The organism is Erwinia sp. JUb26 (assembly GCF_003751505.1).
Lineage (GTDB): Bacteria > Pseudomonadota > Gammaproteobacteria > Enterobacterales > Enterobacteriaceae > Erwinia.
Window position 1 is genome coordinate 1 of the sequence record NZ_RJVB01000012.1, and the last position, 57,210, is coordinate 57,210.

52 protein-coding genes (1 of these 52 only partly in view) are annotated in these 57,210 nt (G+C 55.9%); 27 read left to right on the forward strand and 25 right to left on the reverse strand.

What is annotated here, in order from left to right:
• Nucleotides 1–199 precede the first annotated feature (199 nt).
• From EC836_RS23160 to licT, 7 genes are all read right to left on the reverse strand, one after another.
• A complete protein-coding gene (locus tag EC836_RS23160) occupies nucleotides 200–388 on the reverse strand; it encodes a YpfN family protein (RefSeq protein ID WP_123337599.1) in 189 nt (62 codons plus the stop codon).
• Nucleotides 389–406: 18 nt separating this feature from the next.
• On the reverse strand, nucleotides 407–1,534 hold the full coding sequence (dapE, locus tag EC836_RS23165; protein ID WP_123337602.1) for a succinyl-diaminopimelate desuccinylase: 1,128 nt from the start codon (nucleotides 1,532–1,534) through the stop codon (nucleotides 407–409).
• 2 nt (nucleotides 1,535–1,536) lie between these two features.
• A complete protein-coding gene (locus tag EC836_RS23170) occupies nucleotides 1,537–1,920 on the reverse strand; it encodes an ArsC family reductase (protein ID WP_123337604.1) in 384 nt (127 codons plus the stop codon).
• A gap of 147 nt (nucleotides 1,921–2,067) precedes the next feature.
• Nucleotides 2,068–2,991 carry an AEC family transporter gene (locus EC836_RS23175; RefSeq protein WP_123337606.1) on the reverse strand — a complete coding sequence of 308 codons (924 nt, stop codon included), beginning with the start codon at nucleotides 2,989–2,991 and terminating at the stop codon, nucleotides 2,068–2,070.
• Between the two features lie 109 nt (nucleotides 2,992–3,100).
• On the reverse strand, nucleotides 3,101–4,573 hold the full coding sequence (locus EC836_RS23180; protein ID WP_123337609.1) for a glycoside hydrolase family 1 protein: 1,473 nt from the start codon (nucleotides 4,571–4,573) through the stop codon (nucleotides 3,101–3,103).
• A gap of 10 nt (nucleotides 4,574–4,583) precedes the next feature.
• Entirely contained in the window at nucleotides 4,584–6,491 is a 1,908-nt protein-coding gene (locus EC836_RS23185) for a beta-glucoside-specific PTS transporter subunit IIABC (protein ID WP_123337611.1), read from the reverse strand.
• A gap of 105 nt (nucleotides 6,492–6,596) precedes the next feature.
• A complete protein-coding gene (gene licT, locus EC836_RS23190) occupies nucleotides 6,597–7,442 on the reverse strand; it encodes a BglG family transcription antiterminator LicT (RefSeq protein WP_123337751.1) in 846 nt (281 codons plus the stop codon).
• A gap of 616 nt (nucleotides 7,443–8,058) precedes the next feature.
• Here licT and EC836_RS23195 point away from each other — a divergent pair.
• The 3 genes from EC836_RS23195 to ypfM all read left to right on the forward strand — a co-directional run bounded on the left by EC836_RS23195 (nucleotide 8,059) and on the right by ypfM (nucleotide 10,341).
• A complete protein-coding gene (locus EC836_RS23195; protein ID WP_233599397.1) occupies nucleotides 8,059–9,657 on the forward strand; it encodes a carbohydrate porin in 1,599 nt (532 codons plus the stop codon).
• Between the two features lie 252 nt (nucleotides 9,658–9,909).
• Nucleotides 9,910–10,104 carry a hypothetical protein gene (locus tag EC836_RS23200; RefSeq protein ID WP_123337615.1) on the forward strand — a complete coding sequence of 65 codons (195 nt, stop codon included), beginning with the start codon at nucleotides 9,910–9,912 and terminating at the stop codon, nucleotides 10,102–10,104.
• A 177-nt stretch (nucleotides 10,105–10,281) separates the two neighbouring features.
• Nucleotides 10,282–10,341, forward strand: coding sequence for a protein YpfM (ypfM, locus tag EC836_RS23205; RefSeq protein WP_101505280.1), 60 nt, complete (start codon nucleotides 10,282–10,284; stop codon nucleotides 10,339–10,341).
• A gap of 94 nt (nucleotides 10,342–10,435) precedes the next feature.
• Here the strand turns inward: ypfM and acrD are convergent, their stop codons facing one another.
• From acrD to narQ, 3 genes are all read right to left on the reverse strand, one after another.
• The gene (acrD, locus tag EC836_RS23210) at nucleotides 10,436–13,549 is read right to left on the reverse strand and encodes a multidrug efflux RND transporter permease AcrD (RefSeq protein WP_123337617.1); all 3,114 of its coding nucleotides are present in this window, start codon (nucleotides 13,547–13,549) and stop codon (nucleotides 10,436–10,438) included.
• Between the two features lie 232 nt (nucleotides 13,550–13,781).
• Entirely contained in the window at nucleotides 13,782–14,411 is a 630-nt protein-coding gene (locus EC836_RS23215; protein ID WP_123337619.1) for a response regulator, read from the reverse strand.
• Entirely contained in the window at nucleotides 14,408–16,159 is a 1,752-nt protein-coding gene (gene narQ / locus EC836_RS23220) for a nitrate/nitrite two-component system sensor histidine kinase NarQ (RefSeq protein WP_123337621.1), read from the reverse strand. The genes EC836_RS23215 and narQ overlap by 4 nt, the downstream gene beginning before the upstream one ends.
• Before the next feature lie 245 nt (nucleotides 16,160–16,404).
• Here narQ and EC836_RS23225 point away from each other — a divergent pair, with 245 nt between their 5' ends.
• The 3 genes from EC836_RS23225 (at nucleotide 16,405) to nudK (ending at nucleotide 19,171) form a co-directional block, all read left to right on the forward strand.
• Nucleotides 16,405–16,680 carry a DUF1471 domain-containing protein gene (locus EC836_RS23225; RefSeq protein WP_123337623.1) on the forward strand — a complete coding sequence of 92 codons (276 nt, stop codon included), beginning with the start codon at nucleotides 16,405–16,407 and terminating at the stop codon, nucleotides 16,678–16,680.
• A gap of 335 nt (nucleotides 16,681–17,015) precedes the next feature.
• Entirely contained in the window at nucleotides 17,016–18,482 is a 1,467-nt protein-coding gene (gene ansP / locus EC836_RS23230) for an L-asparagine permease (RefSeq protein WP_123337625.1), read from the forward strand.
• A 110-nt stretch (nucleotides 18,483–18,592) separates the two neighbouring features.
• Nucleotides 18,593–19,171 carry a GDP-mannose pyrophosphatase NudK gene (gene nudK, locus EC836_RS23235; protein WP_123337627.1) on the forward strand — a complete coding sequence of 193 codons (579 nt, stop codon included), beginning with the start codon at nucleotides 18,593–18,595 and terminating at the stop codon, nucleotides 19,169–19,171.
• 60 nt (nucleotides 19,172–19,231) lie between these two features.
• Here nudK and EC836_RS23240 read toward each other — a convergent pair whose 3' ends face one another.
• From EC836_RS23240 to EC836_RS23265, 6 genes are read right to left on the reverse strand one after another with little or no spacing between them, the layout of a single operon-like run.
• Nucleotides 19,232–20,182 carry a spore coat protein U domain-containing protein gene (locus EC836_RS23240; RefSeq protein WP_233599398.1) on the reverse strand — a complete coding sequence of 317 codons (951 nt, stop codon included), beginning with the start codon at nucleotides 20,180–20,182 and terminating at the stop codon, nucleotides 19,232–19,234.
• Nucleotides 20,179–22,563 (reverse strand): fimbria/pilus outer membrane usher protein, encoded by a 2,385-nt coding sequence (locus tag EC836_RS23245; protein ID WP_123337629.1) that lies wholly within the window; start codon nucleotides 22,561–22,563, stop codon nucleotides 20,179–20,181. The genes EC836_RS23240 and EC836_RS23245 overlap by 4 nt, the downstream gene beginning before the upstream one ends.
• Nucleotides 22,564–22,565: 2 nt before the next feature.
• Complete coding sequence (locus tag EC836_RS23250) at nucleotides 22,566–23,351, reverse strand: molecular chaperone (protein WP_123337631.1); 786 nt, start codon at nucleotides 23,349–23,351, stop codon at nucleotides 22,566–22,568.
• A gap of 6 nt (nucleotides 23,352–23,357) precedes the next feature.
• Nucleotides 23,358–23,867: a spore coat U domain-containing protein gene (locus EC836_RS23255; RefSeq protein ID WP_233599399.1), complete on the reverse strand. Its 510-nt coding sequence runs from the start codon at nucleotides 23,865–23,867 to the stop codon at nucleotides 23,358–23,360.
• A 5-nt stretch (nucleotides 23,868–23,872) separates the two neighbouring features.
• Entirely contained in the window at nucleotides 23,873–24,436 is a 564-nt protein-coding gene (locus EC836_RS23260; protein WP_233599400.1) for a spore coat U domain-containing protein, read from the reverse strand.
• Nucleotides 24,437–24,486: 50 nt separating this feature from the next.
• Entirely contained in the window at nucleotides 24,487–24,933 is a 447-nt protein-coding gene (locus tag EC836_RS23265) for a LuxR C-terminal-related transcriptional regulator (RefSeq protein WP_123337637.1), read from the reverse strand.
• Between the two features lie 1,007 nt (nucleotides 24,934–25,940).
• On the opposite strand from EC836_RS23265, the gene EC836_RS23270 reads away from it, so the two are divergent.
• Nucleotides 25,941–27,029 (forward strand): DUF1176 domain-containing protein, encoded by a 1,089-nt coding sequence (locus EC836_RS23270; protein ID WP_123337639.1) that lies wholly within the window; start codon nucleotides 25,941–25,943, stop codon nucleotides 27,027–27,029.
• A gap of 791 nt (nucleotides 27,030–27,820) precedes the next feature.
• On the opposite strand, the gene tkt is transcribed toward EC836_RS23270, so the two are convergent.
• The 3 genes from tkt to rpiB all read right to left on the reverse strand — a co-directional run bounded on the left by tkt (nucleotide 27,821) and on the right by rpiB (nucleotide 31,532).
• Nucleotides 27,821–29,821 carry a transketolase gene (tkt, locus tag EC836_RS23275; protein WP_123337641.1) on the reverse strand — a complete coding sequence of 667 codons (2,001 nt, stop codon included), beginning with the start codon at nucleotides 29,819–29,821 and terminating at the stop codon, nucleotides 27,821–27,823.
• Nucleotides 29,822–29,889: 68 nt separating this feature from the next.
• A complete protein-coding gene (tal, locus tag EC836_RS23280; RefSeq protein ID WP_123337643.1) occupies nucleotides 29,890–30,840 on the reverse strand; it encodes a transaldolase in 951 nt (316 codons plus the stop codon).
• A gap of 233 nt (nucleotides 30,841–31,073) precedes the next feature.
• Nucleotides 31,074–31,532 (reverse strand): ribose 5-phosphate isomerase B, encoded by a 459-nt coding sequence (rpiB, locus tag EC836_RS23285; RefSeq protein ID WP_123337644.1) that lies wholly within the window; start codon nucleotides 31,530–31,532, stop codon nucleotides 31,074–31,076.
• A 314-nt stretch (nucleotides 31,533–31,846) separates the two neighbouring features.
• Here rpiB and EC836_RS23290 point away from each other — a divergent pair, with 314 nt between their 5' ends.
• The 7 genes from EC836_RS23290 (at nucleotide 31,847) to maeB (ending at nucleotide 40,317) form a co-directional block, all read left to right on the forward strand.
• Nucleotides 31,847–32,959 carry an alcohol dehydrogenase catalytic domain-containing protein gene (locus EC836_RS23290; RefSeq protein ID WP_123337645.1) on the forward strand — a complete coding sequence of 371 codons (1,113 nt, stop codon included), beginning with the start codon at nucleotides 31,847–31,849 and terminating at the stop codon, nucleotides 32,957–32,959.
• A gap of 73 nt (nucleotides 32,960–33,032) precedes the next feature.
• Nucleotides 33,033–34,304 (forward strand): MFS transporter, encoded by a 1,272-nt coding sequence (locus tag EC836_RS23295; RefSeq protein WP_123337646.1) that lies wholly within the window; start codon nucleotides 33,033–33,035, stop codon nucleotides 34,302–34,304.
• Nucleotides 34,304–35,047, forward strand: a complete 744-nt coding sequence (locus tag EC836_RS23300; RefSeq protein ID WP_123337647.1) for an SDR family oxidoreductase — start codon at nucleotides 34,304–34,306, stop codon at nucleotides 35,045–35,047. The genes EC836_RS23295 and EC836_RS23300 overlap by 1 nt, the downstream gene beginning before the upstream one ends.
• A gap of 29 nt (nucleotides 35,048–35,076) precedes the next feature.
• Nucleotides 35,077–36,078, forward strand: a complete 1,002-nt coding sequence (locus EC836_RS23305) for a dihydroxyacetone kinase subunit DhaK (RefSeq protein WP_123337648.1) — start codon at nucleotides 35,077–35,079, stop codon at nucleotides 36,076–36,078.
• A 1-nt stretch (nucleotide 36,079) separates the two neighbouring features.
• Complete coding sequence (dhaL, locus tag EC836_RS23310) at nucleotides 36,080–36,727, forward strand: dihydroxyacetone kinase subunit DhaL (protein ID WP_123337649.1); 648 nt, start codon at nucleotides 36,080–36,082, stop codon at nucleotides 36,725–36,727.
• Between the two features lie 173 nt (nucleotides 36,728–36,900).
• The gene (locus EC836_RS23315) at nucleotides 36,901–37,863 is read left to right on the forward strand and encodes a sugar-binding transcriptional regulator (RefSeq protein ID WP_123337650.1); all 963 of its coding nucleotides are present in this window, start codon (nucleotides 36,901–36,903) and stop codon (nucleotides 37,861–37,863) included.
• A 174-nt stretch (nucleotides 37,864–38,037) separates the two neighbouring features.
• Nucleotides 38,038–40,317: an NADP-dependent oxaloacetate-decarboxylating malate dehydrogenase gene (maeB, locus tag EC836_RS23320; RefSeq protein WP_123337651.1), complete on the forward strand. Its 2,280-nt coding sequence runs from the start codon at nucleotides 38,038–38,040 to the stop codon at nucleotides 40,315–40,317.
• A 104-nt stretch (nucleotides 40,318–40,421) separates the two neighbouring features.
• Here maeB and hemF read toward each other — a convergent pair whose 3' ends face one another.
• Together hemF and amiA are read right to left on the reverse strand one after the other, a co-directional pair.
• Nucleotides 40,422–41,342 carry an oxygen-dependent coproporphyrinogen oxidase gene (gene hemF, locus EC836_RS23325; RefSeq protein ID WP_123337653.1) on the reverse strand — a complete coding sequence of 307 codons (921 nt, stop codon included), beginning with the start codon at nucleotides 41,340–41,342 and terminating at the stop codon, nucleotides 40,422–40,424.
• Nucleotides 41,343–41,381: 39 nt separating this feature from the next.
• A complete protein-coding gene (gene amiA / locus EC836_RS23330) occupies nucleotides 41,382–42,263 on the reverse strand; it encodes an N-acetylmuramoyl-L-alanine amidase AmiA (protein ID WP_123337655.1) in 882 nt (293 codons plus the stop codon).
• Nucleotides 42,264–42,470: 207 nt separating this feature from the next.
• Between amiA and EC836_RS23335 the strand changes: the two genes are divergently transcribed.
• From EC836_RS23335 to EC836_RS23390, 12 genes are all read left to right on the forward strand, one after another.
• Nucleotides 42,471–42,896, forward strand: coding sequence for a GNAT family acetyltransferase (locus EC836_RS23335; RefSeq protein WP_105593360.1), 426 nt, complete (start codon nucleotides 42,471–42,473; stop codon nucleotides 42,894–42,896).
• 70 nt (nucleotides 42,897–42,966) lie between these two features.
• A complete protein-coding gene (locus tag EC836_RS23340; protein ID WP_233599401.1) occupies nucleotides 42,967–43,416 on the forward strand; it encodes a DUF2919 domain-containing protein in 450 nt (149 codons plus the stop codon).
• Nucleotides 43,417–43,501: 85 nt separating this feature from the next.
• Entirely contained in the window at nucleotides 43,502–44,134 is a 633-nt protein-coding gene (locus EC836_RS23345) for an RpoE-regulated lipoprotein (protein ID WP_123337659.1), read from the forward strand.
• A 104-nt stretch (nucleotides 44,135–44,238) separates the two neighbouring features.
• Nucleotides 44,239–45,135, forward strand: a complete 897-nt coding sequence (locus tag EC836_RS23350) for a Dyp-type peroxidase (protein WP_123337661.1) — start codon at nucleotides 44,239–44,241, stop codon at nucleotides 45,133–45,135.
• Between the two features lie 346 nt (nucleotides 45,136–45,481).
• The gene (locus EC836_RS23355; protein WP_123337663.1) at nucleotides 45,482–46,495 is read left to right on the forward strand and encodes a sulfate ABC transporter substrate-binding protein; all 1,014 of its coding nucleotides are present in this window, start codon (nucleotides 45,482–45,484) and stop codon (nucleotides 46,493–46,495) included.
• 4 nt (nucleotides 46,496–46,499) lie between these two features.
• Nucleotides 46,500–47,330: a sulfate/thiosulfate ABC transporter permease CysT gene (cysT, locus tag EC836_RS23360; protein WP_123337665.1), complete on the forward strand. Its 831-nt coding sequence runs from the start codon at nucleotides 46,500–46,502 to the stop codon at nucleotides 47,328–47,330.
• Complete coding sequence (gene cysW / locus EC836_RS23365) at nucleotides 47,330–48,205, forward strand: sulfate/thiosulfate ABC transporter permease CysW (RefSeq protein ID WP_123337667.1); 876 nt, start codon at nucleotides 47,330–47,332, stop codon at nucleotides 48,203–48,205. The genes cysT and cysW overlap by 1 nt, the downstream gene beginning before the upstream one ends.
• Nucleotides 48,195–49,283, forward strand: coding sequence for a sulfate/thiosulfate ABC transporter ATP-binding protein CysA (gene cysA, locus EC836_RS23370; protein ID WP_123337669.1), 1,089 nt, complete (start codon nucleotides 48,195–48,197; stop codon nucleotides 49,281–49,283). Before cysW ends, cysA begins: the two co-directional genes overlap by 11 nt.
• A gap of 78 nt (nucleotides 49,284–49,361) precedes the next feature.
• Nucleotides 49,362–50,240 carry a cysteine synthase CysM gene (cysM, locus tag EC836_RS23375; RefSeq protein ID WP_123337671.1) on the forward strand — a complete coding sequence of 293 codons (879 nt, stop codon included), beginning with the start codon at nucleotides 49,362–49,364 and terminating at the stop codon, nucleotides 50,238–50,240.
• Between the two features lie 167 nt (nucleotides 50,241–50,407).
• Nucleotides 50,408–51,088, forward strand: a complete 681-nt coding sequence (locus EC836_RS23380; protein WP_123337673.1) for a response regulator transcription factor — start codon at nucleotides 50,408–50,410, stop codon at nucleotides 51,086–51,088.
• A complete protein-coding gene (locus tag EC836_RS23385; RefSeq protein WP_123337675.1) occupies nucleotides 51,085–52,434 on the forward strand; it encodes an ATP-binding protein in 1,350 nt (449 codons plus the stop codon). Before EC836_RS23380 ends, EC836_RS23385 begins: the two co-directional genes overlap by 4 nt.
• Nucleotides 52,435–52,488: 54 nt before the next feature.
• Nucleotides 52,489–53,187 carry a GntR family transcriptional regulator gene (locus tag EC836_RS23390; protein WP_123337677.1) on the forward strand — a complete coding sequence of 233 codons (699 nt, stop codon included), beginning with the start codon at nucleotides 52,489–52,491 and terminating at the stop codon, nucleotides 53,185–53,187.
• Nucleotides 53,188–53,232: 45 nt separating this feature from the next.
• On the opposite strand, the gene crr is transcribed toward EC836_RS23390, so the two are convergent.
• The 3 genes from crr to ptsH all read right to left on the reverse strand — a co-directional run bounded on the left by crr (nucleotide 53,233) and on the right by ptsH (nucleotide 56,035).
• Nucleotides 53,233–53,736 (reverse strand): PTS glucose transporter subunit IIA, encoded by a 504-nt coding sequence (crr, locus tag EC836_RS23395; RefSeq protein ID WP_123337679.1) that lies wholly within the window; start codon nucleotides 53,734–53,736, stop codon nucleotides 53,233–53,235.
• Between the two features lie 44 nt (nucleotides 53,737–53,780).
• A complete protein-coding gene (gene ptsI, locus EC836_RS23400) occupies nucleotides 53,781–55,508 on the reverse strand; it encodes a phosphoenolpyruvate-protein phosphotransferase PtsI (protein ID WP_123337681.1) in 1,728 nt (575 codons plus the stop codon).
• A 269-nt stretch (nucleotides 55,509–55,777) separates the two neighbouring features.
• Nucleotides 55,778–56,035, reverse strand: coding sequence for a phosphocarrier protein Hpr (gene ptsH, locus EC836_RS23405; RefSeq protein ID WP_048915267.1), 258 nt, complete (start codon nucleotides 56,033–56,035; stop codon nucleotides 55,778–55,780).
• A 73-nt stretch (nucleotides 56,036–56,108) separates the two neighbouring features.
• On the opposite strand from ptsH, the gene EC836_RS24760 reads away from it, so the two are divergent.
• Entirely contained in the window at nucleotides 56,109–56,453 is a 345-nt protein-coding gene (locus tag EC836_RS24760) for a hypothetical protein (RefSeq protein ID WP_158612810.1), read from the forward strand.
• Here EC836_RS24760 and cysK read toward each other — a convergent pair.
• Nucleotides 56,428–57,210: the 3' portion of a cysteine synthase A gene (cysK, locus tag EC836_RS23415; RefSeq protein WP_105593309.1), read on the reverse strand. The gene runs 189 nt beyond the window's last position; only the last 783 of its 972 coding nucleotides appear in the window; the start codon falls outside the window, past its right edge; it ends in the stop codon at nucleotides 56,428–56,430. The two genes, EC836_RS24760 and cysK, sit on opposite strands and share 26 nt — an antisense overlap.

Consider the following 57,210-nt stretch of genomic DNA (forward strand, 5'->3'; position numbering starts at 1 on the left):
CAAACTGGTTCATCAGTGCTATGCGGTACTCAGGCATCAGTGCAATTTTGATGAAAATATCGGCGCGGCAGGTTGATATTCAAGACGGTAGCTGTAACTACAGAATAGGTTGAACTATGAGCATGTCAATAGCGGCTCTGGAAGCAGTCCCAGAGCCGTATGAAAAGTGATGCAGATAAACGAGTGAGTGAAAGGCAGGTTACTTCTTCTTCGGCCAGTCGTCTTCATCATCCCACTTGTGGTTGAAGTCACGATGCGGCGGCAGCTTCGGCTTGTTTTCCAGAAACTTTTTATGGTCGATGCGCTTCAGATCTTTATACACGTTCATCAGAATGCCGACCATCAACAGGATCACCAGGATCCACCAGTACTCTTTTATAAATTCCATATCCTCACCTCAGAACGCTTACGCGATCAGCTGTTCCATAATGCGCTGGTACATGCGGCTCAGCAGCTGGAGATCGGCGGCCTTCACGCACTCGTTGATCTTGTGAATGCTGGCGTTCACCGGTCCAAGCTCCACCACCTGCGCGCCCATACGGGCAATAAAGCGCCCGTCAGAGGTGCCGCCGGTCGTTTCAAGCTGCGGCCTGATCTCATTATAGTGCTCAACCGCGTTAACCACCGCATCCACCAGCTTGCCGCGTGAGGTCAGGAACGGCTGGCCGGAAAGCTTCCACTCAATGCTGTAGCGCAGCTGGTGGCGATCGAGCAGTTCCTGTACCCGCTGTTTAATCAGCGCATCGGTCAGTTCGGTGCTGAAGCGGAAGTTAAACTGCACGAAAAAGTCACCCGGAATCACGTTATTGCTGCCGGTACCCGCCTGCACGTTGGCGATCTGCATGCTGGTGGGTGGGAAGAACTCGTTGCCGCGATCCCACTCGGTAGCGACCAACTCGTTCAGCGCGGGCAGCGCGCGATGCACCGGGTTATCGGCGAGGTGCGGATAGGCCACGTGGCCCTGCACGCCGTGAAGCGTCAGATTGGCGGTAATCGAACCGCGACGGCCGTTTTTCACCACGTCGCCGACCACTTCGGAACTGGAAGGCTCACCGACCAGGCAGTAGTCCAGGCGCTCGTTGCGCGCCATCAGCGCTTCAACCACCTTAACCGTTCCGTTTGCAGCGCTGGCTTCTTCGTCGGAGGTGATCAGGAAGGCAAGGCGACCTTTATGCTGTGGATGCGCGGCGACAAACCGCTCGGCGGCAACCACCATCGCCGCCAGCGAACCTTTCATGTCCGCCGCGCCGCGGCCAAACAGCATGCCATCGCGGATGGCCGGTTCAAACGGAGGGTTGATCCAGCGGTTGGCATCGCCCGTTGGCACCACGTCGGTGTGTCCGGCAAACGCCAGCGTTTCACCCTGACCGCGCCACGCCCAGAAATTCAGGGTATCGCCAAAGTTCATTGGCTCAATGGTAAAACCCAGCGCCTGAAGGCGCGCAATCAGAATGGCCTGGCAACCGGCATCATCCGGGCTGAGGGAAGGGCGACGAATAAGCTGCTGCGTCAACTCAATGACCGGACAATACATAATTAACACTTCTCCTGAATAAACTGCTGATAAGTGGCTTCACTGAAGCCCAGCAGCATAGAGCCGTCTGCGGCGCAGAGCAACGGGCGTTTGATGATTGCGGGCATTGCCAGCATCAGTTCCTGCGCGGCTGCTGCATTATTCACCGCTTCACGCGTCGCCTCGTCCAGTTTGCGCCAGGTGGTGCCGCGCGTGTTCAGCAGCGGTTCCCAGCCGAGGGTGGCAATAAACTGGCCCAGCAGCGCCGCATCCAGCCCGTCGGCGCGGTAGTCGTGGAACTGATAAGCGGTATTGTTGGCTTCCAGATATTTGCGCGCCTTCTTGATGGTGTCGCAGTTTTTGATGCCGTACATGGTCAGCGTGTTTTGCGTATTTTCAGATGTCATAAAACTCTACCTGTCATCGGGAAACGTTCAGAGAGGTATTATTCCACAGAATCACCCTATTGGGAGGGCAAGATCGCCCTGCGTATCCCGGATTGCCGCCCGAAAAAACCATCGGGCCGCCGTCCGGAAAGCGGGGCGGCAGGGTATTTATCCGATCAGGTAAATACAGAGCGAAAGCGTGATCAGTGAACCGAGGGTGGACAGCAGAATAACGCGGGACACGACGGACGCTTCACGGCGATAGTATTCCGCCAGCATAAAAGGGCCGGTGCCGGTCGGTAAGGCGCTGAGCAGCAGCGCGGATTTAGCCCACAGCGGCGGCAGATGGAAGACATAAAAGGCCAGGATCCCGGTGATGAGCGGATGAACAATCAGCTTTATCCCGACCAACTGCATTGAACCTTGACCCGATCCCTTCTGCCTGTGGGCTAAAAATGCACCAAGCGATACCAGCGCGCAGGGGGTGGTTGCCGCGCCCAGCATGGTCAGAAACTGCAACAATGCAGCGGGCAGTTCGGCACCGGATACGCCCCAGCACGCGCCCAGAATGGGGGATACTACCAGCGGATTTTTGCACAGCGAAATCAGCACCTTCCGCGCCGCCTGATGCCAGCTGCTTTCGGTTTGCAGCGCAACTTCAATACAGATCACCGACAGGGAAAACAGCAGGCACACCACGATCAGCGTGGCAATCAGCGCCGGTTCCAGGCCTGCGGGCCCTGCGACGAGCAGACACAGCGGTATGCCGATATACCCGGTGTTGGCGTAGGAGGCGCTCAGGCCGTCAAGACTGGCTTCGGCGAGATTTTTCTTCACCCGAAAGCGTATCAGTAGTGTCACGATAAACACCGCGAGGGTACTCAGGCAGTAAACGGCAATAAACTGCGGGTGCCAGATCTGGCTCAGGGTTGCCGTTGCCGTCGATTTAAACAACAGGGCAGGCAGGCAAAGCCAGACGACAAAACGGTTCAGTTCAGAAGCCGCCGTGGCACCCAGCCGCAGGGTTTTACGGCAGACATAGCCAATCAGGATCAGGGCGAAAATAGGCAGCAGAACGTTGATGACAATCATTAACTCAGGTATCCCTGACAGATCAAAATACTCAAATAAAAAACTGCACCTGACTCCGTCGGATAACCAACGTTTGGGGTGCAGTCCATGTAGCGTGCTTTCCTGGGAATTAATTGCTCAGGTCGGAACCGTTTGAGGCAATGACCTTTTTATACCAGTAAAAGCTCTTCTTACGCGAGCGCGCCAGCGATCCATTCCCCATATCGTCCTGATCGACATAGATAAAGCCATAGCGTTTCGACATCTGAGAGGTGCTGGCGCTGACCATATCGATAGGCCCCCACCAGGTGTAACCGAACAATTCAACCCCGTCGGCGATGGCTTCCTGCATCTGTTCAATATGCAGGCGCAGATAGTCGATGCGGTAGTCATCCTGGATTTCACCATTCTGCTCAACCTTATCCACCGCACCCAGGCCATTTTCTGCCACAAACACCGGTTTTTTATAGCGGTCATAAAGCTGATTCAGCGCCAGCCGCAGGCCCTTGGGATCGATCTGCCAGCCCCAGTCGCTTTCCGGCAGATGCGGATTGCGGATGCCGCCGGTGATCAGGTTGCCTTTAACTCCTTCCAGCCTTTCGGGATGTGCGCTAATGGTGCTGGACATGTAGTAGCTGAAGGAGACGAAATCGACGGGGTAAAGCTTGAGAATTTCCTCATCGCCGCGCTCGATTTTTAACTTGACGCCTTTGGCGGCCAGCATTCTTTCCGTCCACGCCGGGTAGGCACCGCGTGCCTGCACGTCGCTGAAGAATAACGACACGCGCTGGGCCTCTTCGCAGGCCTGCAGATCGTCCGGATGACAGGTGTGCGGATAGAGGATCTGGTAGCTGATCATGCAGCCTACCTGCGAGCCAGGGATGATTTCGTGGCAGGCTTTGGTGGCAAGCGCGCTGGCAACAAACTGGTGGTGTGCGCCCTGATACTTGGCCTGCTCAAGGGCAGGGTGGTTCTCTTCAATCACGCCGACGCTGACGTACGGGTGATGCTTAACGCAGTTGATTTCGTTAAACGTCATCCAGTATTTCACTTTTTCCCGGTAGCGGGTGAACACGGTGGTGGCAAACTTCAGGTAAAAATCAATCACCTGGCGGTTTGGCCAGCCGCCGTACTCCGTCACCAGCGTGAGCGGCATTTCATAATGGGAAAGCGAAACCACAGGTTCAATGCCGTGAGAACGCAGCGTGTCGAACACCCGATCGTAAAAGGCCAGACCCGCTTCTACCGGCTCGGCTTCATCGCCGCGAGGGAAAAGGCGCGTCCAGGCAATCGACATGCGGAAGCACTTGAATCCCATCTCGGCGAACAGCGCAATATCGTTCTCATAGTGGTGATAAAAGTCATTACCCCGGCGCTTGGGATAGTATTTTTTGCTGTCAGGATTTTGCGCTTCGGCAACCTGCGCATGGGTCATTCCCGCCCACTGATCGAGCCAGCGCTCTTTCGGCGAGTTAATATCAAAAATGAAAACATCAGAGGCCGACAGGCCTTTACCATCAACATCAAACGCGCCTTCCAGCTGATTAGCCGCGGTGGCGCCGCCCCATAAAAAATTATCGGGGAATTTTTTAGAAAAAGTCATTATTTACTCCTTAAGCCGCAACGGAAAGTTTTAAGAATGCTTCCTGTGATTTAATATCACCGTTTGCCACCAGGCTAATATCGCCGTAGCGTTCGGTATTGGTGACAATAATAATGACGCTGGGATCGATATCGCTTTTAATCAGTGCGTCTAAATCGAAACGAATAAGCGGATCGCCAACTTTAACCTCCTGCCCGTCTTCAATCAGTCGGGTAAAATGCAGGCCTTTAAGTTTGACGGTATCAATGCCGATATGAATCAGGATCTCCGCACCGGAATCACTTTCCAGGGTAATGGCGTGATGAGTGGCGAAAACCGAACCTACCTTGCCGTTTACCGGCGAAATCAGCGTGCCTTCCGAAGGATAAATAGCGATACCTTTACCGAAAACTTCATCCGCAAAGACCGGATCGCTGACCTCGCTTAGCGGTATCAGACTGCCGTTTATCGGGGCGAAAAGGCGCTCATCCTGGCTGATGCTGACGTTGCTGACCCCGGCCTGCAGCGTTGCCTCTGGGGAAGAAGACGACGGTTTTTCCGGCATGGCCTTAGCGGCTTCGCCATCCACTTTTTCTTCAAAACCAAGCAGTAACGTAGCAGTGGTGGCAACGCTGAAGGCAACGGCAAGGCTCAGCAGCGCCCAGCCAAACGTCGGGCCCACCAGTGCCGGCAGGCCGGGCAAACCGCTGAGCGCATAGGCATAGGCTTTTACGCCGAAGAACAATGCGACGCCGCCGCCGCAGGCTCCGCCGATTAACGCGGCGGCAAAAGGTCGTTTAAAGCGAATATTAATGCCGTACATCGCCGGTTCCGTTACCCCCATCAGCGCACTGAATGAGGTTGAAATCGCCAGGCTTTTGGTTTTTTTATTGCGGCTGCGCAGGAATACGCCAAAGGCCGCACCCGCCTGGCCAAAGTTAGCCACGTACATAATAATCTTGAAGGGGTCGTAACCCAGCTTGCTGATATTATTGATAATGATCGGCACCAGGACATAATGCATGCCGGTTATAATCATCAGAGACAGCGTTCCCCCAACGATGACGCCCGCCAGCGGCCCCATATTCTCAACCAGCCAGATAATGCCGCCGGATAAAGCGTTACCCACGGTGATCCCGGCCGGGCCAATGAAAATCAGCATCACCGGTGCGACGATCAGTAAGCTGATCAGCGGCACGAACATGGTTTTTACCGCAGAAGGGATAATCTTATTAAAGAACCCTTCCACGTAGCTCAACAGCCAGATTGACAGAATAATCGGGATGACCGAACCCGCATACGAGACGGCGGAAACCGGGATATCGAAGAAGGTCACCGGATCGCCCGACTTCAGCAGGGTTACCAGCGTGGGATGAAACAGCGTGGCCGCCAGCGCCACCGAAAGGTAGGGGTTCGCGCCAAATTTCAAGCCGGAACTGTAGGCGATAACGATCGGCATAAAGTAAAAAACACCGTCGCTGATGGCCGAGAGGATAAGATAGGTTTGGTTGGTATTCGCTACCCAGCCGAACGAAATAAACAGCGACAGCAGGCCTTTCATAATCCCGGCCCCGGCAATCGCCGGAATGATCGGGGAGAAAATTCCGGAGATAATTTCCAGCGCTGACGAGACGGGATTACGCCGTTTCTTCTCTTTGCCTTCGCTTTCTTTCGCGTCGTCGCTCTTTTTAAGATGCGGCAGCTCCGCCTGGATTGCGCTACAGATCTGCGTGACTTTGTTGCCGATGATTATCTGAAACTGGTCACCAGATAAATTGACGCCCATCACGCAGTCTAAATTTTCCAGCGCGCTGCGATCTACTTTGCCGTTATCCTTGAGGTAAAATCTCAGCCGGGTAATGCAATGAAACAGTGAATCAATATTATTTTCGCCGCCCAAATGTTCGATGATTTGTTTGGCGCTTTTTTGATAATCCATGGAAGGTTATCTCCAGATAAAGACCCTAGCGGTCAGTAAGACAATTGCCGGTTAAACCGGGCACCTTTCTCCTTCTGGGGTTTGCCTGATTGAACAGTAACAAGCCTAAATGGAAGTTGTATGACGTTTTACAATGTTATAAATGTGTACCGTTAAATAAAGCTTCTCAGAATTCGTCATTTCGTGACGGTAATTTTTTTTGGTGAACTCACCGATAGCATTGACGCAGCTATAGGCTTTTTCATGCTTGTTATTTGAAAACTCAAACAGGTCATCATCGTCATTTTCAATGATAATGCCGCCGATAACGCGTTGAGCAAAAAACTTCACGTGGGTAATAAAGCGCTGATAAGCAATACCCTGTTCGTCAAAGGTAATGCCAAACCAGTATTTTACAATGCTCTGGATCTGATGAATGAGCTTGGTTATTTCTATAATCTGCCCGTCGGGCGCCTGCATCCCTGAGTTCACAATATGCAACGCAATGCTGCAGGCCTCGGAATCCGGCAGTAACATCCCCGTATAGGCAGCAATAATCGCTAATGCCTGATGGCCAACCAGATACTCCTTGCGGTAGAAGTGTTTGACTTCCCACTGCAGAGGGGAGACCAGGTCCATGCCGTTTTTATTGCGCTGGATAGCAAAATTTAAATGATCGGCCAGCGAAACATAAATTATCTCGCTAATCGGGTAGTTCAGTGAAGAACGGGCCAGATTAACGATATCATCCGTCAGCTGAATGATTTCAACGGGCACTTCATTAAGCAGGACTTTGAAGCGGTCATTGACCTTGTCATCGTGAAGGTGAAATGTTTTTTCAACATGGGCAACGTTCACTTCGTCACCGACGCTGGCGTTAAAACCCAGTGCTTTTCCCGTCAGGATAACTTCAACACCGTTGGGATCCAGAGAGCTGACGACATTATTATTAAGTATTTGCTTTATACGCATCAGAAACTCCAAAAACAAAAACGGGCAAAAAAATATTTGAATCCAGAAATTATCTGGTTCCGCAATATTGTTTTGCCCGCCGAACGGTAACAAGCTTCATGCATTTAGCGAGACACTATAGCGCCAGGCCGCGTCAGTCAATATAAGTAAAGTCTTAGTGCAATTTTTATCGCTAAAGTGTGATTTGGCGCAAATTTCTTCCTCGGGCAGACATAGGGTGCTGTGCTTTTTATGAGCAAGTTGGCCGCCGGGGCCACACATTATATCTGCTGGTCGCCAATATCCGCCTGCAAAAGTGATGAAGATCACAGCTGAAGCACAATTTAATTGAAAAAGTAAAATGCTATGTTTAGGGTTTCGACACGTTGGGCGTTACTGATATTAATCAGGCGCTACTTTCTCAGATTTAAAATGTCTTAATCAGTATCACAGGGCGTCACTTAAAAAGGCGAAACCTGGCGGAGCGTAACGATTTGTTACTGCTTCGTCAGGTTTTTTTTTGCAAAAAATTCCGTTCTGGATAGCTGAATTAACGTCCCGATCGGAAGTTTAAAACGAGTTTTTACCATCGGTTCTGGGGTTATAAAATGAAAAATACAAAATCAAACCAGTTTGTGTGCTGGTTGGCCTGGCGCTTTTCTCTACTCATGCAGCCGCGGCTGAATTATCGATTGAGCAGCGATTAAAAATTCTGGAAAAAGAACTGTCTGATAATAAAAAAGAGTTACAGGCAACACGAGAAGAATTTAACCAGTATAAAGCCAGTGAAAATAACGCTGGAAAGCAGGCGACGCGGATCGGCGCAGCAGCTACGCCCGTGAGCGGACCGGCAGCGAATCCGGTTGATACACAATCTGCGACTCGCTCTCCGCTCGCTACCGTGCAGGAAAAAGATAAAGGCGAAGTGAAACTCGCCGCCGAGCAGTACACGCTGAAAGATCTGAGCGATTATGTGAAAGATGACATTGGCTTTACCTACGCAGGCTATTTCCGCACCGGGTGGGGAACGTCGTCTAACGGCTCACCAAAATCCTGGGCGATTGGTTCACTGGGGCGCCTGGGTAATGAGTACACCGGATGGTTCGATTTGTTGCTGAAGCAGCGCGTGTATCGCGAAGGTAATAAAAGCGCCACGGCGATCGTGAAGTTTGATGGCAACGTCGGCCAGCAGTATGCCACTGAGTGGTTTGGCGACGATGCCAGCAATGAAAACCGCATGCAAATCCTTGATATGTATCTGACCACCAAAGGATTCCTCTCCTTTGATGAAGAGGCCGATTTCTGGGTGGGTAAGCACTCACTGGCGCCGTATGAAATTAAAATGCTGGACTGGAAAAGCCATCGTTCGGGCGCGGGGGCGGGATTCGGGGTAGAAAATCTCCACGCCGGATGGGGGAAACTCGACCTGGCGTTAACCCGCGAAGATTTTAATCTCTACACGCGGGATTACACTTCCTCTCATCAGGTGAACACCAACCAGGTTGAGGTCAGATACAAAAATATCCCGCTGGTCGAAGGTGGCGATCTGAGCCTCACCGCGAAGTATATGATGGGCAATAAGGATGAGACGCAGAAGTCGGGAGAGAGCGACGGCAGCTACTTCAAACTTAAAGATGCCTTTCTTGCCAGCGCTATTTATAACCAAAAGTTTGGCAAAGGCAGCTTCAATGAGTTCACCGCGCAGGCGGCCAGCAACTCGATTGCCAGCAACTTTTCACGCTACGCCTCATCCAACCCGTTTGGCGGTTTGAACAACTATTACTACGGCGATCACACCGATGGCCTCGCCTGGCGGTTGATCTCTCAGGGTGAAATGTACCTTGGCGAAAAGATTATCCTGGCCAACGCGCTGGTTTACTCTTCCGGCAATGATATTTTCAGCTATGAGACGGGTGCTCATTCAGATTTCAACAGCGTTCGTGCGGTCGTGCGTCCGTCCTGGATCTGGGATAAATACAATCAGACCGGCGTGGAGTTGGGCTATTTCACTCAGACCAATAAGAATGTCAGCGGTACCTCATTTGACGAGTCGGGTTTGAAAACCACGCTGTATCATATGTTTAAAGTCGATACCAGCCTGCTGAACTCCCGACCGGAGATCCGTTTCTACGGCACCTGGCTGCGCGTGCTGGACAATGAACTGGATCAGTTTACCTTCCCGGACCAGAAGAAAGATCAGTTCACCATCGGCGTTCAGACGGAGGTTGGCTGGTAACGATCAGTAAAAGGGATCGAGAATGCTGAGCAAACCACCGGTAGGTATTGGTGGTTTTCTTCCCCTGTGAATCAATTTGTTATCGCAGATCGGGGCTACGCAGAACTTTTGATGCCCCGAAGCCAAACTCAGACATTCGTACCCTTCTGTTTTTTGTGGGATTCATCTATATTCGGAAGAAGGCAAAGCAGGATAATGGCTGCGAGCAAAACATCTTCAGGGTGAAGACCCATTTTCAGGAGGAGGGGAACCATGAACTATTTGAAAGAGTCCGCAGTGCATGCGGTAGAAGAGACCCAGTCCACAATCATTCTTACGCGGAAGAAAAAGACCCGCTGTGATGAGTTTGCGCACGTCGTTGAAGCCGTGATGCTGGACTATCCTGATGCCAAAACGCATATCGACAGCGAGAGCGGTGGTTACGATAAGATCATTATTCTGAAGTAACCGGGCTGCGGCCCCTGCCAGGGGGCCAAGGTTAATCGCTGTACAAATTGTGCGCTCTGACACAAATCCGGCAAAAACCACGCTGAGTGGTTTCCTCAATCGCAGTAAATGCGATCTCCGTCTGTTCTTATCACAATATTGCTTCTAAAATAGCCCCACAAAAAAAGAGAGGCTATGATGATCGACTTGGAATTAGGGAACTGGAAAGACTTTATCGAAGCAATGTTACGTAAGTAATTCGCTCAGTTAGAGAGAAGCATGGTGGCAAACCAATCCGCTTTTATCTTCAGTAACCCATATTAAAAAAGGCAGCCAACCGGCTGCCTTTTGCTTATTTAAGCTTTTCTTTCAGCGGGAAGCGTCGCCGCACCAGCATAAAGAACAGCGGCACAAAGAAGATCGCCAGCACCGTCGCTGAAATCATTCCCCCCATCACTCCCGTACCGACCGCGTGCTGGCTGCTGGAGCCTGCGCCGCTGCTGGTGGCCATCGGCAATACCCCGAAGATAAACGCCAGTGAGGTCATCAGGATAGGCCGCAGGCGCTGGCGGGAGGCCTCAAGCGTCGCTTCGATCAGTTCGCTGCCGCGCGTGTTCAGCTCGTTGGCAAATTCAACGATAAGAATCGCGTTCTTGGCCGACAGCCCGATCACCGTCAGCAGCCCGACCTGGAAGTAAACGTCATTTTCCAGCCCGCGCAGCCAGGTGGCCACCAGTGCGCCGATCACTCCCAAAGGCACCACCAGCATGACTGAGAAGGGAATGGACCAGCTTTCATACAGCGCGGCCAGGCAGAGGAAGACCACCAGCAGCGAGAGAGCATACAGTGCCGGTGCCTGTGCGCCGGTCATACGCTCCTGCAGCGAGGCTCCCGTCCACTGCAGGCCAATCCCGGTCGGCAATTGGCTGACCAGGCTTTCCATAATGTCCATCGCCGTACCGTTGCTCACGCCTGCGGCGGACTCCCCGACAATCTCTACCGCCGAGTAGCCGTTATAGCGCTCCAGGCGTGGCGATCCGGTTTCCCAGCGCGAGCTGGCGAAGGCGCTGAACGGCACCATCTGCCCGCTGGTGTTTCTGACATACCATTTATTGATGTCGTCCGGCAGCATGCGGTACTTCGCCGCTGCCTGAACGTAAACCTTTTTCACCCTGCCGCGATCGAGGAAGTCGTTGACGTAGGTGGAACCCCAGCCGGTTTGCAGCGTGCTGTTAATGTCGTCCAGCGAAACACCCAGCGCCTGCGCCTTGCGCTGGTCGATATCAATGCGCAGCTGCGGGCTGTCGTCCAGACCGTTGTGGCGTACGCGGGTTAGCGACGGGTTATTTTTTGCTTTATCCAGCAGCATATCGCGAGCGTTCATCAGGGCTTCATGGCCCAGCCCGGCGTGATCCTGCAGCTCCATATCGAAACCGGCCGAGTTGCCCAGCCCGGTGATGGCCGAGGGGCTGCTGGCGATCACCCGGGCTTCAGTAATGCTGTCAAAGGCTTTGGTGGCGCGTTCAATGATCGCAAAGGAGGAGTTATCACTGCCGGTACGCTCCTTCCAGTCCTTCAGACGGACAAACAGACGCGCCACGTTCTGCCCGTTACCGCCGGGCCCGGCACCGACGGTGGCGAACACGGATACCACGTTATTTTTCTCTGAGGTGAGATAGTAGTGTTCAACTTTTTGCACCACCTTCATGGTTTGCTGCAGCGTGGAGCCGGAAGGCAGCTGCACCTGGGTAGTGAAAATCCCGCGGTCTTCCAGCGGCAGGAACGAGGTGGGCAGGCGCAGGAACAGGAACGCCATAATTACCATCAGCGCCAGATACAGCACCAGCCAGCGCCCGCCCTTAGCCAGAATACGGCCAACGCCGCGCTCGTAGCGCTCAGCATTGCGATTAAACATGCGGTTAAACCAGCCGAAGAATCCGCGACGACCGTGATGATGTCCCTGCGCCAGCGGTTTCAGCAGCGTGGCGCACAGGGCAGGGGTGAGGATCATCGCTACCAGCACCGACAGCACCATCGCCGACACGATGGTGACCGAGAACTGGCGGTAAATCGCCCCGGTGGTGCCGCCAAAGAAGGCCATCGGGATAAACACCGCCGACAGCACCAGCGCAATACCAACCAGCGCACCCTGAATCTGCCCCATCGACTTGCGCGTGGCTTCGCGCGGCGACAGGCCTTCCTCGCTCATTATTCGTTCAACGTTTTCCACCACCACAATCGCATCATCCACCAGCAGGCCGATGGCCAGCACCATCGCGAACATGGTCAGGGTATTGATGCTGTAGCCGAAGGCGTAGAGCACGCCAAAGGTGCCGAATAGCACCACCGGTACGGCAATGGTCGGGATCAGCGTAGCGCGGAAATTCTGCAGGAACAGGTACATCACCAGGAACACCAGCAGCACCGCTTCAAACAGCGTTTTCACCACGTCCTCAATCGACGCCTTAACGAACGGCGTCGTTTCAAAGGCGATTTTGGCTTCCAGCCCGTGCGGGAAGTAGTGTGAGAGTTCATCAAGGCGGGCGCGAACCAGCGTATCCGTTTGCAGTTCGTTAGCGCCGGAAGCCAGCTTCACGCCCAGCCCGGAGGCGGCCATGCCGTTATAGCGGCTGAGGTAGTCATATTTTTCGGCGCCCAGTTCCACCTGGGCCACATCGCCCAGCGTCACCACGGAGCCGTCGGTGTTAACGTGCAGGGTGATGTCGCGGAACTGCTGCGGCGTTTGCAGCAATGACTGGGAGTTGACGGTGGCGTTCAGCGCCTGTCGGTCAACGGACGGCAGCCCGCCGAGCTGGCCGACGGCAACCTGGCTGTTTTGTGATTCAATCGCGCTGACCACATCGGCGGTGGTCAGCGAGTAGTTAATCAGTTTATTGGGGTCCAGCCAGATGCGCATCGCGTACTGAGAACCGTAGGCATCGACCTGGCCAACGCCGTCAATACGGCTCAGCGGATCCTGAATATTACTGGCCACGTAGTCAGAGATATCCTGCTTGTCCATGCTGCCGTCGGTGGAGACAAAGGCGACCATCAGGATATTGGTGTCCCCGGTTTTATTCACCGTGACGCCCTGCGACTGCACGTCCTGTGGCAGTTTTCGCAGCGCGGTTTGCAGCTGGTTTTGCACCTGCTGGCGCGCTTCATCGGGGTTGGTGCCCGCTTCAAAGGTGAGGGTGATCGTTGCCTGGCCGGTATTGCTGCTCTGCGATGACATATACATCAGGTTGTCGATGCCGGTCATATTCTGCTCAATGACCTGAGTGACGGTATTTTCCAGCGTTTCGGCAGAGGCACCGGGATAGTTTGCGGTGATACGAACGTTAGGCGGGGCCAGATCGGGGTACTGTTCTACCGGCAGCGACATAATCGCCAGGCCGCCGGTAAGGCAGAGAATAATCGCCAGCACCCAGGCAAAAATGGGGCGGTCGATAAAAAAGTTCGCCATTGCAAGCTCCGCAGCTGATTATCTGAGTATAAAGAAAGAGAAGTCACCAGCCATATCCGTTTGGCGCTGAAATGAGGCGTCCGGTGCGGAGCGGATTTATCAACCGATTCAACAGGCTCCATCGATTTACCACTTTACCTGCCTGGTCGATCGAAATCGTGGAGAAAATGAGGAGAAAGTGTAAATTAGCGTGGAAAATTACACGGGTTTATTTACTTCCTGACGTATTGTGTCACTGATGTGACTCCAGCCAGAGAACGGTAGCCGCAACCCGCGAGCGTACGTTGAGTTTGCGCAGCACGCTGCGGATGTGTACCTTGACCGTTTGTTCGGAAATCGACAGATTCACGGACACTTCTTTATTCGACAAACCGCGCGCCACCTCTTTCAGCACGTCCAGCTCGCGGGCAGTGAGGATCGCGAAGGGATCGCCCTCCCAGGCGCGGCTGTCGCGCCAGATCTGCATAGAGTCGCTAAAAGCCTGCCCACCTTCGGCCACATGAATAATCTGCGCCAGCATCTGTTCCGGTTCGGCGTCCTTCAGCAAATAGCCGTCAATGCCCGCATCCAGCAGGGTAAAGAAGTCACTGCGGCTGTCGGATACGGTGAGGATCACCACCCGACAGGGGAGGGATTCACTGCGCAGTATCTGTAGCGTTTCAAGGCCTGAAAGCCCCTTCATATTAAGATCCAGCAGCAGCAGATCCGGCTGCGTCTCCCGCGCCAGCGCCAGCGCTTCCATACCGTTACTCGCTTCAGCAACCAGCTGAAAACGGCTGTCCAGAAGCAAAAGCTGCTGCAGCCCGCGACGTATCAGCGGATGATCGTCAACAATTAAAACGCGAACAGCGGTGTCGGTCATCGTTCACTCCCTGAATGTGTGGACGGTGGAATGGCGTCTGCCGTAGCAAGCAATACACTTTCCGTTACCGGTATGAATTTCAGTGAAACGCAGGTGCCGCCGGTTTCGCCACGCGTGATGTTCAGCGTGCCGTTCAGCCTGGTCGCCCGTTCGTGCATGATGCTCAGCCCGTAGTGATCCGGGGGGGCCTGCTGGCTGGCAATCCCAATGCCATCGTCTGTGACGGCAATAGTCAGCTCCCCCCGATCGCTGCGGTGGCCGCTGACGGTAATTTCCTGTGCACGCGCGTGACGAATGGCATTGAGCAGCGCTTCGCGGACGATTTGCAGCACGTGAATTTGCTGCTGGGCCTGTAGCTGCCCGTTAATATCGCACTGCAGTAAAATCCGGGCGTCGCTTTGCGGGCGCAGAGGCGCGACGACCTGTTCCAGCGCTCGCGCCAGGCTGGCGGGTTCGATGGTCAGGCGGAAGGTGGTCAGCAGCTCGCGCAGCTGCCGGTTGGCGGCCGCCAGCGCCTGCTCAAACTCGGCCACCACCGTTTGCGCCTGCGTGGCGTCCGGCTGCAGCGTGCGCTTTAGTCGCGCAATCTGAATACGTAAAAACGTCAGCGACTGCGCCAGCGAATCGTGCAGCTCGCGGGCGATGGTTGCCCGCTCTTCAAGCAGCAGCAGCGTCTGCACCTGCTGCTGCGCCTGCCACAGTTCCAGCGCATGAACCAGCAGGGAAGCCACGCCCTGCATCAGGCGCGGCTCGCTGCTGTGCGCCTGCCATCGCAGGACGCCGCAGGGCTGCGGCTGATGGCTGAGGTAGAGGGTAATCGAATGCCACGGCAGCTGCGGATCTCTGTGCCCGGCGCTCAGAGCGCCGAAGTCAGGCACGGAAAACTCAATGCTGCTGAGTCGTTCATGGCGCAGCACCAGCGCCAGCGTCAGCTGAAACGCTTCGCGGCCCTCCACGCTGCGACTGAGCCGCTGGGAACAGGCATAAAGCAGGGTCAGACGACGATTCGCCAGGGTCAGGCTTTCGGTTTTTGCGCGTACCGTTTGCGACATCGCCGTCCACGACTTATCCAGTTCGCCTGACATGCGGGTAAAGGCCCGCGCCAGCACGCCAAGCTCATTATCGAGATCGGTACTCAGCGGCGGCAGGGTAAAATGCGTCTGCTCAACGGCTTCGCTGGCGCTGAGCAACTGGCGCAGCGGCCCGACGATTTTCAGCCGAATGTGGCGCAGCGTGAGGATTACCAGCAGGGCGATCGCGGCAAACCCCAGCAGGCAGGTCAGCGCGACAATGCGCATTTTCAGCTCTGCCCAGTGCTGCAGCGCCAGCACAAAGTGGTCAATCTGCGCCACCGAATGGATTATCCGCGTGACGTGCTCGTCATTAATTTCCGGGCGTTCGGAATTCAGCGAGGGCTGCAGTCGTTGCCAGGAGGAGAGCAGGTCCTGATAGCGTTGGCTAACGGCGTCCGGCACATAAAACCGGTCGAGCGATTGTAATGCCGGGGCCTGCAGAGTCTGCTGATACTGATGGATATGCTCAGATTGCTGGGCGGAATGCGAGGTGATATCCCACGCCAGCCGATAGCTCTGCATACGCAGCGAACCGGCCAGATTAATGGCCTCCGCATCGCGCAGGCTACCTGAAAGCGTCAGCAGCGCCAGCCCGCTGGAAAATACCGACAGCAGTACAATGGCGAACAGCGTGCGTGCAATGCTGTGGGTGACGGAACGTTTGACTGCCGGCATGTATATTTCCCTGAATTAAATATGGGTATTGTAACCAAAGCGCCGCTGCATCTGAAGTCACCATCCTGCGTGATTCCATTTCTGTTACAACCGTCTTATTCAGGCACATTCACTGACATTAGCTGGCGTTAGGCTACGTAGCGCTGACAATGCTTTAATGCTTTTACCCACGCCGCACTCTGCTTTTCATTGTATTGGTAATAATTAGCTCCGTAACTAACCCGTACCGTTTGAGGAGCATCAAGATGAACAAGACCCTACCCGCACTGATCGCGGCGACCTTACTAGCTGCGACCTCTTTCTCTACGCTGGCTGCCACGCCGGTTGACGGTAGCCAGGCTATGAATATGCAAAGTATCGGTAGCGTTTCCGTTTCCGGTGTCAGAGGTTCGCTGGATGATGCAACCCATCAGCTGGCGAAAAAAGCGGAAGAACTGGGCGCAAGCCACTACCGCGTTGTTCGCGCTGACACCCCGGGCGACTCCAGCCTGTGGAGCGGCACCGCTGAGATTTATCGCTAACGTTTTACCCTGTAATACCCCTGTCCCTGTGTAGTCCCTGTGTAGTCCTTAGTGCTTTCACTAGCCGGTCACAAATTGTGACCGGTTTTTTTATGCGCCAATCGACAAAAATTACAAAACCTCACGATTTCGCCCGCGGATTTTTTGCGTCGACCTGACAGAACGGTTAGGATGCATCGCCGCAATTTCCCGCGTGTCTTTAAATATAACTACAGTGCATCGGGTAACGAATCAATGTTGCAGCAGCCGACGCAATCGTTTGGTCGGAGCATAAAAATAACAGGATACCAGGACGGGTAACCGCATCACTTGTGGACAGGACAATAGGATAGAAAATGAAAGCTGATAAAGTATCTGGCGCAGAAAAACGCGCTGCCAAAAGACGCTGGTTAAATTCGCAGGATTCCGGCTATAACAAAGCGATGGATAATCGTCACGTGCAGATGATTGCTATCGGTGGCGCCATCGGTACGGGTCTGTTTCTCGGTGCCGGTGCGCGTTTGCAGGTTGCCGGGCCGGCACTGGCCCTCGTCTATTTAGTCTGTGGTATCTTCTCCTTCTTCATTTTACGCGCCCTGGGTGAGCTGGTATTACACCGCCCGTCCAGCGGCAGCTTCGTTTCTTACTCGCGCGAATTCCTTGGCGAAAAAGCCTCTTACGTGGCTGGCTGGATGTACTTCGTCAACTGGGCGATGACCGGTATCGTCGACATTACCGCCGTGGCACTCTACATGCACTACTGGGGCGCGTTCGGTGATGTACCGCAGTGGGTCTTCGCTCTCGGCGCGCTGGCTATCGTCGGCACCATGAACATGATCGGCGTGCGCTGGTTTGCCGAGATGGAGTTCTGGTTCGCGCTGATTAAAGTGCTGGCGATTGCCATCTTCCTGGTGGTGGGCGTGGTGTTCCTCGGCAGCGGTAAACCGCTGGACGGCAACGCGACCGGTTTCCACCTGATTACCGACAACGGGGGGATGTTCCCTAACGGCCTGATGCCGGCGCTGGTGCTGGTGCAGGGCGTGGTCTTTGCCTTCGCCTCTATCGAGCTGGTGGGTACCGCTGCCGGAGAGTGTAAAGACCCGAAAACCATGCTGCCAAAAGCGATCAACAGCGTGATCTGGCGTATCGGCCTGTTTTACGTCGGTTCCGTCGTGCTGCTGGTGCTGCTGCTGCCGTGGAATGCCTATCAGGCAGGCCAGAGTCCGTTTGTGACCTTCTTCAGCAAGCTGGGCGTGCCTTACGTGGGCAGCATCATGAATATCGTGGTCCTGACCGCGGCGCTGTCGAGCCTGAACTCGGGCCTGTACGCTACCGGCCGTATTCTGCGTTCTATGTCGATGGGCGGTTCTGCACCGCAGTTCCTGTCTAAGATGAGCCGTTCACAGGTGCCGTATGCCGGTATTCTGGTGACCGTCTGCGTTTACATCGTTGGCGTGTATCTGAACTACATCGTTCCAGCCAGCGTGTTTGAAATCGTGCTGAACGTGGCGGCGCTGGGCATCATCTCGTCCTGGGGCTTTATTGTGGTGTGCCAGATGCGCCTGCGTAAAGCCATCAAAGAAGGGAAAGCGGATGATGTCAGCTTCAAGATGCCGTGGGCACCGTTCACCTCCTGGCTGACGCTGCTGTTCCTGTTCAGCGTGCTGGTGCTGATGGCGTTTGACTACCCGAACGGTACCTACACCATCGCGTCGATTCCGCTGATCGCCGTCTGGCTGATTGTTGGCTGGTTCTTCGTGCGTAAACGTGCTCAGTCTCTGTCCGAAGAGCAGCACGCTTCCGCTGAAAAAATGATGAAGTAAACCCGCTGTTTACCGGCTGGTGCTGTTTTCAGCCCGGCCGGTGTTTCAGATAGTTTTCCCTCCGTACCCGTTCTATGATGACAGGCTCCTGAAACTTTCACGGAGCCTGTATGTCCGCCAAGATAGACATCATCAAAAATAAAGTCCTGTCAGAAAACTGGTTCGTCCTGCGTAATTTCACCTACGATTTGACCGCAAAAGACGGCGCGGTGATCCGCCACAAGCGTGAAGTTTACGATCGCGGCAACGGTGCGACGATCCTGCTCTACAATCGTGAGAAAAACAGCGTGGTGCTGACCCGCCAGTTTCGTATCGCCACCTGGGTGAACGGCAATCCCGATGGCATGCTGATCGAAACCTGTGCCGGACTGCTGGATAATGACTCCCCCGAGGACTGCATTCGCAAAGAGGCGATTGAAGAGACCGGCTATGCGATAGGCGAAGTTGAAAAGCTGTTCGAACTGTTTATGTCGCCCGGCGGCGTAACCGAGGTGGTGCATTTCTTCGCGGCGGAATACAGCGAATCGCAGCGCGACAATGCCGGCGGTGGCGTTGACGACGAAGATATCGACGTGATGGAAATCCCTTTCCCGCAGGCCTGGGCGATGATCAAAGACGGGCGCATCAAAGACGGTAAAACCGTCACGCTGCTACAGCACGCATTGATCGCAGGCTGGCTCCACCTCTAACGCTCACGCGCATTGCCTTTAACAGGCTGGCTCCACTTTTAACGTTAATGCACATCGCCTTCAATAGGTCACCGTGACGGTGACCACATCGCTGTAGGTTCCCGCCGGTGGGCTGGCCTGGGTCGGATTAATCGTCGCCGTATAGTTAATGGTTTGCGACGTGCCGCTGCCGGTCTGGCTGAGATTATTGGTGCTGGTCCAGGCCGCGCCCCCGGCCTGATACAGCTGATACTGCAAATAGTTATTGCCCGTGGTGCTGACCATCTGCCGCCAGTCGCCGCTGGTGGCGTTGGCGCTGGCCAGATTGACGCTGTAGCTGGCATTCAGCGTGCAGCGGACGCTCAGCGCGCTGTTGACGGTTTTGAATTCGGACGGCAGGGCGGCGGAAGCGAATTCCACATCCGGCGCGCTGTCGATGTAGCAGTCATTAATCACCGTCACCGTCACCGTGATGGTTGAGGTGGCATCGCCGGTGGTATAGGCGCACAGTCCCAGCACGCCAAGAAAACAGATACTGTAATGCCAGTTTATCGTCAACGTATCGGTGTAGACGCCAGCGGGAATGTTGATCCCGGCGCTCGATCGCAGATACAGCGGCAGCGTGCTGTCCGGGGCGTTGAACAGCCCAAGCAGGCCCAGCAGTGAACGTTCGGTCCAGGTAATGGTGCTGCCCACGTTATAGGTGGTACCGCAGGCGGCGTCCTTGCACAGCGAGTAGGGGATCGTGGCACCGGTGGCGCTGTACAGCTGCGGCGACGTCCCAACCGGATGCTGCGAGCTGCTGATAGTCGCGGTCACGGTGTTCTCCGCCAGCAGGGAAACCAGGCTGCCGCTGGTGCAGGCGAAGCCGCTGCCGGTGGTAATGGTTTGCGCGCTGCTGGCAAAGGTGAAGGCGCTGATGCCGCCAAAGGTCGAGGTACTCGATGAGGCGCTGCAGGCTGCATAGCTCAGGCCGCTGGTCAGCAATAGCAGGCTGGCTAACACCAGGCGCAGGATCGCGTGCATTTTCATGGCTGTTTTTCCGCTGAAGAATTGTCGGGGCAGACAAAGGTGGCGAACAGGGGCGATGTTTTACCCGGTGCGTCTATCTTAAAGCCGTGACGGCAGCTTCCTTGAGGCCGCTTCACGACAATCTCATTGCTGGCCGCCAGCCCGCTAAGCCAGACTTTGCCGCCGTAGCCGACCATCGTAGTTTGCCCGCTGTGGGTTTCCGTCACCGGCGTACCCACAGGAAGCGGCTGCCGTTGTCCGTCGAGCAGCGTCAGGCTGGCTGAACGTACCGTGGTGACCGGGAATTTCACCAACGTGCCGCTACCTTCCCGAACCGCCACGCGAGATTCAATTTGCGGAAGCGATGCATCCAGCGGCAGATCCAGCGGATCGATAGCCACTTTCGACGGATACCAGGCGCTGACCCAGGGGATCAGTAAATGGCCGCGATCGTCGGTCTTACCGGTCAGCTGGTTTTCAAAGGTTACCGGCACGTCCGGGTAGCCGTCGGTGCTGACCAGGATAAATGCATCGTTGACCTTGTTAGTGGCAAACAGCGCGTTATCCATCCAGATCACGGAGCCGCTGAGATCGGCCCACTGGCTGTTATTGTTCGATTCACCGTAGACGCCGCCGCTCAGCGTGGCCTGACTGAACTTCCAACTGGCGTCGGCCTGGTAGTAGTCGCTGTTGCCGTTGGCATAGGCGAGGTTCCAGCCGAGTCCGCCGCTGACCGGCGCGCTGCGGTTAAAGTTGATGCGTTCGCTGTAGTCGCCGCTGGTGCTGCGCTGTACGCCGGTACTGAGGCTGGCCCCCGAATCCAGCGGCACGATCACCTGCACCTGCGCGTTATAGCCCTGTTCACCGAGGGTTTTATTCAGCGCCAGATAAAGGCTGCTTGAACCCCACAGGCTGCGGCTCCATGACAGGTTTGCCAGCCGAGTGCGGCTGTTATCGCTGGCGCGAATGTCGAAATAGCCGAGGCCGACGGTGCCGCCGCCCGCGCCCAGAGGCGCAAAGCTCAGCGTGGCCTGATCCGCTTGACGGCTGAGCTGGGTAGAGGTGTCCCAGGTGCTGATATCGCTGTAGTTTTCACTGCGCTGCAGGTGCTGCATTGCCAGGCCAAACGATGAGGTGTAATAGGAGTAGCCCACCACGTACTGGGAACCGTTGTCATCCGTCCGGCTCTGGCTGACCGCCGTGCTCAGTGTGCCCCAGCGGCCTACTGCCACATCGCCGCCGATTCCGCCCAGCTGAAGCCCCGGACGACCTTCCGCATGCAGGGAAAGGGTAAAACTGTTGTTCAGGCCGTAGCGCCAGATGCCGCTGGCCGCGGCATCGCCATAGTCTGCGCTGCGAATACCGTAGTTCTGCCGCAGCGCACCCGCCGTTAAATCGAAATCACTCAGCCCTTCGCGCAGCAGCTGGTTGGAAACATAGAACGGCACGCTGGTGGAAACCTGGCGGCCCAGCGCATCGGTGGTGACCACCGTGGCTTCTCCCGCACCGTTAATATAGGGCACGTTGGTGAGGGTAAATGGCCCGGCATTAATACTGCTGCTGCTGGCCTTATAGCCGTTAATAAACAGATCGACGCTGCCGGGCAGGGCGGCGTTGCCGGACCAGTTAATCAGGGGGTAGGTCACCAGATCGGGGCGCACGCTAAAGTTACGCGCCACGCGCACCCCGCCAAGCCGGGTTGAGTTGCTCCAGGTCAGCGAGTTATTGATCACGTCACCGGCCTGCCAGGCGATCATATTGGCTTCATCGTTATACTTCCACAGTGTGTCATAGCGCAGGTAGCCATCGGCGGCATCGTCGCTTTTCCCCGACCACCAGCTGCGCCAGGTGCCGGTATTGGACAACGATCCGGCGGTGCCGAACAGGCGCTGTTCCAGCCAGGTTGCGGTGTAGCTCTGGCCATTTTCACTGTGCAGGCTGTAGCTGTCGTAGTTCAACAGCAGCCCGGTTGAGCTTTGCGCAGGCGTAAAACCGAGCAGATTTTCACCCGATATATTCTGCTGCGGCAGCCAGTTATCCGGCACCGTCAGCATCAGCTTTTGCTGCATGCTGTCATAGCGGGTTTTCACCTCGGGCAGCAGAGTGACGTCAATCAGCCCGGTCTGGCCGCCAACGCGTACGTGGTTCCGCGTCAGCGCTCCAGCCTCAACCTGATAGTGCTCGCCGCGCGCCTGCACCGGGACAATCTGGTCGTCCGGCTGGCCGTTCACCACCAGCGTCAGATAGAGCGTATAGCTGTCAGTGTTGTTCATCGCCCGCGGTGCGGCGGGGATGGCATCATATTCAGCGGCATACAGGCCGCGTACGTCCGGCATCAGGATGATTGCTATCGCCACCGTCAGCCGGGTCAATTTCAGGGCGGCAGGGGTGCGTTTTCTCATACTCAGTTCGCGGCCTGAATGGCCACCGGAGCTGTATTATCCGCCAGCTGAGCATAGAGCGTTTGCCCGCCGGAAGGCTGGCGTTTAGCGGGCAGCGGGAACGACATCTTTTGCCCCGGCAGCACATAACCCAGGAAGCCTTCGGACAACCGCAGCGACGCCTGTTCCGGTTTATTGCTGCTTCCCCAGAAGACATTGCTCAGTCGGGCATGAACCACACCCTGATTACGCACGGTGAGCCAGGTTTTGCCCTCGCGCTGGCTGAACGTCCAGCTCAGCTGCGGGCGGGTGGCCGTGCTGGCATCGCGTTTACGATCGCTGCGTTCCTGGGTCCAGAGCCCTTCACCGTCAAGGAACAGGGGCAGCAGATAGCGCATCTGCAGCTGAAGTCCGGCATGCTCCTGCATCTCTTTCGGCAGCGAGCCGGGCAGTTCATCAATCACGATGCGATAGGATTGTTCGCGACCGGCCGGAACGGTCACGGTGCGCATCAGGCGAATAAGCTGGCGCTTTCCCGGTTCGACGGTGGCAAAAGGCGGGCTGGCAATCACATCCTGCTGATCGGCATAGCGATCGCGCTGATCCTGCTGCTGCCAGCTCAACACGCGAACCTGCAAACTGACCGGATAGCTGCCGCGATTCTCCAGCCACAGCGCCGAGCCCTGTTGGTCAGCTTCAATAACCTGGTAGACCGGCCATACCAGCACCGAGCTGGCGGCCAGAGCAAATTGTGGACACAGCGCGGTTAGCCAGAGCGCGCAAAATAACAACCCTGTTTTGAGTTTCATGTTTTTTTACCACGTTAGAGTCACGGTAACCGTATCGTTATAGGTGCCGGCGGCCGGAACGGTGCCGGAGGTCAAGAGTCGTGCATAAACCGGGAAAGTCTGGGTGGTTGCCGGGAACGAGGCAATGCTGTAAGCCAGTGCCCCGCTTCCCCATACGGTGCTGCGGCTGGCATCCCGATAGAGCTGGTATGCCAGCTTATTGCTGCTTGTGCTGTTACTCATATAGCGAGCGCTACTGCTGCCGCCGTTCAGGCCGTAGTCGAGAGCAATCGACATGGCGGTGCCCGGTGTACAGGTCACCACCACCGAACCGGATCCGCTGCTGCTCACTACATCCACGTTGCTGCTGAGGTCGCCCACGGTGCCAAAATCGATAGTCCCTAACTGAGTCGTGCTGGCCGTGGTGGTACCCAAAATGCAGCCGTTGGTAATGGTGGCTGAAACGGTGAAGGTATCGGTAACGGTGCTGGCAGTGCTACAGGTTGTCACCAGTAGCAGAACGCTACAGAGGCGCACGTTGATTACCAGGCCAGAGTGGCGATCACGGTATCAACATAGGTTCCGGCCGCCGGAGAAGTATTGGAACCCTGGTCGGAAGGCAGGATGCGGCCGTAGATTGGGATGTTCTGCGCGGTGCCGTTGGCCGTCAGGCTAATGGTATCGCCAACATCAATCTCGGTCGTACGCGCGCTGTCGGAGTAGAGACGATAAGGAACCAGTGTGGTACCGCCGTTGGATGACACGCTGCGCACCGTACCGTCACCGTACAGGCCACCGTCCAGCGTCAGCGTTGGGCTTAAGCCAGCGCTGCAGGTCACTGTGACGGCACCGCTGCCGTCAGCACCGGTCACGCTGCCGTCAATGGTATATTTCAAATCGGCATAGGTACCGAAATCCAGCGTACCCCATTTATTGGTTCCGGTAGAACCATCACCATTACCGACGGTACACGCCGAACCGATAATAACCTGAACGCCGATTTCACCGGTTAATGAACCGGTGTCCACTGCGGATGCCGGTTGAATAGCCGCGGTGCTTAATAATGCCGCAGTTAACGCTGATAATAACAGTTTATTCTTTTTCATAACTATCCTCATTATCGTAGTGATGCCCATAGGCGTGCTGTGTGTAACAATTAACAGGAATGATGTTGGACAGATAAATATTTCATCAGCTGCGGCATATCAGCGATGTTAAGTTTTTTCATTAAATTCGTTTTATGCGTATGTATCGTTTTATAACTGACGTTCATTTGCTTCGAGATAGTAATCACCGTATTATTTCTGGCCAGTAGCCAGGCGACATTCAGTTCCGCCATGGTTAATGGCGTACGGTATGGATTCTCGCTGTTCAATTGCGTATAGAGACGCGGGCTGACTCTATTTTTAATACGGTCCTGCTGATTCAGTCCGGCTATAATGTCCGTCAGATTATCGCGCTTGGAGAAATAGCACTGAACTTCCATGCTCGTCAGGTATTTCACTAACCCCGGTTCTTCAACGCTGGTCAGAATAATAAGCTTAACTTTTTTCCAGTGATGGCGATTATCTCGGATAAATTCTATTCCGGCGATAATATCCATTTCGCTGTCATAAAGTTCAGTGAAAACAATATCTACGTCACCTATCTCCAACAACAGTTGTAAAGCTGAAAATGATTTCAGATTTGCCAACAATAAATAGTTTGAAGATTGACTAACAACTTCACGTAACCCCGCGGTGACGAATGAATCGGGGTCCAGTAGTGCTACTTTTTTATCATCATACCGCCGACAACAGGTTAAGCACTGGCGTGCTGACTTGGCTGTTATTTATAAGAACAATTTAGTTATAAAAATTTTCCTTTAACAGCCTTCATCAGTAAAAATTACAAAACGGAACTTTAATTGTGCTTGTCGGGTATTTTATGTTGGAAAATCCTGGAGAAAGATCTTTATGCGGATTAAAAAACCAGGTTGTGATGAGGGGAGGGTTTGCTAGCAACATAGTTAACGTTAATTTAAAGAAATATTTACATTTGTGAACATAGGAATGTTCCTAGATATAGCGATACCGACTCGTGATGAGCAAAATCTGCGTGCCAGAAACAGAGGAGGGGGTGGCAATAGAGATAATTATTAAGCATATTCTGAATTAGATCCAGTCATTCATATAAACAACTAATTAGTTTCCGTTGCTAACTAGTTGCATCGATTTCTGTTATTGATGTGTTTGGGGGTGATTCTTAAGAAAGACTGCACGATCTTCAGCGCGGATACGCATCATCTTAGGATAAAAAGTAGACTAAGTCGGGGGGCGAAAACGCGATCACGCTCCAGATGTTGGCGGATTTATCTCGCGAGCAAGAAACAAGAGTGAGCGCGTTCACAAATCAATTCATTATTCAGCGGGTCGAGTGGCGATTTGCCATTTTTCTGCTCTCGCTGGCGCGATGGCAGAAATTTCTGGCATGGTTGCAGGGAGTTAACGAGTTATTCTCACTACTGCGACAGTCCGATAAATCTGATTGAGGTACGGGTAAAGTCCTACCATCATATTCTTACCCGTTGATTGTGCGATAACGCAGCCCACCTTACCAGGGACCCCATCCATGTTTTACTGTATGAAATGGTTGTCGCTGGCTCCTTTGCTCCTCACAACCCAGCTTTACGCGCAGCCTTTGCAAAAGACGTTCGATAGCTGGCAGATTACCTGTAACAATCTTAACAGCTGCGAAGCGCGCAGCCTGCCCGGTAATAATGGTCTGGCGATGACTATCGCCCGGCATGCCGGGCAGGGCGATAGTCCCCTTCTGCGCATTGATTACGGCAATCGTTACACCGGCGAACTGCCCGGTGGGCCTTTACAGGATAATCTGCTGCTGGATGATCAGCGCCTGAGACTGGATCTGAAACACTGGCAAACGACGCCCCACCACCTCGTTACCGATCACCGCATCTCAATCAATGAATTCCTTGCCCAGATCATGGATTCCGGTACGCTGCAGCTGCTTTACCGCGCCGACGCGCAGATCCCGCTGAAGGGCCTGAAGGCGGCATTACTGCTGATGGATGAAGTACAGGGGCGGGTGAATGGCGACAGCGCCTGGGTACGTCGCGGCGATCGTCCGGGATGGGATGTCCCCGCGGCACCTGCTATACCCCAGATTTATCAGCCGGAGCGGCCGCCGCAGCCGTTAACCCCGGATGAAACCCGTGGACTGATTGATTTTGGCAGTCTGCAGATTAACAGCGACAGCTGTTCGCTGGATATGCAGCGGCGCGAGGTGTCGGTGTCGCCGCTGACGGATGACAAGGCATTACTGCTGGTGGGGTGCGAAATGGGGGCTTATAACATTATCGATCTGGCTTTTGAGATCACACGCCAGCCTCCTTATATTCCGCAACACATTACGCTGACGCTGCCGTTTGCTCCTCCCGGCCGCAGCGATCGTCAGCTTGAGCCGATCAATGCCGAATATGATGCGGTAAGCGGTGAGCTGCTGACGTTCAGTAAAACGCGCGGTCTGGGCGACTGCGGAGTCGCGACGCGCTGGCAGTTCAACGGGCGGGAGTTCGTTCTGTCAGAGTACGCACAGGAGAGTACCTGCGATGCATGGAACAGCAGCGATCGCTGGCCGACGCTGTGGGTGAGTCGGGTGGAGAATCAGCCCAGCGGCAGCGTTGAGCTTGAGCCATAAAATTTGCTGTAGGCGATAGTGCCTCGGGTTCAGCCTCTATGATTTGCGATTTTGTTGCTGTTGCTGTTGCTGTTGCTGTTGTGCCAGGGGGTCAGCCTCTGCGGCTGGCTGGCGGTCCTCGCGCCACGCTTTGCGTGGTGCCTTCGGTTCCGGCAGCGGGTCTGTCGGATCGGCGTGGAGCGGGCGTCCTGCCCGCGCCCCGCCTGAGCCCAGCATCCATGCTGGCCCTCTCCGGTCCCGCTGCCTGCACCTCAGCGCTGCGGATTGCCCGCCAGCCGCAGAGGCTGAATCCGTTCTAATATCGACGTTACTTTTAATAGTTATCGTCCGGTAATTGAATTGACCGGTTCAACTGCATCACCAAGCGATCGCTGCGTGGAAAGTAACCGATAAAAAACGGGTGACTGCCGCGATCGGGCAGACTATGCGGAAGGTGAAAAGCAAAGGGGTGTGGCGGACGGTCCATCCGTAGCGCCGAGCGCAGCGAGTAAGCCAGGGGTGTCTTTTCATTCAGACAAAACTGAAGTCAGAAAGCGGGCGGGCTGTGCCCCCGAGCGAGCAATCCACAGCGCTGAACGCAGGAAGGAAGCCAGGATTCGCTCACAGGGAAGTGAGCGAAAGGCCCAGCCGCGCAGGACGCGCGTCTGGGCCGGTCCGTTAAGGCTGACGATCGGAGAGAGGGTACCGCGTAAGCGGCGCGAGGACCCGCTCGAACGGGGGCACAACCCGCCCGCGTTAACTCCAGACTATGCAAGCAACACGGCACAAACGTCACTCCTCGCAACATCACATCAATGCGGTTTCAGCAGCGCCTCAGCATGGCTGACAATATTTTCCACCGTGAAACCAAACTCGGCAAACAGCTTCTCAGCCGGTGCCGACTCGCCAAAACCGGTCATCCCGACAATCGCCCCGTTCAGGCCGACGTACTTGAACCAGTAATCGGCAATCCCGGCTTCAACCGCCACGCGAGCCGTAACCTGTGAGGGCAGCACCGACTCACGATAGGCGGCATCCTGCGCATCGAACAAATCGGTAGAGGGCAGGGAAACCACCCGGACCTTATGCCCGCTCGCGGTCAGCTTCTCGGCGGCACCCAGGGTGATTTCCACCTCGGAACCGGTGGCAATCAAAATCACCTCAGGCGTACCTTCGCTGTCTTTCAGGATGTACCCCCCGCGCGAAATATTCTCCAGCTGGGCCTTGTTGCGCACAGGCTGAGCCAGATTTTGACGCGACAGGATCAGCGCGGTCGGGCCGTGATGGCGCTCAACGGCGTGCTTCCACGCCACCGCCGTCTCAACCTGATCGCACGGACGCCAGACGCTCATATTTGGCGTTACGCGCAGGCTGGCCAGCTGCTCAACCGGCTGGTGGGTTGGGCCATCTTCACCCAGCCCGATAGAATCGTGGGTATAAACCAGAACCTGGCGCGCCTTCATCAATGCCGCCATACGCACCGCATTTCGGGCATATTCAACAAACATCAGGAAGGTGGCGGTGTAGGGAATAAAACCGCCGTGATGAGCGATGCCGTTGGCGATCGCCGTCATACCAAATTCGCGTACGCCGTAGTGAATATAGTTGCCTGCGCTGTCTTCCTTAATCGATTTTGAACCCGACCAGATAGTCAAATTACTCGGTGCCAGGTCGGCTGAGCCGCCTAAAAATTCCTTCAGCAGCGGGCCATAGGCTTCCAGTGCATTCTGCGAGGCCTTGCGGCTGGCAATTTTCTGCGGATTATCCTGCAGTTGCTGAATATATTTCTGCGTTTCAGCTTCCCAGTTTTCCGGCATGCCACCGCTCATCCGACGGCTGTATTCCGCCGCCAGTTCCGGGTGCGCGGTTTTATAGGCGTTGAAGCGAGTGTTCCAGGTTTTTTCGCGTTCGGCGCCGGCCTGTTTCGCATCCCACTGAGCATAAATATCTTTCGGGATCTCGAAAGGTGGATATTTCCAGCCCAGTTCTTTTCGCGTCAGGGCAACTTCTTCTTCCCCCAGCGCCGCACCGTGGGATTCCTCCTTGCCGGCTTTATTGGGTGAGCCGAAGCCGATAATCGTTTTACAGATAATCAGTGACGGTTTATCGGTGACGCTTTGCGCTTCTTTAATCGCGGTGGCAATCGCTTCAGGGTTGTGCCCGTCAATATCGTGGATCACATGCCAGTGATAGGCCTCGAAGCGCTTCGCCGTATCATCGGTAAACCAGCCGTCCGTCTCACCGTCAATGGAAATGCCGTTGTGATCGTAGAAACCAATCAGCTTGCCCAGTCCCAGCGTTCCGGCCAGGGAGCTGACTTCATGGGAGATGCCTTCCATCAGGCAGCCATCGCCCATAAACACATAGGTAAAGTGGTCAACGATTTGATGATCCGGGCGGTTAAACTGTGCTGCCAGCGTGCGTTCAGCAATAGCCATACCCACCGCGTTAGCCAGACCCTGGCCCAGCGGTCCGGTGGTTGTTTCAACGCCCGGCGTATAGCCGATTTCCGGATGTCCTGGCGTTTTAGAATGTAGCTGACGGAAGTTTTTCAGCTCATCCATCGGTAAATCGTAGCCGGTGAGGTGCAGCAGGCTGTAAAGCAGCATCGAGGCGTGGCCGTTGGAGAGAATAAAGCGATCGCGATCGGCCCAGGCCGGATTGGTCGGGTTGTGATGCAGGAACTCACGCCACAGGACTTCTGCAATATCCGCCATGCCCATCGGCGCGCCGGGGTGACCGGATTTTGCTTTTTGCACGGCGTCCATGCTCAGAGCGCGGATGGCGTTTGCCAGTTCTCTACGTGAAGACATATATGCTCCCGAAATGCGGAGGGCGGACAGGTAATCCGCCCTGATGATGGAAAGGGTGAGTTGAGGAATTACAGTTTAGCGGCCAGCACGTCTTCCAGCTTCTGCTGGTCAACGGCGAACTGGCGGATACCTTCAGCCAGCTTCTCTACCGCCATCGGATCCTGATTGTGCTGCCAGCGGAATTCGGCTTCGGACAGCGGTGCAGGCTGATGGAAGGCCTCGGTAGACGGCGTCAGCTTACGCTCCACCGGCGCATTGCTGGCTTGCAGCTCCTCCAGCAGATTAGGGGAAATGGTCAGACGATCGCAGCCCGCCAGCGCCAGAATCTGTTCAGCTTTACGGAAGCTGGCGCCCATAATCACCGTGTTATAGCGGTGCTGTTTGTAATATTCATAGATACTGCGCACGGATTTTACGCCCGGATCCTCATCAACCACATACGGATCAAGCGGCTTACGGCTGTTGTACCAGTCATAAATACGGCCAACGAATGGGGAGATCAGGAATACGCCCGCCTCGGCGCAGGCACGCGCCTGAGCAAAGGAGAACAGCAGCGTAAGGTTGCACTGAATGCCGTTCTTTTCCAGTTCCTCAGCCGCTTTAATGCCTTCCCAGGTGGAGGCCAGCTTGATCAGGATGCGCGAACGGTCAATGCCGTGTTCCTCGTACATTCTGATCAGCTTTTCCGCTTTGGTGACGCACATGCCGCGATCAAACGACAGCCGTGCATCCACCTCGGTAGAGACGCGGCCCGGCACGCTTTTCAGAATTTCCAGGCCGAGATTCACGGCGACTTTATCGCTGGCGTTAATAATCTGGGTTTCTTTGCTGCCGCCCTGCTTTTTGGCGTAGTCGATAGCGTCGGTAATCAGATGTTTGTAAGAATCCAGCCCGGCGGCTTTGAGAATAAGAGACGGATTGGTTGTCGCATCTTCCGGGTGATAGTTGCGGATGGATTCAATGTCGCCGCTGTCTGCCACGACCGTGGTGAACTGCTTCAGTGCGTCTAGCTGATTCATCTCTCTAAGCTCCTTGATAAGCATTCTTGTACCCGACTGCCGGTAACAGATGCGCCCGATGCGCTTCTGAACCGCGGGGGTACTGCGGTTGTTGCGAAATAATCTCAGGCGGATCACAGTGCATCAGGCGGCAATGAACTGGAATGCGCTTTTTCTGATTGTTGCAATGGGCGTGCCCAATGAGTCACCGCAGCCCGCGTATACCAGGGCTGGCAGGAGATATCCCCCATCTTTTACGAACGGTTAAGCTGCTCGTAGTAGCCGATTTTTTCAACTTTTGGCGCTGAGCGTCCGCCTTCAAATTCCGCATTAAGCCAGGCAGCAAGAATAGATTTTGCCAGTTCGGCCCCGATAACTCGGGCACCTAAGGTAATGATCTGCGCGTCGTTACTTTTGCGAGCGCGTTCTGCGGAGTAAGTATCGTGGCACTGAGCGGCGCGAATGCCGGGCACTTTGTTTGCCGTGATGCTCATGCCAATGCCGGTGCCGCAGACCAGAATGCCACGCAGATGGCGGCCATTTTTGATGGCTTGTGCCACCGTCCAGGCGATATCAGGATAGGCACATCCGCCGTCGTGCTGTGCATCCGCGCTGTAATCCACAGTGGTAAAGCCGGACTGGTGAAGATAGTCAACCAGGGCATTTTTCAACTCAATGGCGGCATCATCAGCGCCAATTGCAATAGAAAGCATAGCAGATCTCCAAAAGAAGGTGACGAAAGTGGCTGGCGATCCCGTGGATCGACCCCACCGCTGTGCTTACCCTATGCGCAAATAAACAAATGTTCAATATGCGTTCATATGATTGATGCTTTTTACCGGGTGTTTAAAATTAAAAGAGGGATAGATCACATTAAAAGAGATTGGTATTGCTGATTTACTCTCAAAAATCCGGCTTTACGAGGCTTGTCACAGTTTTAATCTTCCATCGTTGGCTTCCTGACGTGCTGTGCGTACTGTTCATTTAATCAATGAGCGCTCAAATGATCAATAAGCGGAGACGGATTATGTGCCAGACATGTTCAGAACAAAACCGACGCCTTGCGGATATACCGCCGCGAATGAAGGCGGTTGTGGCCTATGCGCCGGGTGATTACCGGCTTGAGGAAGTGGATGTACCCAACATCGGGCCAAAAGAGATCCTGGTTAAAGTCGAAGCCTGCGGTATCTGCGCCGGAGACGTAAAGGCCTATGAAGGTGCGCCGAGCTTCTGGGGCGATGACAAGCAGCCCGCCTATATCAAGGCTCCAATGATCCCGGGGCATGAGTTTATTGCTCACGTGGTGGCGCTGGGCGATGAGGTGACGGAGTTTAACCTCGGCGATCGGGTGATCTCCGAACAGATCGTGCCGTGCTGGGAATGCCGCTTCTGTAATCGCGGGCAGTACTGGATGTGCGAAAAACACGATCTCTACGGCTTCCAGAGCAACGTCAACGGCGGCATGGCGCAGTATATGAAGTTTACCAAAGAGGCGATCAACTATGCCGTCCCTGCGGATCTGCCGATTGAGAAAGCCATCCTGATTGAACCGTACGCCTGTTCGCTTCACGCCGTGCAGCGCGCCAACATCAAGCTGGGCGACGTGGTCGTGCTGGCCGGGGCGGGGACGCTGGGGTTGGGCATGATCGGTGCGATTAAGAAGTCCGGCGCGGAAAAACTGGTGGTGCTCGACCTGTCCGACAGTCGACTTGAACTGGCAAAAACCTTCGGTGCGGATCTGGTGATTAACCCCGCGCGTGAGGACGCGATAAAAATCGTCAAGGAGATGACCGACGGCTACGGCTGCGATATTTACATCGAAGCAACCGGCGCGGCGAAGTCGGTCGAGCAGGGCCTGACGATGATCCGTAAGCTCGGCACCTTTGTGGAGTTCTCGGTGTTTAAGGATCCGGTCAGCGTTGACTGGAGCATTATCAGCGACCGTAAAGAGCTGGATCTGCTCGGTTCGCACCTTGGACCTTACTGCTACCCGCTGGTCATTAACGGTATCGCAGACGGATCGCTGCCAACCGAAGGGGTGGTCACCCATACGTTGCCGCTGGAACGCTTCGCCGAAGGGTTCGATTTGATGAAGCGCGGCGTTGATTCGATCAAGGTCGTTCTTAATCCAAATCTCTGATCCAGGCCTGGCGGGTGCGGCAGTCCTGGGCCATTCCGGGCGCATCTCCTGAAGGCAACACCGGGAGGATACAATGTTACAACGAATGATTGCGCGTACGGGGCTGTCACCCAAACTGATGCTGGGCTACGCGGGCGTACTGATTTTTATGATGGGCGAAGGGCTGGAGCAGGGATGGCTGTCGCCTTACCTGATTGAAAAAGGGCTTAGCGTGCAGCAGTCCGCGCTGCTGTTCAGCGTTTACGGTTTTGCCGCCGCGATCGCCGCCTGGTTTTCCGGCGTGCTGGCCGAAATCTACACGGCAAAGCGCGTGATGCTGATCGGACTGGTGCTGTTTATGATCGGTTCTGTGCTGTTCCTGAGCATCGGTCTGCCGAGCAATCACCTGATGACGATGATCCCGACCTACGCGCTTCGCGGTCTGGGTTACCCGCTGTTTGCCTACGGTTTCCTGGTCTGGGTCGCGTATGAAGCGCCGCGCGAACGGCTGGGTTCAGCGGTAGGCATCTTCTGGTTCGTTTACAGCGGCGGGCTGAGCGTACTCGGCGTGCTGTACTCCAGTATCGCGCTGCCGGTACTGGGAGAAATCCATACCCTGTGGAGTGCGCTGATCTTCGTGATGCTGGGCGCGATGATTGCGCTGTTCCTCAATCGAGGGAAAGACGATGCGGAAGCGCAGCGCGAAAAGCCGTCGCTGGCCTACGTGTTGAAGGGCATCACCATTGCCTTTGAAAATCCTAAAATTGGCCTGGGAGGGATTGTCCGCACGATTAATACCTCGGCGGCCTACGGCTTCGTGGTGTTTATGCCGACTTACATGATGGATTTCGGCTTTAGCCGCACCGACTGGCTGCATATGTATGCCGCGCTGTGGGGCGTCAATATCATCTTTAATCTGCTGTTCGGCATCATCAGCGACGGCCTTGGCTGGCGCAACGTGGTGATGTGGTTCGGCTGCATCGGCTGCGCTATGACCACCGTGCTGTTCTTCTATATGCCGCAGTGGCTGGGTGCAAACTATCTGGCCACTATCGCCATCGCCGGGCTGTTTGGTGCCTGCCTGGCCGCTTTCGTTCCACTCTCCGCGCTGATGCCGTCACTGGCACCGGAAAATAAAGGGGCAGCGATGTCGATTCTTAACCTGGGTGCCGGGTTAAGTACGTTTGTTGGTCCGGCGGTGGTTGGCCTGTTTATCGGGCCGTTTGGTGCCGCCGGGGTGATCTGGATTTACACCGGTCTCTATCTACTGGCGGCGGTGCTGATGAAATTCGTCACGTTACCCACGGGGGACGCGTCTGAGGCCAGCGCCGACACCCGGTTAATCAAACAGAAAGGAGCGCTCTGATGAGCACAGAACTCGCGGGCAAAGTTGCCCTGATCACCGGCGGTGCAGCAGGCATTGGTTATGCCATCGCCGAATGTTTTTTGCAGCATGGCGCAAGCGTGGCGCTGTTCGATCGCGACCCGGCGGTAGCCGATGTTGCCAGAACGCTGGATGCACAGCGGGCTATTGGCCTTGCGGTTGATGTTACCTGCCGCCAGGCGGTTTATCAGGCCGTTGAGCAGACCGTGGGGCATTTTGGTCGGCTGGATATTGCGGTGAACTGCGCGGGCGTCGCGCTGCTGGCCCCTGCCGAATCCCTCAGCGAGGAAGCGTGGGACCGCACGCTGGATATTAATCTGAAGGGAACCTTCCTCGTTTCGCAGGCGGCAGGCCAGCACTTCCTGCGGCAGAAAAGCGGCAACATTATCAATATGGCCTCGCAGGCCAGCGTGGTGGCACTGCCGCAGCATCTCGCCTACTGCGCCAGCAAAGCGGCTGTGGTCGGGCTAACCCAGGTGCTGGCGCTGGAGTGGGGGCCGCACAATATTAACGTCAATGCCATTTCGCCAACGGTGGTGCTGACCGAGCTGGGAGCGAAGGCCTGGGCCGGAGAAGCCGGTGAGGCGCATAAAAAACAGATCCCGCTGCGTCGGTTTGCGGAGCCAGCGCACATTGCTGCTACGGCGCTGTTCCTTGCCAGCCCGGGTGCGGCAATGATGAACGGTGCCAACGTGGTGGTCGATGGCGGCTTTACCATTTGCTGAAGTCAGAATTTTGCTAACAGGAGTGACAGATGAATCGCATTATTAACGATCCTGATTATGTTGTAGAGGACGCTATTCAGGGCTATCTGAAAGCCCATCCGGGCATCTACCAGGCCACCGACAACCCGCGGGTGCTCAAGCGCCCGCAGGCCCCGATTGCGGGTAAGGTCGGCGTCGTCACCGGCGGCGGATCTGGCCATGAGCCGGCATTCCTTGGCTATGTGGGAAAAAACATGCTGGATGCGGTGGCGATCGGTGAGGTGTTCTCTTCGCCCACGGCCGGTGCCTTCCTCGATGCATTTAAGGCGGCGGACGGCGGTGCGGGCGTGGCCTGCCTTTATGGCAACTACGCGGGCGATAACATGAACGTTAAGATGGCGATGAAAAAAGCCACCGCCGCCGGGATCGTGGTGAAAACCGTGGTGGCGAATGACGACGTGGCATCCGCGCCGGTCAGCGAAATCGAAAGGCGTCGCGGCGTGGCGGGCGAAATCCTGATGTGGAAAGTCGGCGCGGCGGCCGCGGCGCAGGGGTACGATCTGGATGGCGTGATCGCCGTAGCGCAGAAGGCCATCGATCGCTGCCGTTCAATTGGCGCTGGCCTGAGTTCCTGCACCATTCCGGCGGTGGGCAAGCCCAATTTCCATATCGAACCGGGCACAATGGAGATTGGTATTGGCCACCACGGCGAGCCGGGCATTGAAGTGATCCCGACGCAGAGCGCAAAAGAGATGGCTGCCACCATGCTGAACTTCGTGCTCGCCGAACAGACCGTCTCGCCGCCGCCGGAGGTGGTGGTACTGGTTTCCGGCCTGGGAGCTACGCCGGTCATGGAGCTGTATATCTACTACGCGGAGGTGGAAAAACTGCTGGCTGAGAAAGGCATTCGTGTCCATCTTGCGCTGGTGGGCAACTACTTTACCTCGCTGGAAATGATGGGCGTAACGCTGACGCTGATGACGCTGGATGATGAACTAAAAAAGCTGGTTGACCTGCCGACTCAGGCACCCGGCCTGACGCTGGGAGAATAAGATGATGACGCAACTTTCAACGCAGCACGGCAGCCTGCTGGTCAGCGAGCTGGTGACGGTAATAAAAGGCAATCGTGACTATTTGAGCGAAATTGACGGCGCTATCGGCGATGGCGATCACGGCATCAACATGGCGAAAGGCTTTAGTCTTTGTGGCGAAAAGCTTAACGAGCAGCAGTCGCTGGCCGAAGCGTTTGATACGCTCTCCGACGCGTTAATGGAGGGGATTGGCGGATCGATGGGGCCGCTGTACGGCAGTTTCTTTATGGGGATGGCCGATAATATTCGCAGTAAATCTGCCCTGACGGCCGATGATTTTGCCGCTATGCTGCGTGCGGGGCTGACCGAACTGCAGGATATCAGCGAGGCGGGTGTGGGCGATAAGTGCCTGATGGACACGCTGATCCCGGCGGTGGAGACGGCGGAACGCCGGTCGTCTGAAGGGTATCCAATCATGCTACAGGCGATCCGCGAGGCTGCCCGCCAGGGGCGCGACTCAACGAAAGCGCTGGTGGCGAAAATTGGCCGCGCCAGCCGTCTGGGCGAGCGTTCACGCGGCGTGCTGGATGCCGGTGCGGTATCCTGCTGCCTGCTGCTGGAGCAGATGGCGGCCAGCGCTCAACAGCAGCTGCTGGCGGAGACGGCCTGACGGTACGGCAAGAAAAATCCGACCTGCTCGTGCCGTAAAATGGTATAAATTAGCAGCCCGTCACGTGCATCGGGAGCGGCTGAATACCGCTTCTTATGCGATCATTGACATCGATTGCGGCAGGAATAATCCTGCCCAAACAGCCCGACTCAGACAGAGAGACGACTGCCCGGATGGAAAAAAACACGCTATCTCAGGATACCGAACTGCTGACGGAAATTGCCGTCGCTTACTATCAGGACGAGATTACCCAGGAAGAGATTGCGCGAAAGTTTGGTATCTCACGCATTAAGGTCGGGCGTCTGTTAAAGCGTGCGAAGGAAGAGGGCATCGTTGAGATTAACGTGCGCTATCACCCGGTGTTCAGTACCCGGCTGGAGCAGCAGCTGCTTGAGCGGTTTTCGCTGCAGCGCGCGCTGATCGCACTCGATCATCATGACGACGAAGAGCAGCGGCGACAGGTCGCGGCGCTGGTCGCCATGCACCTTTCGCAAAACTTAAAAGATAACGCGGTGGTGGCGGTAGGACAGGGGCGCAACGTGGCTGCCGTTGCCGATCATCCCGGCAGCGTACCAACCCGTAACTGCCACTTTATCAGCGGTATCGGCGGTACTCATCGCCCCGGTGACGCGATTAACGCCGACCATATCAGCCGTCGGCTGGCGAAAAAGTTCGGCGGTATCAGCGAAACGCTGTACGCCCCGGCGTATGTGGAAAACCGCGCGCTGAAAGACGCCTTTATGCAAAATGGCACCATCAAAGAGACGCTGGACCGCGCCCGCAAGGCGGATGTGGCGCTGGTGGGCATCGGCGACATGAACGAAAACAGCTATATGGTGAAGCTTGGCTGGTTTACACCTCATGAAATTATCGACGCCAGCCTGAATCAGGGCGTTATCGGTGATGTCGCGGGATACGACTTCTTTAATGCGCAGGGCCAGCATGTGGATACGGTGATGAACGATCGGGTGATTGGCCTGAGCATCGACGAGCTGCGCAAGATCCCCTGCGTGATTGCGATTGCGTCGGAAAATACCAAGGCGATGGCGATCCTCGGCGCGCTGCGCACCGGGGCCATCGATATTATCGCCACCACGGCGCAGAATATCCGCACCCTGTTAAATATGACCAAATAACCTGCTGCTACGGCGGACTGAACCAGTCGGTCCGCTCTCATACCTCACATTTCGCGCACGAACCGCCTTTTTTACCCCCCGTTCAGTATCAACGATGTGGACTGCCTCAAGTTTTTCTCTGCTTTGCCACTTCTATACTGGGACGTTTGTACCTACAGAAAAAGGAACGCGTTAATGGACGACCAGTTAAAACAGAGTGCGCTCGATTTTCATCAGTTCCCCGTTCCGGGCAAAATTCAGGTTTCCCCGACCAAACCGCTGGCAACGCAGCGCGATCTGGCTCTGGCCTATTCGCCCGGCGTCGCCGCCCCGTGCCTGGAGATTGCTGAAGACCCAGAGGCGGCGGATAAATACACCGCCCGCGCTAACCTGGTGGCTGTCATTTCCAACGGGACTGCGGTGCTGGGGTTGGGCAATATTGGCGCGCTGGCCAGTAAGCCGGTGATGGAAGGCAAAGGGGTGCTGTTTAAAAAGTTCGCCGGTATTGATGTGTTTGATATCGAAGTTGACGAGCTGGACCCGGACAAGCTTATCGACGTCGTAGCGGCGCTGGAACCGACCTTTGGCGGTATCAATCTGGAAGATATAAAAGCGCCGGAGTGTTTCTACATCGAGCAGAAGCTACGTGAGCGGATGAAAATTCCGGTGTTCCATGACGATCAGCACGGCACCGCTATTATCTGTACCGCTGCAGTGCTGAACGGCCTGCGCGTGGTGAAAAAGACCATTTCAGATGTGCGGCTGGTGGTGTCCGGTGCCGGTGCATCGGCTATCGCCTGTATGAACCTGCTGGTAGCGCTGGGGATGCAGAAGCACAACATCGTGGTCTGCGACTCGAAAGGGGTGATCTACCAGGGGCGTGAAGCCAACATGGCCGAGACCAAAGCGGCCTATGCGGTCGTGGACAGCGGCAAGCGTACGCTGGATGACGTTATCGCCGATGCCGATATCTTCCTCGGCTGCTCCGGTCCGAAAGTGATGACGCCGGAGATGGTGAAAAAAATGGCCCGCGATCCGCTGATCCTCGCGCTGGCTAACCCGGAGCCGGAAATTCTGCCGCCGCTGGCGAAGGAAGTCCGGCCCGATGCGATTATCTGCACCGGGCGTTCTGATTACCCTAATCAGGTGAACAACGTTTTATGCTTCCCGTTTATCTTCCGCGGCGCGCTGGATGTCGGCGCTACGGCAATTAATGAAGAGATGAAGCTGGCGGCGGTTCACGCGATTGCCGATCTGGCGCTGGCCGAGCAAAGCGACGTCGTGGCGTCGGCCTATGGCGATCAAGAACTGTCCTTCGGGCCGGAGTATCTGATCCCGAAACCGTTCGACCCGCGCCTGATTGTGCAGATTGCACCGGCGGTGGCTAAAGCCGCCATGGATTCCGGCGTGGCGCGCAGGCCGATTACCGATTTTGATGCCTACCGCGAAAAGCTCACCGAGTTTGTCTATAAAACCAATCTGTTTATGAAGCCGGTGTTCTCGCAGGCGCGTAAAGATCCGAAACGCGTGGTGCTGGCCGAAGGTGAGGAAGCGCGGGTGCTGCACGCCACTCAGGAGCTGATTACGCTGGGCCTGGCGAAACCGATTCTGATTGGTCGCCCGAGCGTGATCGAAATGCGCCTGCAGAAGCTGGGGCTGAAAATTGAGATCGGCAAAGATTTCGAAGTGGTCAACAACGAGTCCGATCCCCGTTTTAAGGAATACTGGAACGAGTATTACCAGATTATGAAGCGTCGCGGCGTGTCACCGCAGCAGGCGCAGCGCGCGGTTATCGGAAATACCACGTTAATCGGGGCCATTATGGTGCATCGTGGCGAAGCGGATGCGATGATCTGCGGCACCATCGGTGACTACAAAGAGCACTATGCGGTGGTGGAAAAGCTGTTTGGCTTCCGCGATGACGTGAAGGTTGCCGGGGCGATGAATGCGCTGGAGCTGCCGAGTGGAAATACCTTTATTGCCGATACCTACGTTAATGAAGATCCGACGCCGGAGCAGTTGGCGGAACTGACGCTGATGGCGGCGGAAACCGTGCGCCGCTTCGGTATTGAGCCTAAGGTGGCGCTGCTGTCGCACTCCAGTTTCGGGGCTTCTGACGCGCCGGCGGCCTGCAAAATGCGTGAAACCCTGGCGCTGGTGAAGGCGCGTGCGCCCGATCTGGAGATCGATGGGGAAATGCACGGCGATGCAGCACTGGTGGAGAGTATCCGCAACGACCTGATGCCGGACAGCCCACTGAAAGGCGCGGCCAACATTTTGATTATGCCAAACGTGGAGGCGGCGCGAATCAGCTACAACCTGCTGCGCGTGTCCTGCTCGGACGGGGTGACCGTCGGCCCCGTGCTGATGGGCATCGCCAAACCGGTGCACGTGCTGACGCCGATCTCATCGGTGCGGCGCATTGTGAACATGGTGGCGCTGGCGGTGGTGGAAGCCCAGACGGCACCGCTGTAAGCGTTCAATCAAGACGTCCGGATGCACGATTCGGAGGGAAGTAAAGCGGGGGCCGAAGGAATTCACGATAATTATGTCGGCCTTCCGCTATCTCAGTCAGTCAGCTATTCGGTCACGTTAAGCCAGTCTTTCACCGGCAGGAAATCGCGATAAAGTGCGGCTTCCGGGCTGTCGTCGGCAGGATGGAAATCATATTCCCAACGCACCAGCGGCGGCATCGACATCAGGATAGATTCGGTACGTCCGCCGGTTTGCAGGCCAAACAGCGTGCCGCGATCCCAGACCAGATTAAATTCAACATAGCGGCCACGGCGATAAAGCTGGAACTGGCGTTCGCGCTCGCCCCACGGCAGCCCTTTACGGCGTGCGACTATCGGCAGATAGGCGTCCAGGAAGCCGGTGCCCACCGCCTGCATAAAGCGGAAGCCGTGGTCAAAGTCCGGCGTGTTCAGATCGTCAAAGAACAGGCCGCCGATACCGCGCTGCTCGTCGCGGTGTTTGAGGTAGAAGTAATCGTCGCACCACTTCTTGTAGCGAGGATAGACGTCCTCACCAAACGGCTGGCACAGATCGAAGGCGGTCTGATGCCAGTGCACCGCATCCTCTTCGAAACCGTAAAACGGGGTGAGGTCGAAGCCGCCGCCAAACCACCACACCGGGTCCGCTCCTGGTTTTTCGGCGATAAAAAAGCGCACGTTGGCGTGGCTGGTCGGCACGTACGGGTTTTCCGGGTGGATCACCAGCGATACGCCCAGCGCTTCGAAACTGCGCCCGGCGAGCTCTGGGCGATGGGCGGTGGCCGAGGCGGGCATCGCGTCGCCGTGAACGTGTGAGAAGTTAACCCCGGCCTGCTCAAAAACGCTGCCGTTACGCAGAACGCGACTGCGCCCGCCGCCGCCGCCGGGACGATCCCAGCTGTCTTCGGTAAAGCTGGCGCTGCCGTCCGCCAGGGACAGCTGCTGGCAAATGTTATCCTGCAGTTCCAGCAGGAACCGTTTGACCACGGCGATATCAGGTGCGTTCATGAGTTAACCTTCTTAGCGAAAAGACCGACGGAGTATACCTCAGCCCATCCGTCTGCCCGCATCATACTCATTAAAAAAGCTGACAATGCCGTCGGCGATCGCTCCGGCGATCTTCTGGCGGAACGCGGTGGTCCCCAGCAGTTTTTCCTCCTGTGGGTTGGTGATAAACGAGGTTTCAACCAGCACCGACGGTATGGAAGGCGACTTCAGCACCGCAAACGCCGCCTGCTCGGTGTGCTGGCTGTGCAGGTGATGCATCGGGCGGATCTGGTTTAACACGTGCTTACCCAGCGTCAGGCTGTTTTTAATGGTATCGGTCTGCACCAAATCGAACAGCACCTGCTGCAGGTAGCGATCTTTGCTCGCCGCTTCCACACCGCCGACGTTATCGGCCGCATTCTCTTTTTCCGACAGGTACTTCGCCATCGTGCTGCTGGCACCGCGATTGGAGAGGGCAAACACCGAAGCGCCGTTGGCTACCGGGCTGGTGAAGCCGTCGGCGTGGACCGACATAAACAGATCCGCACCGTGCTGGTGGGCAATCTCCACCCGCTCGCCGAGGGGAATAAAGTGGTCGGTTTCACGCGTCAGGCGCACATCAATATGCGGATGCTCGCTCAGCAGATGGCGGATGTGGTTAGCGATTTCCAGCACGACATGTTTTTCTTCCGACCCTTCCTGACCCACCGCACCGGAGTCAATGCCGCCGTGCCCCGGATCGATCATCACGATTTTTTTTCCGCTTATCGGGCGCGGAGGATGAGGGGAAACCGACGTGGGCTGCGGGCGGGAGCTGACCCTGAGAGTCACATCCTCTTCCTTAGCCAGCGCGGATTTGCGCGCCATCAGCATCAGTGCCAGGCTGGAAAGGATGAACTGCCGACGCGAGCTGAGCGGCCGGAGCTGAAGAATCTTTTTCATAAGATAATCCTGAAGCAAAAAGTGCTTATTGTTATATCGTAACAATGCCCGGGCGGCGAGAAGTCAGCTATTTCATCTTTTTACTTTTTATTTCAGCATGCTAATGACGTTTTTATTATTTTTTTATCCGTATGCAATCGTCAGGCTTGCACCAGCAGAAGAATGCGTGATAATCAGCAGATTATGCTTAACCTTAGGTCTATTCCCATGGAAATCCGCGTATTTCGGCAGGAAGATTTTGAAGAAGTCATTACCCTCTGGGAGCGTTGCGATTTGTTACGTCCCTGGAACGATCCCGAAATGGATATCGAACGTAAACAGAACCACGACCCGGATCTGTTCCTGGTGGCGGTGGTCGGCGGTGAAATCGTGGGTTCAATTATGGGCGGCTATGACGGTCATCGCGGTTCGGCCTACTATCTTGGCGTACATCCTGACTATCAGGGCCGCGGCTTTGCCAATGCGCTGATTAACCGCCTTGAGAAGAAGCTGATCGCGCGCGGCTGCCCGAAGATCCACGTCATGGTGCGGGAAGAAAATGATGCGGTGCAGGGCTTCTATGAAAAACTGGATTACGAAACCGTTGACAGCGTGCTGCTGGGTAAACGGCTCATCGAAGATCGTGAGTACTAATTAACCCCGTCTTATTTTCGCCGGGCAGGAAATGCCCGGCGGCCACCGTGAAGTCACCATCTTGAAGACTATGCTCAAATACACTCCCGATGACTACGATGCTCGCGGCCAGCTGCGCCTGCCGCTGAGCTTCTGGGCGATTCTATTATTGCAGGCGCGTACCTGGGTGCTGTTCGTCATGGCCGGAGCCTCACGCCAGCAGGGGGCAGCGCTGCTGGAACTGTTTTATCCCGACACGCACAGCTTCTGGCTTGGGCTCGGGCTGGGCGGTCCGGCGGCGGTAGGCCTGCTGTTGACTGGCTATCGCCAGCGGCTGCCGCGCCTGTGGCTGGCGTGGCGCTGGGTGCTGATGGCCACGCTGGCGGTGATGCTGGTGATGCAGGGTGTGTCGCTGTGGCAGCAGGAGGATCAAACTTCGCCGCTGGTGCTGTTTGTCTCCCTGCTCGATGTGCTCGGTCTGCTGGCCCTGTGGCGTCACCGGCGGCTGGTCGACTGTTTTGATCCGAAACAAAATCAGTAGCGCCATCCGCGCTGCGAGTTAAACTTTTTAGCGATCCGCGACTCCAACCAGTCGGAACGTTTTGCTACTGATACCAGGAGTTGTAATGAATAATCTTCGCCCGGCGCTACTGATCGCCACTCTTTTACTGGCGGGCTGCGCCGGATCCGGCAGTCAACCGGACGGCGCCAGCCAGTCCACCTGGTGGAATCCGGTATCCTGGTCATGGTCCGGCCTGAATCCCGTCAACTGGTTTGGCTCCTCCCTACAGATCACCGAGCAGGGCGTTGGCAGCGTGAACGGCAGCACACCACTGCAGCAGAAGGCGATTGAAGACGGCCTGAAGGGGCAATATACGCTGAGAAACGGCATGCGGATGGTCGACGGCAGCGTGGTTTCTTTCTGGCAGGCGCTGGATGACAGCAAGCAGGTGCAGATGGAGCTGAGTGGCCGCACGGCCGTTAACCGTATCGAGGTGACGGATAAGAATGTGGCAACCGACAGCGGCGTGAAAGTGGGTACGCGCTTCAGCGACCTGTTCAGCAAAGCCTTCGAGTCCTGTAAAAAAGGCACCGGCGCTGATCGTGAGAGCGTGGAGTGCCGCGCGCCGAACAGCCAGCATATCAGCTATGTATTCACCGGCGACTGGCATGGACCGGAAGGACTGATGCCAGCGGATGACACGCTGAAAAACTGGTCGGTCAGCAAAATTATCTGGCACAGCCAGAACGCGGAATAAAACCCCACTTTTCTTGCGCTTAAGCAGACTCCTGGCGACAGCTTCAGGTATCATACCGGTGTAAAAACCGACCAGATATAACCTGAGAGCCAGGAGTTCACAGCATGTCAGATTTCCAGAGCGGGATTTTATTAGAACACCGCCGTTTTGCTATTTATCTTGAAGCAATGTGCCAGGGCGATATTGCCGCGATCCGCCGCGGCAGCCACCTTTTCCTTCAGCAGCTGTCTGCGCTACAGCAGCGCTATCCCGATGCCGGTCTCGGCGCGGTGATTGCCTTCGGCAACGGCCTGTGGAACGACCTCAACCCGACAAACAGCACCGCCGAGCTGAAGGACTTCCAGCCGCTGGGTAAAGGCATTGCGCCCGCTACCCAACGCGATCTGCTGATCCATATCCAGTCGCTGCGCCATGATGTGAACTTCAGCCTGGCGCAGGCCGCGCTGGCCGCCTTTGGCGATGCCATCCGTATTGCAGAAGAAACCCACGGCTTCCGCTGGGTGGAAGAGCGCGACCTCAGCGGCTTCGTTGACGGCACGGAAAACCCGCAGGGCGAGCAGCGTGAAGCGGTGGCGATTATCGCCAGCGGCGAGAACGCGGGCGGCAGCTACGTATTGAGCCAGCGCTGGCAGCACAATCTGAAAATGTTTAACCGCCTGGCGGTGGAAAAGCAGGAGCAGATTATTGGCCGCACAAAAGAGAGTAATGAAGAGCTGGAGGGCGATGCCCGCCCGGCGACCTCGCACGTGGCGCGCGTCGATCTGAAGGAAGAGGGCAAAGGGCTGAAAATTTTGCGCCAGAGCCTGCCTTACGGCACCGCCAGCGGCGATCACGGCCTGTTCTTCCTCGCCTACTGCGCGACGCTGTATAACATTGAGCAGCAGCTGCTGAGCATGTTTGGCGAAGCAGACGGCAAGTATGATGCGATGCTGCGCTTCACCAAACCGTTGACCGGCAGCTACTTCTACGCGCCGTCGCTGTTGCAGCTGTCCGCGCTGTAATCCGTGTTGCCTCCGGCACCGTTGCTTTCCGCTGCGCCGGATAAAGACTGTGGCCATGTTGTTTGCAGCCTCCGCGCAGGCATCGGCTACAGCGTTTTATCAGATGCCGGGGAGATTTCTGTCCCGGCGTTTTAGAGCAAGGGCTTATGCAACTCACCGCAGTGCTCGCCAGTCTCATTTTTCGGCAGAGTATTCCCGCCCACTGCATAATCAATTCCACACCCTTATAGCGTTTTCTGCTTGCAAATCACCAAACGGTATATAAAACCGTTACAGCTTTTACCCTGGTTATAAATAAACTGAAGGCACTTCAGGCGTAAGCCTTTCCATCTCTTCAGGGTGCTACATGACGTTACCGACGGTGAAAAAATTAGTCAGCGCGACCGCTTTCTCGTTACTGCTTGCCGGTGCCGCACAGGCCACGGAGCTGTTGAACAGTTCTTATGATGTCTCTCGCGAGTTGTTTACCGCCCTGAATACACCGTTTGAAAAACAGTGGGATGAGCAGCATCCGGGTGACAAGCTGACCATTAAGCAGTCGCACGCCGGTTCTTCTCGCCAGGCGCTGGCGATTTTGCAGGGGCTGAAGGCCGATGTGGTGACCTACAACCAGGTGACCGACGTGCAGGTGCTGCATGATAAAGGCAAACTGATCCCGGCTGACTGGCAGCAGCGCCTGCCGAACAGCAGCTCACCGTTCTACTCCACCATGGCTTTCCTGGTGCGTAAGGGAAACCCTAAAAACATCCACGACTGGAGCGATCTGGTGCGTGATGACGTCAAACTGATTTTCCCTAACCCGAAAACCTCGGGTAATGCGCGCTACACCTATCTGGCAGCATGGGGCGCGGCGGATCGCGCCGATGGCAAAGATAAAGCCAAAACCGAAAAATTCATGACGCAGTTCCTGAAAAACGTCGAGGTATTTGATACCGGCGGCCGTGGCGCAACTACCAGCTTTGTCGATCGTGGCCTGGGTGACGTGCTGATCAGCTTTGAGTCGGAAGTGAACACTATCCGCAATCAGTACGAGAAAGACGGTTACGAAGTGATTGTGCCGAAGACCAACATTCTGGCGGAATTCCCGGTCGCGTGGGTTGATAAAAATACCGAGAGCAACAAAACCACAGATGCGGCGAAAGCCTATCTGAACTATCTCTACACGCCACCGGCGCAGCAGATTATTACCCAGTTCTACTATCGGGTGAACAATCCGCAGCTGATGGCCGAGCATAAAGACCGCTTCCCGCAGACCGATCTGTTCCGCGTGTCCGATGCGTTCGGCAGCTGGGAAGAGGTGATGAAAGTTCACTTCGCCAACGGTGGCGAGCTGGACAAGCTGTTAGCGGCAGGACGGTAAGCGGATGTTTGCAACCAGTAAGCGCGTGCTGCCCGGATTTGGCATCAGCCTCGGCAGCAGCCTGTTTTTCACCTGCTTAATTCTGCTGCTGCCGATCAGCGCGCTGCTGATGCAGCTGTCGCAGATGACGCTGGCACAGTACTGGGAAGTGATCACCAATCCCCAGGTGGTGGCGGCCTATGAAGTCACGCTGCTTGCCGCCGGTGTGGCGTCGATCTTCAACGCCGCCTTCGGCATGCTGATGGCGTGGATTTTGACGCGCTACCGCTTTCCGGGGCGTGCCATTCTCGACGGCCTGATGGATTTACCTTTTGCGCTGCCGACGGCGGTAGCCGGCCTGACGCTGGCCGGTTTGTTTTCGGTGAACGGCTGGTACGGTGAGTGGCTGGGGCAGTTTGGTATTAAAGTCTCTTACACCTGGCTGGGTATCGCGGTCGCGATGGCCTTCACCAGCATCCCGTTTGTGGTGCGCACGGTGCAGCCGGTCCTGGAGGAGTTAGGCCCGGAATACGAAGAAGCGGCCGAAACGCTGGGCGCAACCCCGTGGCAGAGCTTCCGCCGCGTGGTGCTGCCTGAAGTCGCTCCGGCGCTGCTGGCGGGTACCGCGCTGTCGTTTACCCGCAGCCTCGGCGAGTTTGGCGCGGTGATCTTTATCGCCGGTAACATCGCGTGGAAAACCGAAGTCACCTCGCTGATGATTTTCGTGCGCCTGCAGGAATTTGATTATCCGGCGGCCAGCGCCATCGCCTCGGTGATCCTTGCCGCATCGCTGCTGCTGCTGTTTGCAATTAACACCTTACAAAGCCGCTTTGGCCGTCGTCTGGGAGGCCACTAATGGCGGATGTGAGCGAATTTAAAGGCGTGGGCCGCGCGCGCATTCAGTGGGGCAAGTGGATCCTGATTGGTCTCGGCATGCTGATTTCCCTGCTGCTGCTGGTGGTGCCGCTGATTGCCATCTTTACCGAAGCGCTGTCCAGCGGGCTGATGGCCACGTTCAGCAACCTGCAGGATAGCGATATGCTGCACTCGATCTGGCTGACGGTGCTGATTGCGCTGATCGTCGTGCCGGTCAACCTCGTGTTCGGTACGCTGCTGGCCTGGCTGGTGACGCGTTTTAACTTCCCGGGCCGCCAGCTGCTGCTGACGCTGTTTGATATCCCGTTTGCCGTTTCGCCGGTCGTAGCCGGTCTGATGTATTTGCTGTTCTGGGGCGTGAATGGCCCGGTGGGCGGCTGGCTGGATGCCCATAGCATACAGCTGATGTTCTCCTGGCAGGGCATGGCGATGGTCACCATTTTTGTGACCTGTCCGTTCGTGGTTCGCGAGCTGGTACCGGTGATGCTGAGCCAGGGCAGTCATGAAGATGAGGCGGCGGTGCTGCTGGGCGCATCCGGCTGGAAAATGTTCTGGCGCGTCACGCTGCCGAACATCCGCTGGGCGCTACTGTACGGCGTGGTGCTGACTAATGCCCGCGCGATTGGTGAATTTGGTGCCGTGTCGGTCGTCTCGGGCTCTGTGCGAGGCGAAACCTACACGCTGCCGCTACAGGTAGAATTACTGCATCAGGATTACAACACCGTGGGGGCGTTTACCGCCGCCGGACTGCTGACCCTGATGGCGATAGTCACACTGTTTCTGAAAGGTGCGCTGCAGTGGCGCTTAGAAAGCCAGCAGCACCGCCTGCAACAGGAGGGGAATAATGAGCATTGAAATCGGTAACATCAATAAATCCTTCGGCAAGACGAAAGTCCTGAACGATATTTCCCTGGATATCCCTTCCGGGCAGATGGTGGCACTGTTAGGGCCGTCCGGCTCGGGAAAAACCACCCTGCTGCGTATTATCGCCGGGCTGGAGAATCAGAACAGCGGCCGCCTGAGCTTCCACGGCAAGGACGTCAGCCGCGTTCACGCCCGCGATCGCCAGGTGGGATTTGTGTTCCAGCACTACGCGCTGTTCCGTCATATGACGGTGTTCGACAACATCGCCTTCGGTCTGACCGTGCTGCCGCGACGCGAACGTCCGTCGGCGGCGGAAATTAAGCAAAAAGTCACCCGCCTGCTGGAGATGGTGCAGCTGTCCCATCTGGCCGGTCGTTTCCCGGCACAGCTTTCCGGCGGGCAGAAACAGCGCGTGGCGCTGGCACGTGCGCTGGCGGTAGAGCCGCAAATCCTGCTGCTGGATGAGCCGTTCGGTGCGCTGGATGCCCAGGTACGTAAAGAACTGCGCCGCTGGCTGCGTCAGCTGCATGAAGAACTGAAGTTCACCAGCGTGTTTGTGACCCACGACCAGGAAGAGGCGATGGAAGTCGCCGATCGGGTGGTAGTGATGAGCCAGGGCAATATCGAACAGGTCGGCACGCCGGACGAAGTGTGGCGCGATCCGGCCACCCGCTTTGTGCTGGAGTTCCTGGGTGAAGTGAACCGCTTTGACGGTGAAATTCACGGTTCGCAGTTCCACGTCGGCGCACATCAGTGGCCGCTGGGCTACGCCTCTGCGCATCAGGGCAAAGTTGAGCTGTTCCTGCGCCCGTGGGAAATCGACGTCAGCCGCCAGAGCAGCCTGCAAACGCCGCTGCCGGTACAGATTCTGGAAGTCAGCCCGCGCGGCCACTACTGGCAGCTGGTGGTTCAGCCCGCTGGCTGGAGCAGCGAGCCGGTGACCGTGGTGCTGGAAGGCGAGCAGTCAACGCCGATCCGCGGCGAGCGTCTGTTCGTCGGACTGCAGCAGGCGCGCCTGTATAATGGTGATACACCGCTGCGACCCGTTGCCTTTGCGCAAAGCGCCTGATATTTTTCTTAGCTGACTCTTTTACCAACAGGGGCTGGATTTTTCCGGCCCCTGTCATTTCATGCCTGGAACCGGACTTTGACCACTCTCGAACACACCATTGGTAACACTCCGCTGATCAAGCTTCAGCGCCTTGGCCCGGAAAACGGCAGCGAAATCTGGCTGAAGCTGGAAGGTAATAATCCTGCCGGATCGGTGAAGGATCGCGCGGCGCTGTCGATGATCCAGCAGGCCGAACTGCGCGGGGAAATCCAGCCAGGCGATGTACTGATTGAAGCGACCAGCGGCAATACCGGTATTGCGCTGGCGATGATTGCGGCGATGAAGGGCTATGTTCTTAAGCTGCTGATGCCGGACAACATGAGCATTGAGCGCCAGGCGGCGATGCGCGCCTATGGCGCAGAACTGATTCTGGTCAGCCGTGAACAGGGCATGGAGGGCGCGCGCGATCTGGCCAGCGAGATGGCCGCGCGCGGCGAGGGCAAGGTGCTCGATCAGTTTAATAACGCCGATAACCCGCTGGGTCACTATCGCACCACCGGCCCGGAAATCTGGCAGCAGACGGCTGGCCGGGTGACGCATTTCGTCTCCAGCATGGGCACCACCGGTACCATCACCGGCGTCAGTCGTTTTCTGAAAGAGCAGAGTGAAACGGTACAAATCATCGGTCTGCAGCCCTCCGAAGGCAGCAGCATCCCCGGAATCCGCCGCTGGCCGGAAGCCTATCTTCCCGGTATCTTCCGCCCCGAACTGGTCGATGAAGTGATGGATATGTCGCAGCAGGAAGCGGAAGACACCATGCGGCAGCTGGCGCAGCGCGAAGGCGTGTTCTGCGGCGTCAGCTCCGGCGGCGCGGTAGCCGGTGCGATACGTATTGCGCAGGCGAATCCTGGCAGCGTAGTGGTGGCTATCATTTGCGATCGCGGCGATCGTTACCTCTCCACCGGCGTGTACTGATCCCGCTGCGTTTATTTGTCATCGCGTGGAATTATTTGCCATCCTGGGGTTCAAAACCCGCCGTACGTCCGCTGCCGGATTTGCCATACTGTAAGGATTAGGTAAAACCGGCTGCGGATTATTTTCTGACAGGCGAAAATAGCGGCTGTATCACTAAGAGATCCCCAATGAAAATTTTACTCGTTGACGACGACCTTGAGCTGGGCACCATGCTCAGCCAGTATCTTATTGCCGAAGGTTTTGACGCCTCGCTGGTGCTGACCGGTAAAGCGGGCGTAAACGGCGCGCTGTCCGGCGAATACAGCGCGATGATCCTCGACATTATGCTGCCGGATATGAGCGGCATTGACGTGCTGCGCCAGGTGCGGCAGAACAGCCGCCTGCCGGTGATCATGCTGACGGCAAAAGGGGATAATATCGATCGCGTGATCGGTCTGGAAATGGGTGCCGATGACTATATGCCGAAACCCTGCTACCCGCGCGAGCTGGTGGCGCGCCTGCGTGCGGTGCTGCGCCGGGTTGAGGAACAGCCTGTGGCCGTGGAAAACAAAGATGTGATTAGCTGGGGAGAACTCACCCTCAACCCGGCAACGCGCATCAGCGAGTGGCAGAGCAAACCGTTCGATCTGACCGCTTCTGAATTTAACCTGCTTGATTTACTGCTGCGCGCCCCCGATCGCGTAGTGTCGAAAGATGAACTGTCCGAGAAAGGTCTGGGCCGCCCGCGCGAAGCCTACGATCGCAGCGTGGACGTTCATATCAGCAATATCCGTCAGAAGCTGGCTGCACTGACTAACGATACGATCAATATCGAAACGGTACGCAGCATCGGCTACCGCATCCGATGACCTCCCGATTTCGCGGCTTCCTGTTCTGGAAGATCCTGCTGGGTTTCTGGCTGACCTATATTGCCATCACCCAGCTGATGTGGCTGGGTTTCAGCCTGTACGGCAATCATCGCGAGCCGCCGGAAAATCTGGCCGCCCGGCGCATTGTGAATCTGCAAATGACCTCGGCGGTATCGGTTCTGCAAAACGGCGGGCCGGAGTCGCTGCGGGATATGATGATCGACTGGCCGGACAGCGATCGCCGCTTCTTCTCGGTTCAGCAGGTCGACGCCCTACCGCCAGATGCACCCAAAGATGAATTAAACCGCGATATGGCGTCCCGTGAATTTCCCCGGCAGGTGGTGGAATGGGTAACCGGAGCCGACGGCAAGTTCTACCAGCTGCGTTACGACGTGGCCGGGCTACGCCGCGACAGCCAGATGAACCGGCATCCTCGCAGTATTCTGAATATGCCCGAGCCGCTGTTTATCGTCGGCGGTTTCTGCGGGCTGCTGTTCAGCCTGTTCCTGGCCTGGAATCTGACGCGCCCGATGCGGCAGCTGCGCGAAGGGTTTGCAAGGGTTTCGACCGGCGATCTGTCGGTGCGGCTGTTTCCTAAAATGCGCCGCCGCCACGATGAACTGTCGGCGGTGGCCAGCGATTTTGATGCGATGGTGGAACGCCTGTCGGTGCTGGTCAGCGCCCGTGAAGAGCTGCTGCATGATGTTTCCCACGAACTGCGATCGCCGCTCGCCAGATTACAGCTGGCCACCGGGCTGGCGCGACAGACGCCCGCCTCGGTAGAAAGCTCGCTGGACCGCATTGATGAAGAGGCCCGGCGGCTGGATAAGATGATTGGCGAACTGCTGTCTCTTTCTCGCGCCGAACAGCAGAAAATCCCCGATGAACAGTATTTCGACCTGCTCGGCCTGCTGGAAGCGGTCACCAACGATGCGCGCTACGAGGCGCAGGTGCCCGGTGTGGAAATTCTGCTTAATGCCGACACGCAGCAGGATTACACGGTGAAAGGCGATGCGAACCTGATCCGTTCTGCCATTGAGAACGTGGTGAGAAATGCGCTGCGTTTCTCCACTCAGGGGCAGCAGGTGACCATTACGCTGCGGCAGGAAGGGGCCTGGCTGACGATTATCGTTCGCGATCAGGGGCCGGGGGTTGAGGCCGATAAGCTTTCCAGTATTTTCGATCCGTTCGTGCGCGTCAGTTCGCCGCTCTCAGGTAAAGGCTATGGCCTCGGCCTGTCGATCGTCCGCAAGGTGGTGCTGGCGCATCAGGGCGAGGTGAAAGCCATTAATGCCCGCGAAGGTGGCCTGGAGCTGACGCTTCGCCTGCCGCACTGGGTGGTATAAACCCTCCGGCCATCGCTTTGGCAATGGATGATATTTCAGATTTGAGGTTAAGGCATGAGCAGTTTGGCGAGCGGCAGGCAGCAGGAAGTTCAACGTATCGTTGACGCATTATCGATTGCTATTGCGCAGCACCGGCTCAGGCCCGGTACACGGCTGATAGAGGCACAGATCGTTGAGGTGCTCTCTGCGAACCGTAATCACGTTCAGGCGGCGCTACAGCGGCTGGCGTTGCAGCATATCGTCACTATCTCACCCAATCGCGGCGCCAAGGTGTCACAACCCTGTGCCAGAGAAGCGCGTGAGGTGTTTATTGCCCGACGGGCGGTAGAGGATGCGGTGATTGCCGGAATCGATTTGGAGAAGCTGGCGCGTTTCAGTGTAGAGATCGAAGCGCATCAGCAGGCGGAGCAGCGAGCGCTGGCCAGCGGGGATCGCCGCAATATCATTCGTGAGCTGAGCGCGTTTCATCTGCTGCTGGCAAAAATCAGCGATAACCAGGTGCTGAGTGAAATTCTGGCGAACCTGATGGTGCGTAGTTCGCTGATAGTCGCGCTTTATCAGCGCAATGACACCCCGGCTTCCCAGTGCGATGAGCACTGCGCGGTGCTGGACGCGCTGCGGGCGGGGCAGGGCGATGTTGCCCGTTCGCTGATGCGTGACCATCTGCATCATCTGGAACAGCAGCTGGATTTGATGGATTCACCCGCCGTTTCGCTGACGCTGCGCGACGCGCTGACCGGCAGCCAGCCATAAAAAAAGCCCCCTGATTGCTCAGGGGGCTTTCTGGTTTATCCGCGCTTACTTCTTGATGCGGATAACCGGGGTCTCACCGACGGTTACGCTGCCGGTCAACTTAGTCAGCTCTTTGATCTCATCCATGTTTGAGATGACCACTGGCGTCAGCGTTGATTTCGCTTTCTCTTCCAGTAAAGCCAGATCGAATTCGATGACCACGTCACCTTTCTTCACTTTCTGACCTTCTTCAGCGATGCGCTTAAAGCCTTCGCCTTTCAGTTCGACCGTATCAATACCAAAGTGAACGAACAGCTCAATACCGCTGTCGGACTCGATGGAAAACGCATGATTGGTTTCGAAAATTTTACCGATGGTGCCATCAACGGGGGCCACCATTTTATTGCCAGAAGGTTTGATAGCGATACCGTCGCCAACAATTTTCTCTGCAAACACAACGTCCGGTACGTCTTCGATATTGACGATTTCACCAGACAGGGGGGCTACGATTTCAATCGCACCCGATGCAGAATCTGACTTATCGCCAAAAAGTTTTGAAAACAAACCCATGTTCTTCTCCTAAGCAGTAATATTGGGCCAGCCGTCTCCGGGCCTTAGCAGAGTGTCTTTTCTTCAATGAACTTGTTGACCAGGTTCATCAACTCGTCCGCTGTTGGTTGTGCCAGAGCCTGCTCTGCTAGCGCCTTCGCGTCTTCAAAATTCGTATTACGAATAATTTTTTTGATGCGTGGAATAGAAATGGAACTCATGCTGAATTCATCCAGCCCCATTCCCAATAGCAGTAGTGTAGCACGTTCATCGCCTGCCAGCTCACCGCACATGCCGGTCCACTTACCTTCTGCGTGAGAAGCATCAATAACCTGCTTGATCAGCGTCAGAACGGACGGAGACATCGGATTGTAGAGATGGGAGATCAGATCGTTACCACGATCAACAGCCAGAGTATACTGCGTCAGGTCGTTTGTCCCAATACTAAAGAAATCAACTTCTTTTGCCAGATGGTGCGCAATCACCGCCGAGGCAGGGGTTTCCACCATGATACCCACTTCAATGCTCTCGTCGAAGGCTTTGCCTTCTTCACGCAGCTGGGCTTTCAGGGTTTCCAGTTCGGCCTTCAGGAAGCGCACTTCCTCAACGGAAATCACCATTGGGAACATGATGCGCAGTTTGCCAAACGCGGAAGCACGCAGAATGGCACGAAGCTGCGCATGCAGAATTTCAGTGCGGTCCATGGCGATACGGATCGCGCGCCAGCCGAGGAACGGGTTGTCCTCTTTAGGCAGGTTCATGTACGGCAGATCTTTGTCACCGCCGATATCCATGGTACGAACAATCACCGCCTGTGCGCCTACGGCTTCGGCTACGGCTTTGTAAGCCTGGAACTGCTCATCTTCAGTCGGCAGCGAGTCGCGGTCCATAAACAGGAACTCAGTGCGGTACAGGCCCACGCCTTCAGCGCCGTTACGCTCTGCACCGGCCACGTCACGTACGGTCCCGATGTTGGCGCAGACTTCAACCTGATGACCATCAAGGGTAATCGCCGGCAGGTCTTTCAGCTTGGCCAGCTCGTTCTTTTCAGAGTTGTACTGATGGGCAACCGCCTTCAGCTCATCAATCACGTCAGCCGTTGGGTTAACGTAAACTTTGTTGTTTACGCCATCCAGAATGATGTAGTCATCGTTTTTAATCTGGCTGGTCACATCACCGGTACCCACGATGGCCGGCAGCTCCAGAGAGCGCGCCATGATGGAGGTGTGTGACGTACGGCCACCGATGTCGGTAATAAAGCCCAGCACCTTGTTCAGGTTCAGCTGTGCGGTTTCTGACGGGGTCAGATCTTTGGCAATCAGCAGCACTTCTTCGTTGATTGCACTCAGGTCAACGATATGCAGGCCCAGAATGTTCTGCAGCAAGCGTTTACCGATGTCACGAACATCAGCAGCACGTTCTTTCAGGTATTCATCGTCGAGCTCTTCCAGGGCTTTAGCCTGGCCTTCAATGACGGAATAGGCGGCAGCGTCGGCAGTGGCGTGCTCGTCTTTGATCAGGGTAATGATTTCCTGCTCAAGCTCTTCATCTTCCAGCAACATGATGTGGCCTTCGAAGATTGCCGCTTTCTCTTCACCTAAGGTTTCCCCGGCTTTGACTCTGATCGCTTCCAGCTGCTCGGCAGCTTTTTTACGACCATCAAGAAAACGTTGAACTTCCTGATCGCACTGATCGGCAGAAATCTTTTTCCGGTTGATGACAATTTCATCTTCTTTCAACAGAAGAGCTTTGCCGAAAGCGATACCCGGTGATGCTAAAATGCCTGAAATCATAACCCTACCTTTCCTGTCTCTGATAATCATCGAAGGTGATGAACCGCTGATGACTGCATCGGTTAATTCACTCAGCGAGACTGACTTTGTCTGCGGCCTGTCTTGTTAGCTTTTGGCTATTTTATTAAAGCAATAACGCGGACATGCTGTCCGCGATCAAGATACCTACAGTATATCCGCTGACTTTTTATCCTGCCGCTGTGTGACAGGGAGTAAAGCGGTTACTATCAGCCAAAGCGTTACGCTGGATGATGGAAAAACGACCGTGATTACTCGAGTTCGGCCATCAGTTTAACCAGATGCTCAACCGCTTTCTGCTCGTCTTCACCTTCAGCAGACAGGGTCACAACGGTGCCCTGAGTCAGACCCAGAGTCTGCAGTTTGAACAGGCTCTTGGCGCTGGCAGATTTGCCGTTAGAGGTCACGGTGATCTCGGAAGAGAACGCTTTCGCTTCTTTAACAAACTGAGCGGCAGGGCGGGTGTGAAGGCCGTTTGGTGCAGTGATGGTAACTTCTTGCTGGAACATTATATTTCCCCAACTTAATTTGGTTTGGTGTTGTAGGCCTAAAGTTCAGGCGAAAGCCGGAACCTTAGCCGGTATGAGTCGCGCTGGCCTGGTACAAAGACTCGCCAAAAAATGCGCTGATAAGGTGGAAGCCAGACTGAGAGAAATTCGCAATTCACATCTCGCCGTTCCACACTTCATTATGCCGCTATTTGCCGCGGTGCGCCAAACCAGTAAAACGATTCAGCACGATCCAGGTCACGCGGCGATTAATTTTACGGATCAAAATAATTGGCAGCTTAAATACCAGACACTCGAGGGTAAAAGCAATCTGCAGGATGGTAAAAGTTTGACGGACTCCACAAAAAAGCACCCGATTGGGTGCTTTTTTGAGCAAATCACTGTGTTGACGATTACTGCTGCAGCTCTTTTTCGGTGAACAGATCGGCGAACAGAGCGGTAGACAGATAGCGCTCGCCGGAAGACGGCAGGATGACCACAATATTCTTGTTGGCGAAGGCTTCATCTTCCTGCAGTTTCAGCGCGGCGGCAACCGCTGCACCGGAAGAGATACCGGCCAGAATACCTTCGTCTTCCATCAGGCGACGTGCGGTAGAAATCGCTTCTTCGTTTGAGATGGCAACAACGCGGTCAACCAGATTCAGATCGAGGTTGCCCGGAATGAAACCGGCACCGATACCCTGAATCTTGTGTGGACCCGGCTTGATTTCGTCACCGGCCAGCGCCTGAGCAATCACCGGAGAATCGGTTGGCTCAACCGCGACGGTGATCAGCTCTTTTTTGCCTTTGGTGTTTTTGATGTAGCGGCTGACGCCGGTCAGCGTACCGCCGGTACCTACGCCCGCGATAAACACATCGACTTCACCATCGGTATCTTCCCAGATTTCCGGGCCGGTGGTTTTTTCGTGGATTTCCGGGTTGGCCGGGTTGCTGAACTGCTGCAGCAGCACGAACTTATCCGGGTTGCTGGCCACAATTTCTTCGGCTTTAGCAATCGCGCCTTTCATGCCTTTCGCGCCTTCGGTCAGCACCAGGTTAGCACCCAGCGCCTTCAGCAGTTTGCGACGCTCAACGCTCATGGTTTCCGGCATGGTCAGCGTCAGTTTGTAACCGCGCGCCGCGGCCACATAGGCCAGGGCAATACCGGTATTACCGCTGGTTGGCTCAACCAGTTC

What these genes read in the sequence shown, in the direction of transcription:
- EC836_RS23160 (WP_123337599.1), bottom strand. Translation starts at nt 388, where the DNA reads ATGGAATTTATAAAAGAGTACTGGTGGATCCTGGTGATCCTGTTGATG.
- dapE (WP_123337602.1), bottom strand. Translation starts at nt 1,534, where the DNA reads ATGTATTGTCCGGTCATTGAGTTGACGCAGCAGCTTATTCGTCGCCCT.
- EC836_RS23170 (WP_123337604.1), bottom strand. Translation starts at nt 1,920, where the DNA reads ATGACATCTGAAAATACGCAAAACACGCTGACCATGTACGGCATCAAA.
- EC836_RS23175 (WP_123337606.1), bottom strand. Translation starts at nt 2,991, where the DNA reads ATGATTGTCATCAACGTTCTGCTGCCTATTTTCGCCCTGATCCTGATT.
- EC836_RS23180 (WP_123337609.1), bottom strand. Translation starts at nt 4,573, where the DNA reads ATGACTTTTTCTAAAAAATTCCCCGATAATTTTTTATGGGGCGGCGCC.
- EC836_RS23185 (WP_123337611.1), bottom strand. Translation starts at nt 6,491, where the DNA reads ATGGATTATCAAAAAAGCGCCAAACAAATCATCGAACATTTGGGCGGC.
- licT (WP_123337751.1), bottom strand. Translation starts at nt 7,442, where the DNA reads ATGCGTATAAAGCAAATACTTAATAATAATGTCGTCAGCTCTCTGGAT.
- EC836_RS23200 (WP_123337615.1), top strand. Translation starts at nt 9,910, where the DNA reads ATGAACTATTTGAAAGAGTCCGCAGTGCATGCGGTAGAAGAGACCCAG.
- acrD (WP_123337617.1), bottom strand. Translation starts at nt 13,549, where the DNA reads ATGGCGAACTTTTTTATCGACCGCCCCATTTTTGCCTGGGTGCTGGCG.
- EC836_RS23215 (WP_123337619.1), bottom strand. Translation starts at nt 14,411, where the DNA reads ATGACCGACACCGCTGTTCGCGTTTTAATTGTTGACGATCATCCGCTG.
- narQ (WP_123337621.1), bottom strand. Translation starts at nt 16,159, where the DNA reads ATGCCGGCAGTCAAACGTTCCGTCACCCACAGCATTGCACGCACGCTG.
- EC836_RS23225 (WP_123337623.1), top strand. Translation starts at nt 16,405, where the DNA reads ATGAACAAGACCCTACCCGCACTGATCGCGGCGACCTTACTAGCTGCG.
- ansP (WP_123337625.1), top strand. Translation starts at nt 17,016, where the DNA reads ATGAAAGCTGATAAAGTATCTGGCGCAGAAAAACGCGCTGCCAAAAGA.
- nudK (WP_123337627.1), top strand. Translation starts at nt 18,593, where the DNA reads ATGTCCGCCAAGATAGACATCATCAAAAATAAAGTCCTGTCAGAAAAC.
- EC836_RS23240 (WP_233599398.1), bottom strand. Translation starts at nt 20,182, where the DNA reads ATGAAAATGCACGCGATCCTGCGCCTGGTGTTAGCCAGCCTGCTATTG.
- EC836_RS23245 (WP_123337629.1), bottom strand. Translation starts at nt 22,563, where the DNA reads ATGAGAAAACGCACCCCTGCCGCCCTGAAATTGACCCGGCTGACGGTG.
- EC836_RS23250 (WP_123337631.1), bottom strand. Translation starts at nt 23,351, where the DNA reads ATGAAACTCAAAACAGGGTTGTTATTTTGCGCGCTCTGGCTAACCGCG.
- EC836_RS23260 (WP_233599400.1), bottom strand. Translation starts at nt 24,436, where the DNA reads ATGAAAAAGAATAAACTGTTATTATCAGCGTTAACTGCGGCATTATTA.
- EC836_RS23265 (WP_123337637.1), bottom strand. Translation starts at nt 24,933, where the DNA reads ATGGATATTATCGCCGGAATAGAATTTATCCGAGATAATCGCCATCAC.
- EC836_RS23270 (WP_123337639.1), top strand. Translation starts at nt 25,941, where the DNA reads ATGTTTTACTGTATGAAATGGTTGTCGCTGGCTCCTTTGCTCCTCACA.
- tkt (WP_123337641.1), bottom strand. Translation starts at nt 29,821, where the DNA reads ATGTCTTCACGTAGAGAACTGGCAAACGCCATCCGCGCTCTGAGCATG.
- tal (WP_123337643.1), bottom strand. Translation starts at nt 30,840, where the DNA reads ATGAATCAGCTAGACGCACTGAAGCAGTTCACCACGGTCGTGGCAGAC.
- rpiB (WP_123337644.1), bottom strand. Translation starts at nt 31,532, where the DNA reads ATGCTTTCTATTGCAATTGGCGCTGATGATGCCGCCATTGAGTTGAAA.
- EC836_RS23290 (WP_123337645.1), top strand. Translation starts at nt 31,847, where the DNA reads ATGTGCCAGACATGTTCAGAACAAAACCGACGCCTTGCGGATATACCG.
- EC836_RS23295 (WP_123337646.1), top strand. Translation starts at nt 33,033, where the DNA reads ATGTTACAACGAATGATTGCGCGTACGGGGCTGTCACCCAAACTGATG.
- EC836_RS23300 (WP_123337647.1), top strand. Translation starts at nt 34,304, where the DNA reads ATGAGCACAGAACTCGCGGGCAAAGTTGCCCTGATCACCGGCGGTGCA.
- EC836_RS23305 (WP_123337648.1), top strand. Translation starts at nt 35,077, where the DNA reads ATGAATCGCATTATTAACGATCCTGATTATGTTGTAGAGGACGCTATT.
- dhaL (WP_123337649.1), top strand. Translation starts at nt 36,080, where the DNA reads ATGATGACGCAACTTTCAACGCAGCACGGCAGCCTGCTGGTCAGCGAG.
- EC836_RS23315 (WP_123337650.1), top strand. Translation starts at nt 36,901, where the DNA reads ATGGAAAAAAACACGCTATCTCAGGATACCGAACTGCTGACGGAAATT.
- maeB (WP_123337651.1), top strand. Translation starts at nt 38,038, where the DNA reads ATGGACGACCAGTTAAAACAGAGTGCGCTCGATTTTCATCAGTTCCCC.
- hemF (WP_123337653.1), bottom strand. Translation starts at nt 41,342, where the DNA reads ATGAACGCACCTGATATCGCCGTGGTCAAACGGTTCCTGCTGGAACTG.
- amiA (WP_123337655.1), bottom strand. Translation starts at nt 42,263, where the DNA reads ATGAAAAAGATTCTTCAGCTCCGGCCGCTCAGCTCGCGTCGGCAGTTC.
- EC836_RS23335 (WP_105593360.1), top strand. Translation starts at nt 42,471, where the DNA reads ATGGAAATCCGCGTATTTCGGCAGGAAGATTTTGAAGAAGTCATTACC.
- EC836_RS23340 (WP_233599401.1), top strand. Translation starts at nt 42,967, where the DNA reads ATGCTCAAATACACTCCCGATGACTACGATGCTCGCGGCCAGCTGCGC.
- EC836_RS23345 (WP_123337659.1), top strand. Translation starts at nt 43,502, where the DNA reads ATGAATAATCTTCGCCCGGCGCTACTGATCGCCACTCTTTTACTGGCG.
- EC836_RS23350 (WP_123337661.1), top strand. Translation starts at nt 44,239, where the DNA reads ATGTCAGATTTCCAGAGCGGGATTTTATTAGAACACCGCCGTTTTGCT.
- EC836_RS23355 (WP_123337663.1), top strand. Translation starts at nt 45,482, where the DNA reads ATGACGTTACCGACGGTGAAAAAATTAGTCAGCGCGACCGCTTTCTCG.
- cysT (WP_123337665.1), top strand. Translation starts at nt 46,500, where the DNA reads ATGTTTGCAACCAGTAAGCGCGTGCTGCCCGGATTTGGCATCAGCCTC.
- cysW (WP_123337667.1), top strand. Translation starts at nt 47,330, where the DNA reads ATGGCGGATGTGAGCGAATTTAAAGGCGTGGGCCGCGCGCGCATTCAG.
- cysA (WP_123337669.1), top strand. Translation starts at nt 48,195, where the DNA reads ATGAGCATTGAAATCGGTAACATCAATAAATCCTTCGGCAAGACGAAA.
- EC836_RS23380 (WP_123337673.1), top strand. Translation starts at nt 50,408, where the DNA reads ATGAAAATTTTACTCGTTGACGACGACCTTGAGCTGGGCACCATGCTC.
- EC836_RS23385 (WP_123337675.1), top strand. Translation starts at nt 51,085, where the DNA reads ATGACCTCCCGATTTCGCGGCTTCCTGTTCTGGAAGATCCTGCTGGGT.
- EC836_RS23390 (WP_123337677.1), top strand. Translation starts at nt 52,489, where the DNA reads ATGAGCAGTTTGGCGAGCGGCAGGCAGCAGGAAGTTCAACGTATCGTT.
- crr (WP_123337679.1), bottom strand. Translation starts at nt 53,736, where the DNA reads ATGGGTTTGTTTTCAAAACTTTTTGGCGATAAGTCAGATTCTGCATCG.
- ptsI (WP_123337681.1), bottom strand. Translation starts at nt 55,508, where the DNA reads ATGATTTCAGGCATTTTAGCATCACCGGGTATCGCTTTCGGCAAAGCT.
- ptsH (WP_048915267.1), bottom strand. Translation starts at nt 56,035, where the DNA reads ATGTTCCAGCAAGAAGTTACCATCACTGCACCAAACGGCCTTCACACC.
- EC836_RS24760 (WP_158612810.1), top strand. Translation starts at nt 56,109, where the DNA reads ATGAGTCGCGCTGGCCTGGTACAAAGACTCGCCAAAAAATGCGCTGAT.